Source organism: Streptacidiphilus carbonis (assembly GCF_000787775.1).
Lineage (GTDB): Bacteria > Actinomycetota > Actinomycetes > Streptomycetales > Streptomycetaceae > Streptacidiphilus > Streptacidiphilus carbonis.
This window is the reverse complement of the sequence record NZ_BBPM01000032.1, coordinates 1-57,671: the sequence shown is the minus strand read 5'-3', so window position 1 is coordinate 57,671 and position 57,671 is coordinate 1. Positions and strand designations below refer to the sequence as shown.

The 57,671-nt window shown below is 71.9% G+C and carries 51 protein-coding genes (1 of these 51 running past the window's edge); 42 read left to right on the top strand and 9 right to left on the bottom strand.

All coding sequences use genetic code 11. The features are described from left to right. The 3 genes from TR46_RS23550 to TR46_RS23540 all read left to right on the top strand — a co-directional run. A protein-coding gene (locus TR46_RS23550; RefSeq protein ID WP_084718865.1) for a hypothetical protein crosses the window boundary here: on the top strand, positions 1-1,106 show its 3' portion. The gene continues 148 nt to the left of window position 1, outside the view; the window shows 1,106 of its 1,254 coding nt (coding positions 149-1,254); its start codon lies off the left edge, out of view; it ends in the stop codon at positions 1,104-1,106. A gap of 87 nt (positions 1,107-1,193) precedes the next feature. Continuing rightward, entirely contained in the window at positions 1,194-3,167 is a 1,974-nt protein-coding gene (thrS, locus tag TR46_RS23545; protein ID WP_042404580.1) for a threonine--tRNA ligase, read from the top strand. A gap of 50 nt (positions 3,168-3,217) precedes the next feature. Further along, a complete protein-coding gene (locus TR46_RS23540) occupies positions 3,218-3,775 on the top strand; it encodes an HIT family protein (protein ID WP_042404579.1) in 558 nt (185 codons plus the stop codon). Between the two features lie 155 nt (positions 3,776-3,930). On the opposite strand, the gene TR46_RS23535 is transcribed toward TR46_RS23540, so the two are convergent. Both TR46_RS23535 and TR46_RS23530 read right to left on the bottom strand, forming a co-directional pair. Further along, entirely contained in the window at positions 3,931-5,544 is a 1,614-nt protein-coding gene (locus tag TR46_RS23535) for an AbeC-like domain-containing protein (RefSeq protein ID WP_042404578.1), read from the bottom strand. Between the two features lie 155 nt (positions 5,545-5,699). After that, a complete protein-coding gene (locus TR46_RS23530) occupies positions 5,700-7,922 on the bottom strand; it encodes an elongation factor G-like protein EF-G2 (RefSeq protein WP_042404577.1) in 2,223 nt (740 codons plus the stop codon). Positions 7,923-8,225: 303 nt separating this feature from the next. On the opposite strand from TR46_RS23530, the gene pgsA reads away from it, so the two are divergent. The 15 genes from pgsA to TR46_RS23455 all read left to right on the top strand — a co-directional run bounded on the left by pgsA (position 8,226) and on the right by TR46_RS23455 (position 23,463). After that, entirely contained in the window at positions 8,226-8,876 is a 651-nt protein-coding gene (gene pgsA, locus TR46_RS23525) for a phosphatidylinositol phosphate synthase (RefSeq protein ID WP_042404576.1), read from the top strand. Continuing rightward, positions 8,873-9,817: a phosphatidylinositol mannoside acyltransferase gene (locus TR46_RS23520; RefSeq protein WP_042404575.1), complete on the top strand. Its 945-nt coding sequence runs from the start codon at positions 8,873-8,875 to the stop codon at positions 9,815-9,817. Before pgsA ends, TR46_RS23520 begins: the two co-directional genes overlap by 4 nt. Then, positions 9,814-10,995, top strand: a complete 1,182-nt coding sequence (locus TR46_RS23515; RefSeq protein WP_042404574.1) for a glycosyltransferase family 4 protein — start codon at positions 9,814-9,816, stop codon at positions 10,993-10,995. Before TR46_RS23520 ends, TR46_RS23515 begins: the two co-directional genes overlap by 4 nt. Before the next feature lie 31 nt (positions 10,996-11,026). Next, entirely contained in the window at positions 11,027-11,563 is a 537-nt protein-coding gene (locus TR46_RS23510) for a membrane protein (protein WP_042404573.1), read from the top strand. A 162-nt stretch (positions 11,564-11,725) separates the two neighbouring features. Further along, positions 11,726-12,640, top strand: a complete 915-nt coding sequence (pdxS, locus tag TR46_RS23505) for a pyridoxal 5'-phosphate synthase lyase subunit PdxS (RefSeq protein WP_042404572.1) — start codon at positions 11,726-11,728, stop codon at positions 12,638-12,640. A 137-nt stretch (positions 12,641-12,777) separates the two neighbouring features. After that, on the top strand, positions 12,778-13,377 hold the full coding sequence (gene pdxT / locus TR46_RS23500) for a pyridoxal 5'-phosphate synthase glutaminase subunit PdxT (protein ID WP_042404571.1): 600 nt from the start codon (positions 12,778-12,780) through the stop codon (positions 13,375-13,377). Between the two features lie 100 nt (positions 13,378-13,477). Continuing rightward, positions 13,478-14,239 carry a YebC/PmpR family DNA-binding transcriptional regulator gene (locus TR46_RS23495; protein ID WP_030248725.1) on the top strand — a complete coding sequence of 254 codons (762 nt, stop codon included), beginning with the start codon at positions 13,478-13,480 and terminating at the stop codon, positions 14,237-14,239. 133 nt (positions 14,240-14,372) lie between these two features. Then, positions 14,373-14,963, top strand: a complete 591-nt coding sequence (gene ruvC / locus TR46_RS23490) for a crossover junction endodeoxyribonuclease RuvC (protein ID WP_042404570.1) — start codon at positions 14,373-14,375, stop codon at positions 14,961-14,963. Beyond that, positions 14,960-15,577 (top strand): Holliday junction branch migration protein RuvA, encoded by a 618-nt coding sequence (gene ruvA / locus TR46_RS23485; RefSeq protein ID WP_042404569.1) that lies wholly within the window; start codon positions 14,960-14,962, stop codon positions 15,575-15,577. Before ruvC ends, ruvA begins: the two co-directional genes overlap by 4 nt. An 11-nt stretch (positions 15,578-15,588) precedes the next feature. Beyond that, positions 15,589-16,662 carry a Holliday junction branch migration DNA helicase RuvB gene (gene ruvB, locus TR46_RS23480; protein WP_042404568.1) on the top strand — a complete coding sequence of 358 codons (1,074 nt, stop codon included), beginning with the start codon at positions 15,589-15,591 and terminating at the stop codon, positions 16,660-16,662. Positions 16,663-16,835: 173 nt separating this feature from the next. After that, a complete protein-coding gene (yajC, locus tag TR46_RS23475) occupies positions 16,836-17,294 on the top strand; it encodes a preprotein translocase subunit YajC (protein ID WP_042404567.1) in 459 nt (152 codons plus the stop codon). A gap of 146 nt (positions 17,295-17,440) precedes the next feature. Continuing rightward, positions 17,441-19,234 carry a protein translocase subunit SecD gene (gene secD, locus TR46_RS23470; protein ID WP_042404566.1) on the top strand — a complete coding sequence of 598 codons (1,794 nt, stop codon included), beginning with the start codon at positions 17,441-17,443 and terminating at the stop codon, positions 19,232-19,234. A gap of 4 nt (positions 19,235-19,238) precedes the next feature. Beyond that, complete coding sequence (gene secF, locus TR46_RS23465; protein WP_042404565.1) at positions 19,239-20,381, top strand: protein translocase subunit SecF; 1,143 nt, start codon at positions 19,239-19,241, stop codon at positions 20,379-20,381. A 6-nt stretch (positions 20,382-20,387) separates the two neighbouring features. Then, complete coding sequence (locus TR46_RS23460) at positions 20,388-20,933, top strand: adenine phosphoribosyltransferase (protein ID WP_042404564.1); 546 nt, start codon at positions 20,388-20,390, stop codon at positions 20,931-20,933. Positions 20,934-21,060: 127 nt separating this feature from the next. After that, positions 21,061-23,463: a RelA/SpoT family protein gene (locus TR46_RS23455; protein ID WP_042404563.1), complete on the top strand. Its 2,403-nt coding sequence runs from the start codon at positions 21,061-21,063 to the stop codon at positions 23,461-23,463. Between the two features lie 165 nt (positions 23,464-23,628). Here the strand turns inward: TR46_RS23455 and TR46_RS23450 are convergent, their stop codons facing one another. Together TR46_RS23450 and TR46_RS23445 are read right to left on the bottom strand one after the other, a co-directional pair. After that, complete coding sequence (locus TR46_RS23450; protein ID WP_042404562.1) at positions 23,629-24,858, bottom strand: DUF349 domain-containing protein; 1,230 nt, start codon at positions 24,856-24,858, stop codon at positions 23,629-23,631. Positions 24,859-25,039: 181 nt separating this feature from the next. Continuing rightward, entirely contained in the window at positions 25,040-25,930 is an 891-nt protein-coding gene (locus TR46_RS23445; RefSeq protein WP_236655456.1) for a peptidylprolyl isomerase, read from the bottom strand. Positions 25,931-26,181: 251 nt separating this feature from the next. Here TR46_RS23445 and TR46_RS23440 point away from each other — a divergent pair, with 251 nt between their 5' ends. From TR46_RS23440 to aspS, 3 genes are read left to right on the top strand one after another with little or no spacing between them, the layout of a single operon-like run. Continuing rightward, a complete protein-coding gene (locus tag TR46_RS23440) occupies positions 26,182-26,892 on the top strand; it encodes an MBL fold metallo-hydrolase (protein WP_042404561.1) in 711 nt (236 codons plus the stop codon). Positions 26,893-26,905: 13 nt separating this feature from the next. After that, positions 26,906-28,171: a histidine--tRNA ligase gene (hisS, locus tag TR46_RS23435; RefSeq protein ID WP_042404560.1), complete on the top strand. Its 1,266-nt coding sequence runs from the start codon at positions 26,906-26,908 to the stop codon at positions 28,169-28,171. Next, positions 28,168-29,934 (top strand): aspartate--tRNA ligase, encoded by a 1,767-nt coding sequence (gene aspS, locus TR46_RS23430; RefSeq protein WP_042404559.1) that lies wholly within the window; start codon positions 28,168-28,170, stop codon positions 29,932-29,934. Before hisS ends, aspS begins: the two co-directional genes overlap by 4 nt. A gap of 72 nt (positions 29,935-30,006) precedes the next feature. On the opposite strand, the gene TR46_RS23425 is transcribed toward aspS, so the two are convergent. Then, positions 30,007-30,441, bottom strand: coding sequence for an Rrf2 family transcriptional regulator (locus tag TR46_RS23425; RefSeq protein ID WP_042404558.1), 435 nt, complete (start codon positions 30,439-30,441; stop codon positions 30,007-30,009). Positions 30,442-30,618: 177 nt separating this feature from the next. Between TR46_RS23425 and TR46_RS23420 the strand changes: the two genes are divergently transcribed. Then, the gene (locus TR46_RS23420; protein ID WP_042404557.1) at positions 30,619-31,275 is read left to right on the top strand and encodes an NAD(P)-dependent oxidoreductase; all 657 of its coding nucleotides are present in this window, start codon (positions 30,619-30,621) and stop codon (positions 31,273-31,275) included. 103 nt (positions 31,276-31,378) lie between these two features. Here TR46_RS23420 and TR46_RS23415 read toward each other — a convergent pair whose 3' ends face one another. Further along, complete coding sequence (locus tag TR46_RS23415) at positions 31,379-32,776, bottom strand: cation:dicarboxylate symporter family transporter (protein ID WP_042404556.1); 1,398 nt, start codon at positions 32,774-32,776, stop codon at positions 31,379-31,381. 154 nt (positions 32,777-32,930) lie between these two features. Between TR46_RS23415 and TR46_RS23410 the strand changes: the two genes are divergently transcribed. From TR46_RS23410 to rpsD, 4 genes are all read left to right on the top strand, one after another. After that, the gene (locus tag TR46_RS23410) at positions 32,931-34,604 is read left to right on the top strand and encodes an ATP-binding protein (protein ID WP_042404555.1); all 1,674 of its coding nucleotides are present in this window, start codon (positions 32,931-32,933) and stop codon (positions 34,602-34,604) included. Continuing rightward, positions 34,601-35,314, top strand: coding sequence for a response regulator (locus TR46_RS23405; protein WP_042404554.1), 714 nt, complete (start codon positions 34,601-34,603; stop codon positions 35,312-35,314). The genes TR46_RS23410 and TR46_RS23405 overlap by 4 nt, the downstream gene beginning before the upstream one ends. Positions 35,315-35,381: 67 nt before the next feature. Beyond that, on the top strand, positions 35,382-36,728 hold the full coding sequence (locus TR46_RS23400; protein ID WP_042404553.1) for a replication-associated recombination protein A: 1,347 nt from the start codon (positions 35,382-35,384) through the stop codon (positions 36,726-36,728). Between the two features lie 316 nt (positions 36,729-37,044). Continuing rightward, positions 37,045-37,659, top strand: a complete 615-nt coding sequence (gene rpsD, locus TR46_RS23390) for a 30S ribosomal protein S4 (RefSeq protein WP_042404551.1) — start codon at positions 37,045-37,047, stop codon at positions 37,657-37,659. Positions 37,660-37,791: 132 nt separating this feature from the next. On the opposite strand, the gene TR46_RS23385 is transcribed toward rpsD, so the two are convergent. After that, positions 37,792-39,981: an ATP-binding protein gene (locus TR46_RS23385; RefSeq protein ID WP_052433049.1), complete on the bottom strand. Its 2,190-nt coding sequence runs from the start codon at positions 39,979-39,981 to the stop codon at positions 37,792-37,794. A gap of 156 nt (positions 39,982-40,137) precedes the next feature. On the opposite strand from TR46_RS23385, the gene TR46_RS23380 reads away from it, so the two are divergent. The 15 genes from TR46_RS23380 to TR46_RS38240 all read left to right on the top strand — a co-directional run bounded on the left by TR46_RS23380 (position 40,138) and on the right by TR46_RS38240 (position 54,664). Further along, positions 40,138-40,614: a DUF948 domain-containing protein gene (locus TR46_RS23380; protein ID WP_042404549.1), complete on the top strand. Its 477-nt coding sequence runs from the start codon at positions 40,138-40,140 to the stop codon at positions 40,612-40,614. Further along, the gene (locus TR46_RS23375) at positions 40,611-40,985 is read left to right on the top strand and encodes a DUF6167 family protein (RefSeq protein ID WP_052433048.1); all 375 of its coding nucleotides are present in this window, start codon (positions 40,611-40,613) and stop codon (positions 40,983-40,985) included. The genes TR46_RS23380 and TR46_RS23375 overlap by 4 nt, the downstream gene beginning before the upstream one ends. Beyond that, entirely contained in the window at positions 40,985-43,651 is a 2,667-nt protein-coding gene (alaS, locus tag TR46_RS23370; RefSeq protein ID WP_042404548.1) for an alanine--tRNA ligase, read from the top strand. Before TR46_RS23375 ends, alaS begins: the two co-directional genes overlap by 1 nt. Continuing rightward, a complete protein-coding gene (ruvX, locus tag TR46_RS23365) occupies positions 43,648-44,145 on the top strand; it encodes a Holliday junction resolvase RuvX (protein ID WP_042404547.1) in 498 nt (165 codons plus the stop codon). The genes alaS and ruvX overlap by 4 nt, the downstream gene beginning before the upstream one ends. Positions 44,146-44,345: 200 nt before the next feature. Then, positions 44,346-46,001, top strand: a complete 1,656-nt coding sequence (gene mltG / locus TR46_RS23360) for an endolytic transglycosylase MltG (protein WP_052433047.1) — start codon at positions 44,346-44,348, stop codon at positions 45,999-46,001. Beyond that, positions 46,001-46,834: a shikimate dehydrogenase gene (locus TR46_RS23355; RefSeq protein WP_152626635.1), complete on the top strand. Its 834-nt coding sequence runs from the start codon at positions 46,001-46,003 to the stop codon at positions 46,832-46,834. The genes mltG and TR46_RS23355 overlap by 1 nt, the downstream gene beginning before the upstream one ends. 251 nt (positions 46,835-47,085) lie before the next feature. After that, positions 47,086-48,270 (top strand): chorismate synthase, encoded by a 1,185-nt coding sequence (gene aroC / locus TR46_RS23350; RefSeq protein ID WP_152626634.1) that lies wholly within the window; start codon positions 47,086-47,088, stop codon positions 48,268-48,270. Further along, on the top strand, positions 48,267-48,794 hold the full coding sequence (locus tag TR46_RS23345) for a shikimate kinase (RefSeq protein ID WP_042404545.1): 528 nt from the start codon (positions 48,267-48,269) through the stop codon (positions 48,792-48,794). The genes aroC and TR46_RS23345 overlap by 4 nt, the downstream gene beginning before the upstream one ends. Beyond that, positions 48,791-49,888 carry a 3-dehydroquinate synthase gene (aroB, locus tag TR46_RS23340; RefSeq protein WP_042404544.1) on the top strand — a complete coding sequence of 366 codons (1,098 nt, stop codon included), beginning with the start codon at positions 48,791-48,793 and terminating at the stop codon, positions 49,886-49,888. Before TR46_RS23345 ends, aroB begins: the two co-directional genes overlap by 4 nt. Beyond that, positions 49,885-50,310 (top strand): type II 3-dehydroquinate dehydratase, encoded by a 426-nt coding sequence (aroQ, locus tag TR46_RS23335; RefSeq protein WP_042404543.1) that lies wholly within the window; start codon positions 49,885-49,887, stop codon positions 50,308-50,310. The genes aroB and aroQ overlap by 4 nt, the downstream gene beginning before the upstream one ends. Before the next feature lie 131 nt (positions 50,311-50,441). Continuing rightward, on the top strand, positions 50,442-51,167 hold the full coding sequence (locus TR46_RS23330; RefSeq protein ID WP_439654385.1) for an AAA family ATPase: 726 nt from the start codon (positions 50,442-50,444) through the stop codon (positions 51,165-51,167). Between the two features lie 176 nt (positions 51,168-51,343). After that, positions 51,344-52,408, top strand: a complete 1,065-nt coding sequence (locus TR46_RS23325; protein WP_042404541.1) for a M24 family metallopeptidase — start codon at positions 51,344-51,346, stop codon at positions 52,406-52,408. A 76-nt stretch (positions 52,409-52,484) separates the two neighbouring features. Beyond that, positions 52,485-53,051, top strand: coding sequence for an elongation factor P (gene efp / locus TR46_RS23320; protein WP_042404540.1), 567 nt, complete (start codon positions 52,485-52,487; stop codon positions 53,049-53,051). A gap of 2 nt (positions 53,052-53,053) precedes the next feature. Next, positions 53,054-53,494 (top strand): transcription antitermination factor NusB, encoded by a 441-nt coding sequence (nusB, locus tag TR46_RS23315; protein WP_042404539.1) that lies wholly within the window; start codon positions 53,054-53,056, stop codon positions 53,492-53,494. Between the two features lie 192 nt (positions 53,495-53,686). Continuing rightward, positions 53,687-54,664 carry a DUF8829 domain-containing protein gene (locus tag TR46_RS38240; RefSeq protein ID WP_052433046.1) on the top strand — a complete coding sequence of 326 codons (978 nt, stop codon included), beginning with the start codon at positions 53,687-53,689 and terminating at the stop codon, positions 54,662-54,664. A gap of 92 nt (positions 54,665-54,756) precedes the next feature. Here TR46_RS38240 and TR46_RS23305 read toward each other — a convergent pair whose 3' ends face one another. Together TR46_RS23305 and TR46_RS23300 are read right to left on the bottom strand one after the other, a co-directional pair. Continuing rightward, complete coding sequence (locus TR46_RS23305) at positions 54,757-56,205, bottom strand: MFS transporter (RefSeq protein ID WP_084718864.1); 1,449 nt, start codon at positions 56,203-56,205, stop codon at positions 54,757-54,759. Positions 56,206-56,330: 125 nt separating this feature from the next. Further along, positions 56,331-56,696 carry a nuclear transport factor 2 family protein gene (locus tag TR46_RS23300; protein WP_042404538.1) on the bottom strand — a complete coding sequence of 122 codons (366 nt, stop codon included), beginning with the start codon at positions 56,694-56,696 and terminating at the stop codon, positions 56,331-56,333. 156 nt (positions 56,697-56,852) lie between these two features. On the opposite strand from TR46_RS23300, the gene TR46_RS23295 reads away from it, so the two are divergent. Then, a partial coding sequence (locus TR46_RS23295) for an AAA family ATPase (RefSeq protein WP_042404537.1) occupies positions 56,853-57,671 on the top strand: 819 nt, incomplete at its 3' end.

Here is a 57,671-nt window from a genome sequence, read left to right as displayed (position 1 = left end):
GCTGGATCCGCCGCGGCGGCGCCGAGGGCCGCTACACCCGCTGGACCCCGCCCGACGACCTGGAGCCCGACACCAGCCTGCTGGTCCCGGCCGACCGCCGCTTCGACGACAGCGTCGACCTGCTGGACGAGGCCATCGCGGCGCTGTCGCACTCCGGCGTCCCCTCCGCCAGGGCCATCCTGGCCGCGCTGCTGGTCCCCGGCGACGAGATCCACTGGCGCCGGGAGACCCCCGGCGTCGGCGGCGCCGTCAGCTGGGGCTCGGAGGAGGACCTGCACGCAGGCGCCACCGCGATGCTCTCCGCCGCCGCCAAGGCCGGACTGCTGCGCGCCGCCTACTTCGGCGCCCGCCTGGACGGGGCCGCCGCCGAGTTCCTGGACCGGATCCTGGTCGTCGCCCCGGGCACCGGCGCCGGCCTGCTCACCGCCTACGCGCCCGCCCCCGAGGACAGGACCGTCACCACCACGCTGGTCCGGGCCCTGGAGGCGACCAGGGACGCCATCGACCTGCAGCGGGTCAGCGGCCGTACCGAGGCCTTCGACGATGCGGTCCGGCTCGGCGTCAGCCGGGAGCTGCTCGCCTCGGTGGTGCAGCTGGTCCGCGGGAGCGAGGGCATCGAGATCGCCCTGGCCTGGGCCGCCTCGGTCGGCACCCCGCGCGGCTTCGCCAGCCGCCGGCTGCGGCTGGAGTTCAGCCCCGGCGACCTGCCCGCCCTGGAGGCCGCGGGGGAGCGGCTGGAACGCAGCGAACCCGCCCTGGACGTGGAGATCACCGGCGCGGTGGTCCGGCTCAAACGGCCCGTGCCCGACGGCGAGGGCCAGGTCAGGCTGGCGGTGCTGGCCGGGGCCGATGTGGACGAGGTACGGGTCCGGCTGGGCGACGAGGACTACCGCACCGCGGTCGAGTCCCACCTCGCCGGGGTGCCGGTCCGGCTGCGGGCGCGGCTGGAGCGCAAGGGCGGCTTCCGCAAGCTCTCCGTCCCCAGCGCGCTGGTCCGGGTGGAACTGGACGCCGCCGAGCGGGACCGCATGCTCAAGGCGCTGCGGCTGCGGGTCGGCGGATCCGGCGGCGGATCCGGCGCGGGGGAGGACAGCGAGGGCAGGTGAGGCCCGCGCGAGCCGCCCTCCGGTCTCGGTACCATCATCACCGCAGCACCTGCTGCTCAGGAGAATGCCGAGAGTCAGGAGAGTCCGGTGTCGGACGTCCGTGTGGTCATCAGTCGCGAACCCGATCGGGAAGAGCGTGTGGTGACGACGGGCACTACGGCGGCGGACCTGTTCCCCGGCGAGCGCGCCGTCATCGCCGCCCGCGTCGGCGGTGAGCTCCGCGACCTCGCCCACGTCCTCGCGGACGGCGACGAGGTCGAGCCGGTGGCCATCGACAGCGAGGACGGCCTGTCGATCCTGCGCCACTCCACCGCGCATATCATGGCCCAGGCCGTGCAGGAGATCTTCCCCGAGGCCAAGCTGGGCATCGGTCCGCCGGTCAAGGACGGCTTCTACTACGACTTCGACGTCGAGAAGCCGTTCACCCCCGAGGACCTCAAGGCCGTCGAGAAGAAGATGACCGAGATCATCAAGCGGGGGCAGAAGTTCTCCCGCCGGGTGGTCACCGACGAGGCGGCGCGCGCGGAACTGGCCGACGAGCCCTACAAGCTGGAGCTGATCGGCCTCAAGGGCGGCGCGTCCAGCGAGGACGGCTCGGACGTCGAGGTGGGCGGCAGCGAGCTGACCATCTACGACAACCTGGACCCCAGGACCGGCGAGCTGTGCTGGAAGGACCTGTGCCGTGGCCCGCACCTGCCGGCCACCCGGGTGCCCGCGTTCAAGCTGATGCGCAACGCCGCGGCGTACTGGCGCGGCAGCGAGAAGAACCCGATGCTGCAGCGCATCTACGGCACCGCCTGGGCCACCAAGGACGACCTCAAGGCCTACCTGGACTTCCTGGAGGAGGCCGCCAAGCGGGACCACCGCAAGCTCGGCGCCGAACTGGACCTGTTCTCCAACCCGGACGAGATCGGCTCCGGCCTGGCCGTCTTCCACCCGCGCGGCGGCGTGATGCGCCGGGCCATGGAGGACTACTCGCGCAAGCGGCACGAGGAGGCGGGCTACGAGTTCGTCTACACCCCGCACGCGACCAAGGGCACGCTGTTCGAGAAGTCGGGCCACCTGGACTGGTACGCCGACGGCATGTACCCGCCCATGCAGCTCGACGAGGGCGTGGACTACTACCTCAAGCCCATGAACTGCCCGATGCACAACCTGATCTTCGACGCACGCGGCCGTTCGTACCGTGAACTGCCGCTGCGGCTCTTCGAGTTCGGCACGGTGTACCGCTACGAGAAGTCCGGCGTGGTGCACGGCCTGACCCGCTCGCGCGGCTTCACCCAGGACGACGCGCACATCTACTGCACCAAGGAGCAGATGGCGGAGGAGCTGGACAACCTGCTCACGTTCGTCCTGGACCTGCTGCGGGACTACGGCCTGACCGACTTCTACCTGGAGCTCTCCACCAAGGACCCGGAGAAGTTCGTCGGGTCGGACGAGGTCTGGGAGGAGGCCACCGAGATCCTGCGGACGGCCGCCGAGAAGCAGGGGCTCCCGCTGGTTCCCGACCCGGGCGGCGCGGCCTTCTACGGCCCGAAGATCTCGGTCCAGGTGAAGGACGCGATCGGCCGCAGCTGGCAGATGTCGACCATCCAGGTCGACTTCAACCTGCCCGAGCGCTTCGACCTGGAGTACACGGCGGCGGACGGCTCGCGCCAGCGGCCGGTCATGATCCACCGTGCGCTGTTCGGCTCGATCGAGCGATTCTTCGCGGTGCTGCTGGAGCACTACGCCGGCGCGATGCCGCCGTGGCTCTCACCGGTCCAGGCCGTCGGCATCCCGATCGGCGACGCCCACGTGGACTACCTGAAGGAGTTCGCCGCCGAGGCCAGGACCAAGGGCCTGCGGGTCGACGTGGACGCCTCCAGCGACCGGATGCAGAAGAAGATCAGGACCCACCAGAAGATGAAGGCCCCCTTCATGGTCATCGTCGGCGACGACGACATGGCCGCCGGGACCGTCTCCTTCCGCTACCGCAACGGCGAGCAGAAGAACGGGATCCCGCGTGCCGAGGCGTTGGCGGAGATCGTCGACGCGGTGGAGCGCCGTATCCAGGTCTGATCCGAGCGGCGGACGCAGGGGCGGTCCCATCCGGGGCCGCCCTTCCGCCTATGCTGATCTCCATGACGACGGAGCCGGAGCAGCAGAACGGAGCGGGCGAGCCGGACGCTTTCGGCCGCCTGTGGACCCCTCACCGGATGGCTTACATCAAGGGTGAGAACAAGCCGACCGGCCCCGAGCCCACGGACGGCTGTCCCTTCTGCGCGATCCCGGCGATGTCGGACGAGGACGGGCTGATCCTGCGTCGGATGGAGCACGCGTACGCGGTGCTCAACCTCTACCCGTACAACTCCGGTCACCTGATGGCCGTCCCGTACCGGCACGTCGCCGACTACACGGAGCTCACGCCGGAGGAGACCGCGGACGTCGCGCTGCTCACCAAGCAGGCGATGACCGCCCTGCGGGCGGCCTCGGGAGCGCACGGCTTCAACATCGGGCTGAACCAGGGCAGCGTGGCCGGGGCCGGCATCGCCGCGCACCTGCACCAGCACGTGGTGCCCCGCTGGGGCGGGGACACCAACTTCATGCCGGTCATCGGCCAGACCAGGGTGCTGCCGCAGCTGCTCGTGGAGACCCGCAAGATGCTCGCCGACGCCTGGCCCGCGTAGCTGCGGGTGCTCTGGCGGAACCCGGCTGCGGACCGTAAGTGGCTGGGCGCGCAGTTCCCCGCGCCCCTGGGGGTGCAACTGACCCACTGCGGGTGAGTTGCAGCTACATAGGGGCGCGGGGAACTGCGCGCCCAGCCAGGCACACGCCGCAGGATTCAGTCCGCGTCGTAGACGTCTGCCTTCGAGGCCCGCATGCCCTGGATCTCGGCGCCGAGCAGGCTGGAGCGGGTCTTGAAGCGGTCCACCTCGACGTCGTGGTCCTCCAGGAACTCCATGGTCGCCTTGTGAACGGTGCGAAGCACCGGTGTGGCGACCCGGAGCGCGTCGTCGGCCATGAACCTGTCGGCCCAGGGGCGGGACGTCCACGCGGAGCGCAGCCCGAAGGGTTCGGGGAGCTTGAGGGTGCCGCCCAGGTAGTCCAGCATGGTCTCGCCCCAGGGCCAGGTGAACGGGGCGCGCAGGGTGAGCCGGACGACCTCGTCGGGGGCGACTATCGGGAGCTGCTTGGTGCGCTCCTCCCAGAACTTGCCGGCTTTGGCCACCTGGATCTCGCCCCGCTTGGCCTTCTTGTTGAACATCGGCGCCATCGGGCCGAGCGCGTGGCCGCTGACCTCGACCCGCAGGGTGTGGTGCAGCAGGGTGACGGTGACCAGCAGGGTCACCACCAACTGGCCGCCCCACAGCACGAACTGGATGCCCAGGTAGTGCCGGGGCCCGCGGCCGAACTGCTGCTTGTTGGCGAGGTTGGTCATGGCCGAGCTGCGGTAGCGGTAGCCGTCCATGTCGGCCCCGGTGGGGCGGCTGATCTCGTCCGCGCCCTCGGGTATGGACATGACCATCCAGTGGGTGACCCGCATGTCCGGGATGCCGTTCTCGGCCGGCATCGTCGACCTGGACATCTCCTTGAGCCGGTCCTCGATCCGGCGCAGCACGTCCCAGGGGTGGAAGGTGCGTATCTCGGCGATGCCCTCCGCGGGGTCGATCTGCTCGGCCAGGGTCCAGGAGCCCCAGCGCTTGCCCAGGCCGAGTATGCCGTTGGCCCCGGCGTACTGGAGCACATTGGTCTCCTGCTCCATCTCCAGGGTCTCCAGGGCCTTCTTGAGCTCCTCGGCTCTGACGTCCTGCGGGCCCATCGGCACGATCTCCGGGACCACCGGGCCCAGCCCGCTGCCGTCCAGCACCTCGTTCCAGCGCAGCCGCAGCTTCTCCGCGGTGCGCACGCAGATCCGGAAGGCGATGAACCAGCCCAGCACCGGGACCAGCATCATGATCCGGATGTAGAACCCGGCCCAGCCCGCGGCGAAGGGCCGCAGCGCCAGCAGCACGGCGAGCAGCGCGGCCACGGTGAGGGCGATGCCTCCGTAGAGCGAGCGCCGCTCCTCCGTGCTGAGGTCGCGGATCTTGAAGGCGGCGAGCCAGATCAGGGTGCCGGGGAGGAAGAGCAGCCCGGCGACGACGGCGACCGCGGTGAGCCTGCGGTCGCGGTCGTGCCGGATCTTCTCCGCCTCCAGGCAGTGCTCGACGACCCGTCGCGGATCGGCGCCGTAGGAAGGCACCAAGGGCTTGCGGGTCTTGCCGAGGGTGCGCTTGATCACCGCTCGGCAGAAGGCCTCGCCGATGGTGGGGACGAACAGCCCGTGCCGCCCCTCCTTGTGGCCGACGCTCTCCACGCTGCCGGTCAGCTCCTTGAGCGGGCCGTCCCGGTAGGCGAGGGAGGCGAGTGACTCGGTGGCCGCGAAGTTGAGCGATTCGCGCGGGACGTCCGGCACTGTGGTCCCCTCCCGACAGCGGTCTCCGTCATTGTTCCCCGGGCCTGACAGATCATCCGCACTGAAACATATTCCGATGGGCTGTCAGAATGCCCGGATGCCAGGGTATCGCCGCCGATCATCGCCCGTCAGCCCAATAGGGATCACTCCGGCGCTCAGCCGTGCGCCGTGGCCGCCGCGGTGCTCAGCGCCTTGGCCGCCACCGCCTCCGGCATGGCCTCGTGGCGTACGTAGGCTCGGGTGAAGTCGCCGGCGCCGTGGGACAGCGAGCGCAGGTCCACGGCGTAGCGGACGATCTCCAACTCCGGTACCTCAGCCCGCACCAGGGTCCGTCCGACGCCGACCGGCTCGGTGCCCTGGACCCGGCCGCGGCGGCCGGACAGGTCGCTGAGCACCGCGCCGACGTACTCGTCGGCCACCAGTACCCGGACCTCGGCGACCGGCTCCAGCAGCCGCACCCCGGCGCCGGCGGCGGCTTCGCGCAGGGCGAGCGCCCCGGCGGTCTGGAAGGCCGCGTCGGAGGAGTCCACCGAGTGGGCCTTGCCGTCGACCAGGGTGACCCTGACGTCGACGACCGGGAAGCCGGCGCTGACCCCGCGCAGCAGTTGGGCCCGTACGCCCTTCTCGACGGAGGGGATGAACTGCCGGGGCACCGAGCCGCCGACCACCCGGTCGACGAACTCGAAGCCGCCGCCGGTGGGCAGCGGCTCGACCTCGATCTCGCAGATCGCGAACTGGCCGTGGCCGCCGGACTGCTTGACGTGCCGGCCGCGCCCGTGGCCGGGCCCGGCGAAGGTCTCCCGCAGCGGGACGGCGTAGGGGACCGGGTCGACCTGGACGCCGTGGCGGCTGCGCAGCCGTTCCAGCAGCACGTCGGCGTGCGCCTCGCCGAGGCACCAGAGCACCAACTGGTGGGTGTCCGGGTTCTGTTCGAGCCGCAGGGTGGGGTCCTCGGCGGTGATCCGGCCCAGGCTCTGCGAGAGCTTGTCCTCGTCGGCCTTGCTGTGCGCCTCGACGGCGACCGGCAGCAGCGGGTCGGGCATCGACCAGGGCGCGACCAGCAGCGGGTCGGCGGGCGCGGAGAGGGTGTCGCCGGTCTGCGCGGAGGCGAGTTTGGCGACGCAGACGATGTCCCCGGCGACAGCCTGGTCCACGCCGCGCTGGGTGCGGCCGAAGGGCAGCGACAGTGCTCCGATGCGCTCGTCGGCGTCGTGGTCGTCGGTACCGCGGTCGGCCATGCCGTGGCCGGAGACGTGCACCGGCTGGTCGGGGCGCAGCGTGCCGGAGAAGACCCGGACCAGGCTGAGCCTGCCGACATAGGGGTCGCCGCTGGTCTTGACCACCTCGGCGGCCAGCGGTCCCTCGGGGTCGCAGGCCAGCGCCGGGCGGGGGCGGCCGTCGGGGGTGGTGGCGGCCGGCGGCCGGTGCTCGGCGGGGGAGGGGAAGGCGGAGCCGATGAGTTCCAGCAGCTCGGTGCTGCCCAGGCCCTCGCGGGATCCTTCGGCGGGCGGGGCGGAGGCGAGCACCGGGTGGAAGGCGCCCCGGGCGACGGCACGCTCCAGATCGTCGATCAGGGTCTTGGTGTCGACGGCCTCGCCGGAGAGGTAGCGGTCCATCAGCGCCTCGTCCTCGCTCTCGGCGATGACGGCCTCGATCAGCCGGTCCCTGGCCTCGGCGGCTGCCTCGCCGAGCGCGTGGTCGGGGGTGTGCTCGACCCGGCGGCCGCTGCCGTAGTCGAAGCAGTTGCCGCTGAGCAGGCCGTGCAGGCCGGAGATCCTGGGAGTGCCGTCGGGGCCGGCCGGGCCACGGTTGAGCGGCAGGTAGAGCGGCAGCACGGCCTCCGGGTTGGCCCCGCCGAAGGCCTCGCGGCACAGCTCGACGGTGGCGGCGAAGTCGGCCTGCGGGGAGTCGAGCTTGGTGACCACCAGGGCGCGGGGCATGCCGACCGCGGCGCACTCCTCCCACAGCATCCGGGTGGAGCCGTCGATGCCGTCGGTGGCCGGCACCACGAACAGCGCGGCGTCGGCGGCGCGCAGTCCGGCCCGCAGCTCGCCCACGAAGTCCGCGTAGCCGGGGGTGTCCAGCAGGTTGATCCGCACTCCGGCGTGCACCAGCGGTACCAGGGCGAGCTGCACCGAGCGCTGCTGGCGGTGCTCGATCTCGTCGTAGTCGGAGACGGTGGTGCCGTCCTGGACCCGTCCGGCCCGGGTCAGCGCTCCGGTGGCGAGCGCGAGGCCCTCGGCCAGGGTGGTCTTGCCGGCCCCGCTGTGGCCGACCAGTACGACATTGCGGATCAGATCCGGCCGGTTGGGCTCGTACTGGTCGGCCGCCGTACCCCTGCCGGGGCCTCCCGATGCCGCTGTCGTCCTGTCACCCATCGCCCTCTCCATTCAGTCGGAGTACCTGCCACGGGGACCGCGTTGCGTTGACTGAGGGTCACCCGCGGTGATGGTGAGCTTGGCACCGCAACAGGCCGAGGTCCATAGCTCCCGCACGGGCGGCGTGCCCGGCCCCGGCGTGCGGGCCGCACCCGGATACCATGGGCCAGCCCACCGGGGGCCGCCGTGAGAGCGCCGCCCGGGCACGGCCGGACCATGGCGGGATCCACTGCCGGATCCACGGCCGGATCCACTGCCGGATCAGAGCCGGAACTCAGTCAGATCGGAGCGGTCGGAAGGCCCATGCTCAACAAATACGCGCGAGCTTTCTTCACGCGGGTGCTCACCCCCTTCGCAACGTTCCTGCTGCGTATCGGTGTCAGCCCGGACATGGTCACGCTGGTGGGCACGGCCGGGGTGGTCGCCGGGGCACTGGTGTTCTTCCCCCAGGGTAGTTTCTTCTGGGGCACCATCGTGATCACCGCCTTCGTCTTCTCCGACCTGGTCGACGGCAATATGGCCCGCCAGGCGGGCACTTCCAGCGTCTGGGGCGCCTTCCTGGACTCCACCCTGGACCGGGTCGCTGATTCGGCGGTCTTCGCCGGGATCGCGATGTGGTACGCGGGGGGCGGCGACAACCTGCTGCTCTGCGCGGTGGCGCTGTTCTGCCTGGCCAGCGGGCAGGTGGTGTCGTACACCAAGGCGCGCGCCGAGAGCCTGGGCCTGAAGTGCGACGTGTCGGGCCTGGTGGAGCGGGCCGAGCGGCTGGTGGTGACCCTCGTCCTGGCCGGTCTCGCCGGGCTGCACGGCTTCGGTGTGCCCTACATCGACTGGCTGCTTCCGATCGCGCTGTGGCTGATCGCGGTGGGTAGTCTGATCACCGCACTGCAGCGGATCCTGACGGTGCGCCGCGAGGCGGCCGAAGCGGTCGCGGCAGGGGGAGGGCAACTGTGAGCGGACTGGCCGACCATCTGACGTACAGCGCCTACGCCGCGGGCTGGGCGGCGGTGAAGCGGCTGCCCGAATCGGCCGCCAACGGGCTGTTCCAGCGGATCGCGGACGTCGTCTGGAAGCGCCGGGGCAAGGGCGTGCTGCGGCTGGAGTCCAATCTGCGCCGGGTCCGCCCCGAGGCCTCCGATGCCGAGATCGCCGAGCTGGGCCGGGCCGGGATGCGCAGCTACCTGCGCTACTGGTGCGAGTCGTTCCGGATGCCGGTGTGGAGCAGGGAGCGGATCGCCGCCTCGTTCGAGCCCGAGTTCATCGAGCGGCTGGACGAGGCGATGGCGTCCGGGCGCGGCGCGGTGCTGGCGCTGCCGCACATGGGCAACTGGGACCTGGCCGGCGCCTGGGTGGTGGTGCGCGGCTATCCGTTCAGCACGGTGGCCGAGCGGCTGCGGCCGGAGAAGCTGTTCGACCGCTTCGTGGCCTACCGCGAGGGCCTGGGCATGGAGGTGCTGCCGCTGACCGGCGGTGCCAACACCCTGGCCACGCTGGCGAAGCGGCTGCGTGCGGGCGGACTGGTCTGCCTGGTCGGCGACCGCGACCTGTCCGCCTCCGGGGTGGACGTGACCTTCATGGGCGAGGCGGCCCGGATGCCGGCCGGACCGGCCGTGCTGGCGGCGCAGACCGGGGCGGCGCTGCTGCCGGTGACCCTCTGGTACGACGGCACCCCGGTGATGAAGGGCCGGGTGCACGAGGAGGTCCCGGTCCCGGAGGCCGGCAGCAAGCGCGAGAAGGCCGCGGCGATGACCCAGACGCTCGCCGACGTGTGGTCCGAGGGCGTGCGCGAGCACCCGCAGGACTGGCACATGCTGCAGCGCTTCTGGCTGGCCGACCTCGACCCGGACCGGGCGCCCGCCGCGGTCGCGGAGCCGACCGCGGAGGCCTCACGGTGAGGATCGGAATCGTCTGCCCCTACGCCTGGGACGTCCCCGGCGGGGTGCAGTTCCACGTCAGGGACCTGGCCGAGCACCTGATCCGGCTGGGCCACGAGGTCTCGGTGCTGGCCCCGGCCGACGACGACACGCCGGTGCCGCCGTACGTGGTGCCGGCCGGCCGTGCCGTCCCGGTGCCGTACAACGGCTCGGTGGCCCGGCTGAACTTCGGCTTCCTGTCCGCGGCGCGGGTGCGCCGCTGGCTGCACGACGGCGCCTTCGACGTGCTGCACATCCATGAGCCGGTCAGCCCAAGCCTGGGCATGCTCGCCTGCTGGGCCGCCAGCGGCCCGATCGTGGCGACCTTCCACACCTCCAACCCGCGCTCCCGGGCCATGATCGCCGCCGAGCCGATCCTGCAGCCGGCGCTGGAGAAGATCAGTGCCCGGATCGCGGTCAGCGAGTACGCCCGGCGCACCCTGGTCGAGCACTTCGGCGGGGACGCGGTGGTCATCCCCAACGGCGTCGACGTGGCGTTCTTCGCCGACGCCGAGCCCCGTCCGGAGTGGAGCGGCGCGGACCTCCCGGACGGCGGCACCATCGGCTTCGTCGGCCGCATCAACGAGCCGCGCAAGGGCCTGCCGACGCTGTTGGAGGCACTGCCGCGGATCCTGGCGGCCCGGCCCGGGGTGCGGCTGCTGGTGGCCGGCAAGGGCGACGAGGAGGAGGCGGTCAAGGGCCTGCCCGATCAGGTACGGGAGCGGATCGAGTTCCTCGGCATGGTCAGCGACCAGGAGAAGGCCTCGCTGCTGCGCAGCGTGGACCTCTATGTCGCGCCCAACACCGGCGGCGAGAGCTTCGGCATCATCCTGGTCGAGGCCATGTCCGCGAGCGCCCCGGTGCTGGCCAGCGACCTGGACGCGTTCCGCCAGGTGCTGGACGGCGGCGCGGCCGGCGAGCTGTTCCCGGTCGAGGACGCCGAGGCGCTGGCCGAGGCGGCGATCCGGCTGCTGGGCGACCCGCGGCGGCTGGCCGGGCTGCGCGCGGCCGGCTCCGCGCACGTGCGCCGCTTCGACTGGGAGACCGTCGGCGCGGACATCCTCTCCGTCTACGAGACGGTCACCACCGGCGCGGCCGCCATCGTCGAGGAGGACCCGGGCGGCGGCTGGCGGGCGCGGCTGGGGCTGGCGCGGGACTGAGCGGGCTGTCCAGCCTCTACAGTGACCCTTCGTGAGCATCTGGATCTGGGTCGCCTTCGCCGTTGTCCTCGTCGGCCTCTACCTCAGCTGGACCGCCGGACGGCTGGACCGCCTGCACGCGCGCATCGACGCCGGCCGGGCGGGGCTCGACGCGCAGTTGCTGCGCCGTGCCTCGGCGGCCCTGGAGCTGTCCACCTCCACCCTGCTGGACCCGGCCGCCTCGGTGGTGCTCTACCAGGCGGCGCACGCGGCGCGGACCGCGCCGGAGGAGGGCCGGGAGCTGGCCGAGAGCAATCTGAGCCAGGCGCTGCGGGCCGTCTTCGCCGAGCCCGAGCAGGTCAAGGCGCTGCGTGAACTGGTCGGCGGCGAGGAGTACGTGGTCGAGCTCAGCTCGTCGGTGCGCCGGGTCCCGATGGCGCGCACCTTCCACAACGACTCGGTCCGGGCGGCCCGGGCGGTGCGCCGGCACCGGATCGTGCGGATCCTCCGGCTGGCCGGGCACGCGCCCTTCCCGCAGACCTTCGAGATGGACGACGCGGCCCCGCAGGTGCTGGTCGCGCCGGTCTGAGCCCGGACCGCGGCGCTTCCTGCGAGTGCCACGGCGGAGTGTGTGATCTACGTCCGATGGACCCGGTGGAGCAATCGGTCCGGGGTGCGGTGGGCCTACCATGGGCTTGTCGCACTACTGCTCCGCTCTGTTCATGCTCCGCTTTCTCCAGTGAGGTCTTTCGTGTCCACCAACACTCCCGCCCCCACCGACCAGCCCTCGGTCGGCACCGCCCGCGTCAAGCGCGGTATGGCCGAGCAGCTCAAGGGCGGCGTGATCATGGACGTCGTCAACGCCGAGCAGGCGAAGATCGCCGAGGACGCCGGCGCCGTCGCGGTCATGGCCCTGGAGCGGGTCCCGGCGGACATCCGCAAGGACGGCGGCGTCGCCCGGATGTCCGACCCCAACATGATCGAGGAGATCATCGGGGCCGTCTCCATCCCGGTCATGGCCAAGTCCCGGATCGGCCACTTCGTCGAGGCCCAGGTGCTGCAGGCGCTCGGCGTGGACTACATCGACGAGTCCGAGGTGCTGACCCCGGCCGACGAGGTGAACCACTCCGACAAGTTCGCCTTCACGACCCCGTTCGTCTGCGGCGCCACCAACCTCGGCGAGGCGCTGCGCCGGATCGCCGAGGGCGCGGCCATGATCCGCTCCAAGGGCGAGGCCGGCACCGGCAACGTCGTCGAGGCCGTCCGCCACCTGCGCCAGATCAAGAACGAGATCGCCCGGCTGCGCGGCTACGACAACAACGAGCTCTACGCCGCCGCCAAGGAGCTGCGCGCGCCGTACGAGCTGGTCAAGGAGGTCGCCGAGCTCGGCAAGCTCCCGGTGGTGCTGTTCTCCGCCGGTGGCGTGGCCACCCCGGCCGACGCCGCGCTGATGCGCCAGCTCGGTGCCGAGGGCGTCTTCGTCGGCTCGGGCATCTTCAAGTCCGGCGACCCGGCCAAGCGCGCCGCCGCGATCGTCAAGGCGACCACGTTCTTCGACGACCCCAAGATCATCGCGGACGCCTCCCGCAACCTGGGCGAGGCCATGGTCGGCATCAACTGCGACACCCTGCCCGAGACCGAGCGGTACGCCAACCGCGGCTGGTAGTCAGCAGGTTCGGTGGGGAGCGCGGACCGCACGGTCCGCGCTCCCCCTTCGGTTTCCCGTCCTTCCCGCGTCCCCTCAGTTCGCGTCGTTTCTCATCGTTTCTCGTCGTTTCTCGTCGTTCGAAGAGGTTCTGTACTGTGACCAGCTCTCCCGTAGTCGGCGTACTCGCCCTTCAGGGCGATGTGCGCGAGCACGCCATGGCCCTGGCCGAGGCGGACGCGGTGGCCCGGCCGATCCGCCGCCCCGAGGAGCTGGCCGAGGTCGACGCCCTGGTCATCCCCGGCGGCGAGTCCACCACGATGTCCAAACTGGCACTGCTGTTCGGCCTGATGGAGCCACTGCGAGCGCGGGTTGCCGACGGGATGCCGGTCTACGGCTCCTGCGCGGGCATGATCATGCTGGCCGACAAGATCCTGGAGGGCCGGGACGACCAGGAGACCGTCGGCGGTATAGACATGGTGGTGCGGCGCAACGCCTTCGGCCGGCAGAACGAGTCGTTCGAGCAGGCCATCGACGTGCGCGGGCTGGACGGTGGCCCGGTGCACGGCGTGTTCATCCGGGCGCCCTGGGTCGAGTCGGTGGGCGAGGGGGTGGAGGTGCTCGCCGCGCTGGACGGCGACCGGATCGTGGCGGTCCGTCAGGGTAGTCTGCTGGCCACCTCGTTCCACCCCGAACTGACCGGCGACCACCGGATCCACCGGTTTTTCGTGGACATGGTCCGGGCCCGTCCGCGGTAACACTCCGGGGGCGGCGCCCGCACCCCCGGTGGTGACGCCGGGTGACGGTAGGATCTCGTCTGTTGTTCGTTTCTCTGGTGTTGTCTTAAGGAGCTACTCGATGTCCGGCCACTCCAAGTGGGCTACCACCAAGCACAAGAAGGCCGCCATCGACGCGAAGCGCGGCAAGCTCTTCGCGAAGATGATCAAGAACATCGAGGTGGCGGCCCGCACCGGCGGCGGCGACCCGGCCGGCAACCCCACGCTCTACGACGCCATCCAGAAGGCCAAGAAGAGCTCGGTGCCGATCGACAACATCAACCGCGCCGTCAAGCGCGGCTCGGGCGCCGAGGCCGGCGGCGCCGACTACTCCACCATCATGTACGAGGGCTACGGCCCCAACGGCGTCGCCGTGCTGATCGAGTGCCTCACCGACAACCGCAACCGCGCCGCCTCCGACGTGCGCGTGGCGATGACCCGCAACGGCGGCTCGATGGCCGACCCGGGCTCGGTGTCGTACATGTTCAACCGCAAGGGCGTGGTGGTGGTCCCCAAGGGGGACAAGCTCGACGAGGACACCGTGATGGAGGCCGTCCTCGACGCCGGCGCCGAGGAGGTCAACGACCTGGGCGACACCTTCGAGGTGCTCAGCGAGGCCACCGACATGGTCGCGGTCCGCACCGCGCTGCAGGACGCCGGGATCGACTACGACTCGGCCGACGCCAACTTCGTCCCCAGCGTCCAGGTCGAGCTGGACGCCGACGGCGCCCGCAAGATCTTCAAGCTGATCGACGCCCTGGAGGACAGCGACGACGTCCAGAACGTCTTCGCCAACTTCGACCTCTCCGCCGAGGTCGTCGCCGAGCTCGACGAGGACGAGTAGTCGTCAGTTCCCGACCCTGCCGCCGCCCGGCGCCCCCTGCGGGTAGCCGGGCGGCGGCATGTCCGGGGTCCCGTTGTCGGTGGTTGGCGATAGCCTCACCAGCAACCATCCGTTCGAGGTGAAGGGCACAGGTGTGCGCGTACTCGGGGTCGACCCCGGTCTGACCCGCTGCGGCGTCGGCGTGGTCGACGGCGCCCCCGGGCGTCCGCTGCGGATGGTCGCCTGCGGCGTGGTCCGCACCCCGGCCGAGCTGGACGTCGCGCACCGGCTGCTGCGGATCGAGGAGGGGCTGGAGCTCTGGTTCGACCAGCACCGGCCCGAACTCGTCGCCGTGGAACGGGTGTTCGCGCAGCACAACGTCCGCACCGTGATGGGCACCGCCCAGGCCAGCGCGGTGGCCATGCTCTGCGCCACCCGGCGCGGCATCCCGGTCACCCTGCACACCCCGAGCGAGGTCAAGGCCGCCGTCACCGGCAGCGGCCGCGCCGACAAGGCCCAGATCGGCGCCATGGTCACCCGGCTGCTGCGGCTGGACGCGCCGCCCAAGCCGGCCGACGCCGCCGACGCCCTCGCCCTGGCCATCTGCCACATCTGGCGGGGGGCGGCCACCGACCGCATCGCCGCCGCCGTGGCGCGGACCCCGCAGGGGCGCATCCCCAGCAGGCAGGGCCCCAGCAGGCACAGCCCCAGTGAGCACAGTCCCAGCAAGGAGTACCGCCGATGATCGCCTTCGTCAGTGGCCCGGTGGCCGCCCTCGGCCCGGCCTCCGCAGTCATCGAGGTCGGAGGGGTGGGCATGCTGGTCCAGTGCGCGCCCGCGGTGCTGGCCGGGCTGAAGGTGGGCGAGCACGGCCGGCTGGCCACCTCGCTGGTGGTCCGGGAGGACTCGCTCACCCTCTACGGCTTCGCCGACGACGACGAGCGCACCACCTTCGAGGTGCTGCAGACCGCCAGCGGCATCGGCCCCAAGGTCGCCCAGGCCATGCTGGCCGTGCACCGCCCCGACACGCTGCGCACCGCGGTCCAGCGCGGCGACGCCAAGACCCTCACCGCCGTCCCCGGCATCGGGCCGAAGGGCGCGCAGAAGCTGCTGATCGAGCTCAAGGACAAGCTCGGCGCGCCCTCCGGCGCCGTCCCGGCCCAGCAGCACGCCGCGCAGTCCTCGGGCCCCGCCCCCTGGCAGGACCAGCTGCACGCAGCCCTGGTCGGCCTGGGCTTCGCCCCGCGCGAGGCCGAGGACGCGGTGGCCGCCGTCACGCCCGAGGCCGAGGCCCAGGAGCGGGCCGATGTCTCCGCCCTGCTCCGCAGCGCCCTCCGTACCCGCAACCGCACCCGCTGAGGAGCAGCCCGATGAGTCCCTACGACGAGTCCTCCTCGGCCGTCTCCTCCACCGCCGACGGCGAGGACCGCGCCGTCGAGGCCGCGCTGCGACCCAAGGACCTGGACGAGTTCATCGGACAGGAGAGGGTCCGCGAGCAGTTGTCGCTGGTGCTGCAGGCCGCCCGGCACCGGGCCGCCACCCCGGACCATGTGCTGCTCAGCGGCCCGCCCGGACTGGGCAAGACCACCCTGTCGATGATCATCGCGGCGGAGATGGGCGCCCCGATCCGGATCACCTCGGGCCCGGCCATCCAGCACGCCGGCGACCTCGCCGCGATCCTGTCCTCGCTCACCGAGGGCGAGGTGCTGTTCCTCGACGAGATCCACCGGATGTCCCGGCCGGCCGAGGAGATGCTCTACATGGCGATGGAGGACTTCCGGGTCGACGTGATCGTCGGCAAGGGCCCCGGCGCCACCGCCATCCCGCTGGAGCTGCCGCCGTTCACCCTGGTCGGCGCCACCACCAGGGCCGGACTGCTGCCCCCGCCGCTGCGGGACCGCTTCGGCTTCACCGGCCACATGGAGTTCTACGCGCCGGTCGAACTGGAGCGCGTGATCCACCGCTCGGCCCGGCTGCTCGACGTCAGCATCGACACCGCGGGCGCGGCCGAGATCGCCGGACGGTCCCGCGGCACGCCCCGTATCGCCAACCGGCTGCTGCGCCGGGTCCGGGACTTCGCGCAGGTCAGGCATGACGGCGAGATCACCAAGGAGATCGCAGCGGCGGCGCTGGGGGTGTACGAGGTGGACGAGCGCGGGCTCGACCGGCTGGACCGCGCCGTGCTGCACGCCCTGCTGAAACTCTTCGGCGGCGGTCCGGTGGGCCTGTCCACCCTGGCGGTCGCGGTGGGGGAGGAGAGCGAGACGGTGGAGGAGGTCGCCGAGCCGTTCCTGGTGCGCGAGGGCCTGCTGGCCCGTACTCCCAGGGGCCGGATCGCCACCGCCGCCGCCTGGCAGCACCTCGGCCTCACACCCCCGACCGCGCCGCCGCACGCCTCCCTGCCGGCCCAGCAGGACCTCTTCGGCGGGTCTCCGGAGGGCTGAACCGTACCGAAGCCAGCCCTGGTACTCGCTATCGTCGGAACCGGGATGACATGCTTGACGTTGTCCCTCCAAGGCGGGTCGCCTAGACTCCGCCGTTGCCGCCCCCTTTCGGACGGCCCGCCACCGAAATGACCGGCCGCTTCCCTTGCGGCCTCGCAAAGGACCTGTCAGCCGTGAATTCCTCATTCCTCGTCATCATCGTCGTCATGATGGGCGCGATGTTCCTGATGACCCGCTCTGCCAAGAAGAAGCAGGCGGCGGCCTCGGAGATGCGCAACAAGATGGAGCCCGGTTCCGGCATCCGCACCATCGGCGGCATGTACGCCCTGGTCAAGGCCGTGAACGAGGACTCCGTCGAGCTGGAGGTCGCCCCCGGCGTCCACGCCATCTACGCGAAGAACGCCATCGCCGTCGTGATGGACGGTGCTGAGTACAACCGCATCGTCCACGGCGACGAGATCGCCGACGAGGCGGACGAGGACGCCGACCAGGTCGAGGACGACGCCCTGGCTGCCGTCGTCGCCGACGAGGCCCCGGTCGAGCTGGACAAGGCGCCTTCCCTGGAGAAGGCCGACTCCGGGGCGGAGGAAGACGCAGAGGCCGCCGCTGACAAGGGCGTAGCAGCCAAGTAGCCTGCCCCTTACGGCAGACGCCGGGGCCACTCACCCCGGACGGCCCCAACGGATCGCTGCGTCGTGGCCGCGCCGTCCCCTGTCCGCCGGACCCCCGGCGGCGGCGGCGCGCCCCACCCACGGCATGGACAGAGAGAATCGAGAAGGTGGCATCACCCAAATCCCGTCCCCGTGACGGATACCCGGGGCGCGCGATGGGCCTGATCCTGGCGGTTGCGGTGGCCCTGGTGGCCATCATGTTCGCCACCGGGAACACGACCCCTCGCCTCGGCGTCGACCTGGCGGGCGGCACCACCGTCACGCTCAAGGCGGTCGCTCCCAAGAGCAACCCCGGCGCGGTCAACAGCACCAGCATGAACGAGGCCGTCTCGATCCTGCAGCAGCGCGTCAACGGGATGGGCGTCTCCGAAGCCACCGTGCAGACCGAGGGCAGCGACACCATCGTGGTGACGATCCCCAAGGGGAACAACACCAACCAGATCGCCCAGGAGGTCGGCACCACCGCGAAGCTGTACTTCCGGCCCGTCCTCGCCGAGGCCGCGTCGGGCGTCGCGGTCTCCCCGTCGGCCAGTGCCAGCGCCAGCGCCGGTGCCTCCAAGGCCGCCGGCGCCTCCGCGTCGGCGAGCACCCAGGCCAAGGGCGCCGCCGCGGGTTCGGCCTCGGCCACCGCGAGCCCGTCCGCCAGCAAGACCCAGGGCGACGCGGTCACCGGTGACCTGACCAAGGCGACGGCCTCGGCCGGCGCGTCCGCCACCCACGCAGCCGGCTCCGCCGCCACCGGCACCGCCGCCGCGGCGGCCACTCCGTCGGCCTCGGCGTCGGCGAACTCCACCTACGGCACCGTCCCGGCGGACCTCGCCGCGGCCTTCGCCAAGCTGGACTGCTCGCAGGCGGCCCAGCGCGTCGACTACCAGACCGCGGAGAACGCGAACGCCGTCGCCTGCTCCTCCGACGCCAGCCTCGGCTACTACGTCAAGTACGCGCTCGGCCCGGTCTCCGTCCCCGGCACCGACATCAGCAGCGCCTCGGCCGGCATCAGCCAGCAGAACGGCGGCTGGCAGGTCAACCTGAACTTCAACTCCGCCGGAGCCGGCAAGTTCACCGCCACCACCAAGGCGCTGTCCGGGAAGACCTCCCCGCAGAACCAGTTCGCCATCGTCCTGGACGGCAAGGTCCAGTCCGCACCCTCGGTGTCCTCGGCGATCACCGGCGGACAGGCGCAGATCACCGGCAGCTTCACCCAGCAGCAGGCGACCTCGCTCTCCAACGTGCTGAGCTACGGCGCGCTCCCGCTGACCTTCACCCAGCAGGACGTCACCACGGTCTCGCCCGAGCTCGGCAGCAGCCAGCTCACCGCGGGCCTGGTCGCCGGCGCCCTCGGCCTGGCGCTGGTGATCCTCTACTCGATGGTCTACTACCGGGGCCTCGGCCTGGTGGCCATCGCCGGTCTGGCGGTCTCCGCCGTGCTGACCTACTCGATCATGTGCCTGCTCGGCGCGACGATCGGGTTCGCGCTGAACCTGCCGGCGGTCTGCGGCGCCATCGTGGCCATCGGTATCACCGCCGACTCCTTCGTCGTCTACTTCGAGAGAATCCGCGACGAACTCCGGCACGGCTCCTCGCTGCGCCCCTCCGTGCAGCGGGCCTGGCCCAAGGCCCGGCGCACCATCCTGGTCGCCGACTTCGTGTCGTTCCTGGCCGCCGCGGTGCTGTACTTCTTCACGGTCGGCAAGGTGCAGGGCTTCGCCTTCACCCTGGGTCTGACCACCCTGCTCGACGTCGTGGTGATCTTCCTGTTCACCAAGCCGCTGATCACCCTGCTGGCCCGCCGGAAGTTCTTCTCCGAAGGCCATCCCATGTCCGGGCTCGACCCCAAGCGGCTGGGCGTGAGGCCCCCGCTGCGCGGCGGCCGCCGTCCCGTCGAGACCAAGGAGGCCTGACCAGATGTCCCGCTTCGGCAACATCGGCCACCGGCTCTTCACCGGCGAGCTCAGCTTCGACTTCGTCGGTCGGCGCAAGCTCTGGGTCGCCCTGTCAGGTGTGATCCTGCTCGCGGCGATCCTCGGCCTCGGGCTGCGCGGCCTTAACCTCGGCATCGAGTTCAAGGGCGGCGAGATCTACACGATCTCCAAGCCCGGGGTCACCGTCAGCCAGGCCCAGACCGTCGCCAACAAGATCACCGGCGACAACTCGTCCGTGGTCCAGTCCGCCAGCAACAGCTCCGGCAAGCAGATCACCATCCAGATCAGCGCCGCCGAGAACGTCTCCACGGTGAAGGCCATCTCCGAGCTCTCCTCGCAGCTGGGCGTTCCCGCCAACCAGATCAGCACCCAGGTGATCGGTGCCAGCTGGGGTCACGACATCAGCAAGAAGGCCCTCTACGGGGTGATCGCCTTCATGGTGCTGGTGACGCTCTACCTCGCCGTCGCCTTCGAGTGGCGGCTCGCGGTGGGCGCCCTGGTCGCGCTGCTGCACGACATGGTGATCACCGTCGGTGTCTACGCCCTGCTGGGCTTCACCGTCACCTCCGGCACGGTGATCGGCTTCCTGACCGTCCTCGGCTACTCGCTCTACGACACCGTCGTGGTCTTCGACGGCCTCAAGGACGCCACCAAGAAGCTGGGCACCCAGTCCAGGCTGAACTACAGCGACGCGGCCAACCAGTCGCTGAACAGCACCCTGGTCCGGTCCATCAACACCACCATCCTGGCCCTCCTGCCGGTCGCGGCGCTGCTGTTCATCGGCGGCGGCCTGCTCGGCGCCGGTACCCTGAACGACATCTCGCTGGCCCTGTTCGTCGGTCTGACCGCCGGCGCCTACTCCTCGATCTGCGTCGCCACCCCGATGGTGGCCTGGCTCAAGGAGAGGCAGCCGGAGAACATCGCCCTGGCCAAGAAGGTCAAGCAGCGCCGTTCCGCCGAGGCCAAGGCCGCGGCGGAGGGCGTGGTCCTGGACCAGGCCGACGACGAGGCCGTGCAGGACAACGAGCCGGTCAGCAGCGGCACCGGCGGCGGCTCCACCGGTCCCCGGCGCCAGCCGGTCAACCGCAGCCGCAACGACCGCCGGGCACCCGGCAAGAGGAAGTAGCACCGCATGAGTACCGACGACCTGGCCGCGCTGCTGGCCTCCCGGATCCGCGACGTCCCGGACTACCCCAAGCCCGGAGTGGTCTTCAAGGACATCGCGCCGCTGCTGGACGACGCGGTGGCCTTCGCCGCCCTGGTCGACCACCTGGCGGCACGGGCCAGGGCCCTCGGCGCGACCAAGGTCGTCGGTCTCGAGGCGCGCGGCTTCATCCTGGCGGCCCCGGCCGCCTACGCGGCGGGCGCGGGCTTCGTCCCGGTCCGCAAGGAGGGCAAGCTGCCCGGACCGTGCTTCAGCCAGGCCTACGACCTGGAGTACGGCTCGGCGGTGATAGAGGTCCAGTGCGACGCCTTCGTCCCCGGTGAGCGGGTGCTGGTGGTCGACGACGTGCTCGCCACCGGCGGCACCGTCGAGGCCTCGCTGGACCTGGTCCGCCGGGCCGGCGCCGAGCTGGCCGGGGTGGCGGTGCTGATGGAGCTCGGCTTCCTCGGCGGCCGCGAGCGGCTGCGGCCCCACCTGGGCGGAGCCCCCCTGGAAACCGTCATCGCCCTGTAGCACGGGGCGGTGGAACAGCAGGACCGACGCGGGCGGGTCACCGGAACAAACGGTGGCCCGCCCGTGCTCGGTACCATGAGGAGTCCCCACCACTGAACCTTGTGGGGCCCATGCTCGAGGAGTGCACTTGCCGGAAGAGGTCGTGCCCACCACTGCCAGCGCGCAGGACGGTGCCCCCGCCACCACTCCAGCCGTCCGAGAGGCCAAGGAGGGGCAGCAGGCCCCGCGCCCCGGCGCGCCCTCGCCCAGCCGGGTACGGGCCCGTCTGGCCCGGCTCGGGGGGCAGCGCAGCAGCGCCTTCAACCCGGTCCTCGAACCGCTGTTCAGGATCGTGCGCGGCAACGACCCCAAGGCCGACCTGGTCACCCTGGAGCGCGCCTACCAGATCGCCGAGCGCTGGCACCGCGGCCAGAAGCGCAAGAGCGGCGACCCGTACATCACCCACCCGCTCGCCGTCGCCACCATCCTGGCCGAGCTGGGCATGGACACCCCGACTCTGATGGCCGGGCTGCTGCACGACACCGTCGAGGACACCGACTACGGCCTGGAGACGCTGCGCCGCGACTTCGGCGACACCGTGGCCATGCTGGTCGACGGCGTCACCAAGCTGGACAAGGTCAAGTTCGGCGAGGCCGCGCAGGCCGAGACGGTCCGCAAGATGGTCGTCGCCATGGCCAAGGACCCCCGGGTCCTGGTCATCAAGCTCGCCGACCGGCTGCACAACATGCGCACCATGCGCTACCTCAAGCGGGAGAAGCAGGAGAAGAAGGCCCGCGAGACCCTGGAGATCTACGCCCCGCTGGCGCACCGGCTGGGCATGAACACCATCAAGTGGGAGCTGGAGGACCTCGCCTTCGCGATCCTCTACCCCAAGATGTACGACGAGATCGTCCGGCTGGTCGCCGAGCGCGCCCCCAAGCGCGACGAGTACCTGACCACCGTCACCGACCAGGTCATCGGCGACTTCCGGGCCGCCCGGATCAAGGCCACCGTCACCGGGCGCCCCAAGCACTACTACAGCGTCTACCAGAAGATGATCGTGCGCGGCCGCGACTTCGCCGAGATCTACGACCTGGTGGGCATCCGGGTCCTGGTCGACTCCGTCCGCGACTGCTACGCGGCGCTGGGCACCATCCACGCGCGGTGGAACCCGGTACCGGGGCGGTTCAAGGACTACATCGCGATGCCCAAGTTCAACATGTACCAGTCGCTGCACACCACGGTGATCGGCCCCGGGGGCAAGCCGGTTGAGCTGCAGATCCGCACCTTCGACATGCACCGCCGCGCGGAGTACGGCATCGCCGCGCACTGGAAGTACAAGCAGCAGGCCGTCGCCGGCACCTCCAAGGTCCGCACTGACACCCCCACCGGCAAGGGCGCCAAGGCCGACACCGTCAACGAGATGGCCTGGCTGCGGCAGTTGCTGGACTGGCAGAAGGAGACCGAGGACCCCAGCGAGTTCCTGGAGTCGCTGCGCTTCGACCTGTCCAACAACGAGGTCTTCGTCTTCACGCCCAAGGGCGACGTGATAGCTCTGCCCGCCGGCGCCACCCCGGTCGACTTCGCCTACGCCGTCCACACCGAGGTCGGCCACCGCACCATCGGCGCCCGCGTCAACGGCCGGCTGGTGCCGCTGGAGTCCACCCTGGACAACGGCGACCTGGTCGAGGTCTTCACCTCCAAGGCCGCCAACGCCGCGCCGTCGCGCGACTGGCTGGGCTTCGTCAAGTCACCGCGGGCCCGCAACAAGATCCGCGCCTGGTTCTCCAAGGAGCGCCGCGAGGAGGCCATCGAGCAGGGCAAGGAGGCCATCACCCGGGCCATGCGCAAGCAGGGCCTGCCGCTGCAGCGCATCCTCACCGGCGACTCCCTGGTCACCCTGGCGCACGAGATGCGCTACCCGGACATCTCCTCGCTCTACGCCGCGATCGGCGAGGGCCACGTCTCCGCGCAGACCATCGTGCAGAAGCTGGTCCAGGCCCTGGGCGGCGAGGAGGGCGCCACCGAGGACATCGCCGAGACCACCACCCCCTCGCCCAGCACCGGCCGCCGCAGCCGCCGCAGCGCGGCCGACCCCGGCGTGGTCGTCAAGGGCGTCGCCGACGTCTGGGTCAAGCTCTCCCGCTGCTGCACCCCCGTGCCGGGCGACCCCATCGTCGGCTTCGTCACCCGCGGCAACGGCGTCTCGGTGCACCGCGCGGACTGCGTCAACGTGGACGCGCTGGCGCAGCAGCAGGAGCGGATGGTCGAGGTGGAGTGGGCGCCCACCCAGTCCTCGGTCTTCCTGGTCGCCATCCAGGTCGAGGCCCTGGACCGGTCCCGGCTGCTCTCCGACGTCACCCGGGTCCTCTCGGACCAGCACGTCAACATCCTCTCGGCCGCCGTCCAGACCTCCCGCGACCGGGTGGCCATGAGCCGCTTCACCTTCGAGATGGGCGACCCCAAACACCTCGGCCACGTTTTGAAGGCCGTCCGCGGTGTCGAGGGCGTGTACGACGTGTACCGGGTGACCTCGGCCAGGTCGCGTTAGAAGGTGCAGGCCGCGGTGGGTTGTTCGCGCAGTTCCCCGCGCCCCTAGCCGATTGCAAGCGGGCCAGTTGCAAACGTCCAGGGGCGCGGGGAACTGCGCGACAAGCCATGCACCTTGGTGCACCCTCGTCGAAACAGTTCCCCGCGCCCCGGTGGGTGGAGGACCTCAGCCCCCGAACTCCTGAAGCCCCTTCTGGGCCTGCTCCAGCAGCTCCCGCCGCCCGGCCAGTTCCTTCTCCAGCTTGGCCACCCGCGAGGAGTCGTTCCGCGCCTGTGCGGCGGCGATCTGCTGCTCCAGCTTGTCCACGGCCGCCTGCAGCAGTCCGGTCATGCCCTCGGCACGAGCCCTCGCCTCGGGGTTGCTGCGCTGCCACTCGGCCTCCTCGGCCTCGCGGATCGCGCGCTCCACCGCGTGCAGCCGCCCCTCCAGCTTCGGCCGGGCGTCGCGCGGCACATGCCCGATCTCCTCCCACCGCTCCGCCACCGACCGGTAGGTCGCCTTCGCGGCCTTGAGGTCCCGGACCGGAAGCAGCGCCTCGGCCTCGACGACCAGCGCCTCCTTGAGCCCGAGGTTCTCCCGCTCGCCGGCGTCGCGCTCGTCGAAGACCGCCGACCTGGCCTGGAAGAAGACGTCCTGCGCGCCCCGGAACCGGGCCCACAGCTCGTCCTCGGCCTCGCGCTGGGCGCGCCCCGCCGCCTTCCACTCGGTCATCAGCTCGCGGTAGCGGGCCGCCGTGGCGCCCCAGTCCGTCGAGGACGACAGCGACTCGGCCTCCTTCGCCAGCTTCTCCTTGACCTGGCGGGCTTCGTCCCGCTGCTGGTCCAGGGTGGCGAAGTGCGCCTTGCGGCGCTTGGAGAACGTCGAGCGGGCGTGCGAGAAGCGGTGCCACAGCTCGTCGTCCGACTTGCGGTCCAGCCGCGGCAGGCCCTTCCAGGTGTCCACCAGCGCCCGCAGCCGGTCCCCGGCGTCCCGCCACTGCGTCGACTCCGCCAGCTGCTCGGCCTCGCCGACCAGCGCCTCCTTGGCGGCCCTGGCCTCCTCCTGGGCCTTGGCCCGCGCCGCCTTGCGCTCGTCACGGCGCTTGTCCACCTCGCCGACCAGCGCCTCCAGGCGCTTGGCGAGGGCGTCCAGGTCGCCGACCGCATGGCCCTCGGCCACCTGCGCCTGCAGGTGCTCGATGGCGGTCATGGCGTCCTTGGTCGCCAGGTCCGTGGTACGGACCCGGCGCTCCAGCAGACCGATCTCGACGCCGATGCCCTCGTACTTCCGAGTGAAGTAGGCGAGAGCCTCGTCGGGGGAGCCTGCCTGCCACGAACCGACGACGCGTTCGCCCTCGGCCGTCCGCACGTAGACGGTCCCCTCGTCGTCGACACGGCCCCACGGGTCGCTGGTCACAGCGCCTCCTCCATATGGCGGCCCTTCGCCCTGGGGGAGAGCCACCGTCCACAGTTCATTGCCCGGCAGGCCCATCAACCAACAGTCGCCGCCGGGACCACGCACCCTACAAGACGCCAACATAGGCGACCGGCACCGGTGCTGTCCGTATCCCGGCGGCGAAAACTGTCCCCGCGCGCCGTCAGCTCTTCGCGGTCGTCAAGGCGTTCATCACCACGGTCTGCAGCGGGGCTCCGTCGCCCGTGCCGTTGGCGTTGTTGGTGCCGGCCGCGGCGATCTTCTGCAGCTCGGACAGGCCGCCGGTGATGGTGCCGAACGGGGTGTAGCTGGCGGCCAGCGTGCTGTCCTTGTAGACCAGGAAGAACTGGCTGCCGTTGGTGTTGGCGCCCGAGTTCGCCATCGCCACGGTGCCCGCCGGGTAGGTGCCGCCCTTGATCGAGGACGCGGTCAGGTTCTCGTCCTTGAAGCTGTAGCCGGGGCCGCCGGAGCCGGTGCCGGTCGGGTCGCCGCACTGCAGCACGTAGATCCCGGCGGTGGTCAGCCGGTGGCAGGTGACGTGGTCGAAGAAGTGCTGGCTCGCCAGGTACACGAAGGAGTTGACCGTGTGCGGGGCCGCGGCGGCGTCCAGCTTGACGGTGATCGGGCCGCAGTTGGTGCTGATGGTCGCGGTGTAGTTCGCCTTGGTGTCGATGGTCACCGCGGGCTCGGTCTTCCACTGCTGGGTGGTCGGCTTGCCCGCGGCCGGAGTGGTGCAGCCCGCGACATGGGCGGAGCCGGCCTTCGCCGAGGCGGCACTGGCAGCGGCGCTCGCCGTCGCCGAGGCGGTGGACGCCGCGGCGGCCGTCTTCTTGGTCTTGGGCTTGCTTCCGCCGCTGGTCGCCGCCCAGGCACCACCCGCGATACCGGCCACCGCGAGTACCGACACGCCCACGATCGCGGTGTTCCTACGGGTCCGCTTCACCGACTCGCGCCGCCTCGCCACCTGGCGTTCGTACTTGAGCCGCTCCAGCTCCCGCCGCCGCTTCTCCTTGTCCTTGGGCAGGGGCTTGCTTGGCCTGTCGTTGGGTGCCACCGACCGTCACTCCTTCACGTCCGCCGCAGCCCGTGCGGGGGATCTTCATACCCGTTGGCCGCTCAGTGTAGGGACCGATTCTGTAAACGTGGTGTCAGGTCCCGACAACTGGTTCGAGCGGGCCCGTCACGGGTTCACGGCAGAGCCACGGCGAACAACGGGTTCGCGATCGTCCCTGCCCCGCCGGTAGGCTGCGCACAGACTTCGACCGTCTTCCCCACCGTGCACAGCCAGGACAAACAAGGACTCACGTGTTCATCGCCGGATTCCCCGCAGGGGCCTGGGGCACCAACTGCTACCTGGTCGCCCCCGCGGCCGGCGAGGAGTGCGTGATCGTCGATCCGGGCCACCAGGCCACCGCGGGGGTGGAGGAGGCCGTCCGCGAGCACGGGCTCAAGCCGGTCGCCGTGGTGCTGACCCACGGCCACATCGACCATGTCGCCTCGGTGGTACCGGTCTGCGGGGCGCGGGGCATCCCGGCCTGGATCCACCCGGAGGACCGCTACATGCTGGCCGACCCGGAGCGGGCCCTCGGCCGGGCCTTCGGCGCCCAGCTGATGGGCGAGCTCACCGTGGGCGAGCCGGACGACCTGCGGATCCTGGAGGACGGCAGTGTGCTGGAGCTCGCCGGGCTCCGTCTCACCGTCGACCACGCTCCCGGCCATACCGGGGGGTCGGTGACCTTCAGGACCCCCGCCGCACCGGAGCTTCCGCCGGTGCTCTTCTCGGGGGACCTGCTCTTCGCCGGCTCGGTAGGACGTACCGATCTCCCCGGAGGGGACCCCGACGCCCTCCTGGAGTCGCTGGCCCGCGTGTGCCTGCCGCTCCAGGACGAGACCGTGGTGCTCTCCGGACACGGCCCCCAGACCACCATCGGCCGCGAGCGCGCGAGCAATCCCTACCTGCTCCAGGTAGCGGGCGCGACCTCCGCCGAGCCCGGCGCACCGCGCCGGGGCATCTGATTCGAGACGAGACGTGAGCAGCTCTTTCCAGGCCCCGAAGGGCACCTACGACATCCTGCCCGCCACGGCCCCCACCGTGCTGGCCGTGCGTGAAGCGATCGCAGCCCCGCTGCGCCGGGCCGGCTACGGCTACATCGAGACACCCGTCTTCGAGGACGTCAAGCTCTTCTCGCGCGGCGTCGGCGAGTCCACCGACATCGTCAGCAAGGAGATGTTCACCCTCACCAAGCGCAGCGACGAGGACCTCGCGCTGCGCCCCGAGGGCACCGCCTCAGTGCTGCGGGCCACCCTGGAGGCCAACCTGCACCGGATCGGCAACCTGCCGGTCAAGCTCTGGTACTCCGGCTCCCAGTACCGTTACGAGCGGCCGCAGAAGGGCCGCTACCGCCAGTTCTGGCAGGTCGGCGCCGAGGCCATCGGCGCGGAGGACCCGGCGCTGGACGCCGAGCTGATCATCCTCGCCAACGACGCCTACCGCTCCCTCGGGCTGCGGGAGTTCCGCATCCTGCTGAACAGCCTCGGCGACAAGCAGTGCCGTCCGGTGTACCGCGCCGCGCTGCAGGAGTTCCTGGCCGGGCTCGACCTGGACGCCGACACGGTCCGCCGGGCCGAGCTCAATCCGCTGCGGGTGCTCGACGACAAGCGGCCCGAGGTGCAGAAGCAGCTGGTGGGCGCGCCGATGCTGGTCGACTACCTGTGCGAGGACTGCAAGGCCTACCACGAGCAGGTCCGGTCGATCCTCACCGACGCCGGCGTCGCCTTCGAGGACGACCCCAAGCTGGTCCGCGGCCTCGACTACTACACCCGCACCACGTTCGAGTTCGTGCACGACGGCCTGGGCGCGCAGTCCGCCGTCGGCGGCGGCGGGCGCTACGACGGCCTGTCCGAGATGATCGGCGGCCCGGCGCTGCCGTCCGTCGGCTGGGCGCTCGGCGTGGACCGCACGGTGCTGGCCCTGGAGGCCGAGGGCATCGAGCTGCCGGGGCCGGCCGCGAGCGACGTCTTCGCCGTGCCGCTCGGCGAGCAGGCCCGCGGTGTGCTGTTCCGGACCGTCACCGAACTGCGCCGGGCCGGCGTCAGCGCCGACATCGCCTACGGCGGCAAGGGCCTCAAGGCCGCGATGAAGGCGGCTGACCGCTCCGGCGCGCGCTACGCGCTGGTCGCCGGGGAGCGAGATCTCGCCGAGAACCTCGTGCAGCTCAAGGACCTCACCACCGGCGACCAGACCCCGGTCGCCCTGGACGCTCTCGTCACCACCCTCAAGGAGAAGCTCTCGTGATCCGCAGCCATGAAGCCGGCACGCTCCGCCCGGAGCACGCCGGCACCACCGTGACCCTCGCAGGCTGGGTCGCCCGCCGCCGCGACCACGGCGGTGTCGCCTTCATCGATCTGCGTGACGCCTCCGGCACCGTCCAGGTCGTGGTCCGCGACCTGGAGGCGGTCTCCGAGCTGCGCTCCGAGTGGTGCGTCAAGGTCGTCGGCGACGTCCGGGTCCGCCCCGAGGGCAACGCCAACGCCGAGATCCCGACCGGCGAGATCGAGGTCGTGGTCAGCGAGTTGACCGTGCTCTCCGAGGCGGCCCCGCTGCCGTTCCAGGTCGCCGAGTACGAGCCCGGCTCGGTCAACGAGGAGGTGCGGCTCCGCTACCGCTACCTCGACCTGCGCCGTGAGGGCCCGGCCAGGGCGCTGCGGCTGCGCTCGCGGGCCACCCACCTGATCCGCACGGTGATGGAGGAGAACGGCTATCTCGACATCGAGACCCCGTACCTCACCCGCTCCACCCCTGAGGGCGCCCGCGACTTCCTGGTCCCGGTGCGGCTCCAGCCCGGCCACTGGTACGCCCTGCCGCAGTCGCCGCAGCTGTTCAAGCAGCTGCTGATGGTGGCCGGGATGGAGCGGTACTACCAGATCGCCCGCTGCTTCCGTGACGAGGACTTCCGCGCGGACCGCCAGCCGGAGTTCACCCAACTCGACGTCGAGGCCTCGTTCGTGGACCAGGAGGACATCCTGGAGCTGGGCGAGAAGGTGGTCGCCCGGATCTGGAGCGAGGTCCACGGCTACGACGTGCCCACCCCGCTGCCCCGGCTCACCTACGCGGACGCGATGGCCCGCTACGGCTCGGACAAGCCCGACGTCCGCTTCGGCAACGAGCTGACCGACCTGACGGCCTACTTCGCCGGCACCGAGTTCCGCGTCTTCCAGGCCCCCTACGTGGGCGCGGTCGTGATGCCGGGCGGCGCCTCGCAGCCCCGCAAGCAGCTCGACGCCTGGCAGGACTGGGCCAAGGCCCGCGGCGCCCGCGGCCTGGCCTACATCCTGGTCGACGAGGACGGCTCGCTCCGCGGCCCGGTCGCCAAGAACCTCTCCGAGGAGCACCTGTCCGGCCTCGCCGCCGCGGCCGGCGCCAAGCCGGGCGACGCGGTCTTCTTCGCCGCCGGCAAGAAGACCCCGTCCCAGGAGCTGCTGGGTGCGGCCCGCCTGGAGATCGGCCGCCGCTGCGACCTCATCGACGAGTCCGCGTGGGCCTTCCTCTGGGTCGTCGACTTCCCGATGTTCGAGCCGATCGAGGACGACAAGGGCGAGTTCCAGGGCTGGCACGCGGTGCACCACCCCTTCACCGCCCCCACCGCCGAATCCCTGGAGACCTTCGACAAGGACCCGGGCAACGCGCTCTCCAACGCCTACGACCTCGTCCTCAACGGCTCCGAGATCGGCGGCGGCTCGATCCGTATCCACCAGAAGGACGTCCAGAAGCGCGCCTTCGACGCGATCGGCCTGAGTGAGGAGGAGGCGCAGTCGCAGTTCGGCTTCCTGCTCAACGCCTTCGACTTCGGCCCCCCGCCGCACGGCGGCATCGCCCTGGGCCTGGACCGCCTGGTCGCCCTGCTCGGCGGCTACGAGACCATCCGCGACGTCATGGCCTTCCCCAAGACGTCCACCGGCGGCGACCCGCTGACCGGCGCCCCGACGCCGATCACCGCGCAGCAGCGCAAGGAGGCCGGCGTCGACGCCAAGCCCAGGAGCGAGCAGCCGGAGGGCTGACCTCGGAACAGCACCACGGAGAACGGGGCGGGCGCATCCAGCGCCCGCCCCGTTCGTCGTGCGCCCCCGGGTTCAGCCCGGCTGGGGTACCAGGGCGTCCTGGCGCAGGACGTCGGCGACGGAGGTGTGCGCGAGTTCGGCGAGGAGGGCGTCCAGGGCCCGGCGGTCCAGGGCCAGCAGGTTGCGGTGGACGCGCTGGCCGACCGCGCAGTCGGGCTGCGGTACGTGTACGCCCAGCACCGGGTCGTCGCCGTTGACCGCGAGCCATACCCGGGCGAGGTCGACGCTCTCGGGCTCGCGTTCGAGCATCCAGCCGCCGTGGGGTCCCGGCTGGGAGCGGACGAGCCCCGCGGCGCGCAGCCGGCCGAGGATGCGGCGGACATGCGTGGCGTTGGTCGCGGGGCTGCCGGCCAGGGACTGCGAGTCCTGCCATTCGCCGGGGGCGCCGGCCAGCAGGGTGAGCAGGTGGACGGCCACCGCGAACTGGGTGTTCGTGGGCTGGGCCATGCCCCCAATGCTACGTCCTGCGGCGAAAAACGTGCGTACGGCTGGTACAGTTAAATTCGTAATCATCGCAGTGGCGAATTATGAGGCGTTCGTCGGGCGGGCGGCGGTAAGCACCCGCATGCTGGTCCGGGAGTCCCTCCCGCCACGTCCGTCCATTCCATCCAAAGGAGCGCATCCATGGCGGTCATCACTGTCTTCGGCGCCACCGGCTATGCCGGCGGCCACATCACCGACGAGGCCCTGCGCCGCGGGCACGAGGTCATCGCGGTCAACCGCACCGGATCGGCCGAGGCCCGCCCCGGCGTCACCCCGGTGGCCGGGTCCGTCGACGACGCGGCCCTGGTGGCCGACCTGGCGGCCAAGTCCGACGTGCTGGTCGTGGCCGTGCACGGCAGCGTGGACGGCGAACCGTTCCTGCTCCCGCTGGTCCCGTCCCTGCTCACGGCCGCCGGCGCGGGCGGCGCCCGGCTCGGCGTGGTCGGCGGTGCGGGCAGCCTGTCCGTGGCCGAGGGCGGTCCCCGCCTGATCGACACCCCCGGCTTCCCGGACGCCTACAAGCCCGAGGCCGCGGCGCACGGACTCGTCCTGGACGCGCTGCGCTCGGCCGACGCCAACGCCCATGCCGATGCCGACTGGTTCTACGTCAGCCCGGCAGCCGAGTTCGGCGCCTGGGTGCCCGGTGAGCACACCGGCACCTTCCGCCTCGGCGACGACGTGCTGCTCTCCGACGCGGAGGGCAGGTCCTTCATCTCCGGCGCCGACTACGCTGTCGCCTTCGTCGACGAGATCGACAAGCCGGCCCACCGCAAGGCCCGCTTCACCGTCGCGTACTGACGCCTGCCACGCGTGGTCCTGACGCAGGGACCAGACGCGTGGTCCTGACACGCCGACGTGGCCCTGCCCGGTCCGAGGACCGGGCAGGGCCACTGGCGTCCGCTCAACCCGCCTGCACCGGAACGGTGTCGAGGGGTTGGCCGACGGGGTGCTCGACCGCGTCACCAGGACCGGCCTCCGGCTGGGCGGCGCCGCTCTCGTCGAAGGGGAGCCCGCCGCGGAGGACCAGGTCGAGCCGGGCGCGGTCGAGCTCCTTGGTCCAGTGCCCGATCAGGACGGTGGCCACGGCGTTGCCGGCGAAGTTGGTGAGGGCGCGGGCCTCGGACATGAAGCGGTCGATGCCCACGATCAGTCCGACGCCGTCGACCAGGGCCGGCTGGTGCGACTGGAGGCCGCCGGCCAGGGTGGCCAGTCCGGCGCCGGTGACCCCCGCCGCGCCCTTGCTGGCGATCACCATGAACAGCAGCAGCGAGATCTGCTCGCCCAGCGACATCGGCTTGTCCATCGCCTGGGCGATGAAGATGGACGACATGGTCAGGTAGATCGCGGTGCCGTCCAGGTTGAAGCTGTAGCCGGCCGGGACGGTGATCCCGGCGACCGGGCGGCTCACGCCGAGGTGCTCCATCTTGGCGATCAGCCGGGGCAGCGCGCTCTCCGAGGAGGACGTGGACAGGATCAGCAGGAACTCCCGGCCCAGGTACCGCAGCAGCGCGAAGATGTTGATCCCGGCCGCCAGCCGCAGCAGCGCGCCGAGCACCACCAGCACGAAGATCGCGCAGGTCAGGTAGAAGCCGAGCATGATCACGGCGAGGCTCTTCAGGGCGTCCACGCCGGTCGCGCCGACCACCGCCGCCATCGCGCCGAAGGCGCCGAGCGGGGCCACCCACATGATCATCGACATGACCTTGAAGATCAGCGCCTGGATGTGCTCCAGCCCGCGCAGCACCGGCGTGCCGACCGGGCCCAGCGACTGCAGCGCGAAGCCCACCAGCAGCGCGACCAGCAGCGTCTGCAGCACCTGGCCGCCGGTGAGGGCGGAGACCAGGGTGGTGGGGATGATGCCGAGCAGGAAGTCGCTGGTGCTCTCCGAACCGCCCGCGGCCGCCTGCGCATGGCCGGACTTGGCCAGGGCGTCGGTCAGGTGCAGACCGCTGCCGGGCTCCAGCAGATTGCCGACGACCAGGCCCAGTGCCAGGGCCACCGTCGACATGACCAGGAAGTAGCCCAGCGCCAGGCCGCCGACCTTGCCCACCTTGGCGGCCTTGGTGACCGAGCCGATGCCGAGCACGATCGTGGTGAAGATGATCGGACTGATCATCATCTTGATCAGATTGACGAAGCCGGTGCCGATCGGCTTCAGGTCCACGGCGAACGAGGGGGCGGCCAGGCCGACCACGATGCCGGCCACCACTGCCGCGATGACCATCAGGTACAGGATGTGGGTCCGGCCGCCGGGACGTCTGTTCGCGGGCGGCGCTGCTGCGGTTGCCTCGGAGGTCATGCTGCGGCTCCTTTGCCGGTCATACGGTCCGTCCCCTGGTGGTGGTCCGGTTCCGATGACTATCGACGCGGGAGTGGTGCGCGTCACGTTTGCGTTCATAGTGTTCACGGCCGCCGGGATTCGCAGACGGCCGAGGGCCAGGCACACTGTGGTCATGTCCCCGCCGCAACCGGCGCAACCGGCGCGAACGCCGCAACCGGCGCAGCGCCAGCGCCCCCGCCTCGCCCGGAGCCTCGCCGGGCAGCTCTTCGCGGTGCAGGTGCTGATCGTGGCGCTGGTCGTGGTCGCGGGCGCGGTGCTGGCCTACTGGCTCACCAGCGACCGCACCGAGCGGTCCGCCGAACGCCAGGTCACCGCTGTGGCCCGGACCGTCGCCGACTCGCCGACGGTGCGCGCGGGGGTGCTGTCGGCCGACCCCACCGCAGTGCTCCAGCCCTATGCCGACCGGGTCTCGCAGGACGGCGAGGCCGCGGTCGACTTCGTCACCATCATGGACACCCGCGGCATCCGCTGGACCCATCCCAACCCGGCCGAGATCGGCAAGCCCTTCCTCGGGCACATCGCCCCCGCCCTGGCCGGCCGCACCTTCACCGAGACCTACACGGGCACCCTGGGCAGCTCGGTGCGGGCGGTGACCCCGGTCCTGGACGACCGGGGCAAGGTCGTCGCCCTGGTCAGCGTGGGGATCAAGGTGCAGTCCGTCGCCGCGCAGCTGCGGGGCCTGCTGGCGGCGCTGGTCCTGGTCGCGCTGGCCGCGCTGCTGCTGGGCGCCCTCGGCAGCTGGCTGGCCAACCGGCGGCTGCGCCGGCACACCCACGGCATGGGGCCCGCCGAGCTCAGCGCCCTCTACGAGTACCACCAGGCGACCCTGCACTCGGTCCGGGAAGGGCTGCTGCTGCTCGACCGCGAGGGCACCGTGCTGCTCTGCAACGACGCCGCCCGCGAACTGCTCGCCCTGGACGGCGAGGTGGAGGGTCGGCCGCTCGGGGCGCTGGGACTGCCGGAGCCGCTGTGCGCGGCGATCACCGGTCAGCAGCCGCTGCGGGACGAGGTGCAGCTCACCTCGGAGCGGGTGGTCGTGGTCAACGCCTCCGCGATCGGCACCGGACCCGGCCTGGGCACCGTGGTGACCCTGCGGGACCACACCGAACTGCAGGCGCTCTCCGGCGAACTGGACTCGGTCCGCGGCTTCGCCGACGCCCTCGGGGCGCAGGCGCACGAGGCGGCCAACCGGCTGCACGCGGTGGTCTCACTGATCGAACTGGGCCGGCACCGGCAGGCGGTGGACTTCGCCACCGCCGAACTGGAACTGGCCCAGCAGCTCACCGACCGGGTCGTCGGCGCCGTCAGCGAACCGGTGCTGGCCGCCCTGCTGCTCGGCAAGGCCGCGCAGGCAGCCGAGCGGGGCGTCGAGCTGACCCTCACCGAGGACAGCCTGATCGACGACTCATTGGCGGGCGCGGTCGGCGCGCGGGACCTGGTCACCCTGCTGGGCAACCTGATCGACAACGCCATGGACGCCGCCATCGAGGGCTCGGCCGAGCACCCGGGACCGCCCGAGGTCACCGTCACCGCCCGCAACACCTCCGGCGAACTGCTGCTGCGGGTCGCCGACACCGGACGCGGCCTGGCCCCGGACGCACTGGACAAGGTGTTCCGGCGCGGCTGGTCCACCAAGCAGCCGGGGCGCGGCCTGGGACTGGCCCTGGTGGCGCAGACGGCGCGCCGCAACGGCGGCACGGTGCAGGTGGACAGCCCGCCCGGCGCGGGCGCCGTGCTCACCGTCCGGATCCCGCTGCGGCGCGGGGCGGCGGTGGTGGCGCCATGACCGGCCACCCGCCTGGCAGCACACCGATCGACGTGCTGGTGGTCGAGGACGATCCGGTCGCCGCCGACGCGCACGCCCTCTACGTCGGACGCGCCCCCGGCTTCCGCTGCGTCGGCACCGCGCACAGTGCGGGCGCGGCGCTGCGCTTCCTGGAGCGGCGCCGCGCCGAGGGCGCCCCGGTGGCGCTGCTGCTGCTCGACCTCTACCTGCCGGACGGCCACGGCCTGGAACTGGTCGGACGGCTGCGGGCGGCCGGGCACGGCGCCGACGTCATCGCCGTCACCTCGGCCCGGGACCTGGCGACGGTGCGCCAAGCGGTGTCGGTCGGGGTGGTCCAGTACCTGCTGAAGCCGTTCGCGGCAGCCTCGCTGCGCAGCAAGCTGGAGCACTACGCCCGCTACCGGGCCTCACTGTCCCGCGAGGGCGAGGCGCTGGGCCAGGACGAGGTGGACCAGGCGTTCGCCGAACTGCGCAGACCGGATGGGAGCACCCTGCCCAAGGGCCTGACCGGCACCACCCTGGAGGCAGTCGCCGCCGTACTGCGCGACTCCCCGGTGGGACTGCCGGCCGCCGCGGTCGGCACGGCGGCCGGCGTCTCCAGGATCACCGCCCGCCGCTACCTGGAGTACCTGGTCGGCACCGGCCGCGCGGTCCGGGAGCCGCAGTACGGCAGCGTCGGCCGCCCGGAGCTGTGCTACCGCCCGCGCTGAGCCGGGAGCCGACTCGGGACCAGGCGCGGGACCAGGCGCCCCAGGGCGGATGTCGTAGGGTCATGGGGTGGAACCAGACCTGTTCACCGCGGCTGCCGAGGAGCGCAAGGCCGCCGACCCCGGGCGCTCGCCGCTGGCGGTGCGGATGCGGCCGCGCAACCTGGACGAGGTGGCCGGGCAGCGTCGGCTGCTGAACCCGGGGTCGCCGCTGCGGCGGCTGGTGGAACGGGCCGGCGGTCCCGCAGCCTCCTCGTCGGTGATCCTGCACGGGCCGCCGGGGACCGGGAAGACCACGCTCGCCTATGTGATCAGCCAGGCGACCGAGAAGCGGTTCGTCGAGCTGTCGGCGATCACCGCGGGGGTGAAGGAGGTCCGCGCGGTCATCGAGTCCGCGCGGCGCGAGGTCGGCATGTCCGGCCGGGAGACCGTGCTCTTCCTGGACGAGATCCACCGCTTCTCCAAGGCGCAGCAGGACAGCCTGCTGCCCGCGGTGGAGAACCAGTGGGTCACCCTGATCGCCGCGACCACCGAGAACCCCTTCTTCTCGGTGATCTCGCCGCTGTTGTCGCGCTCGCTGCTGCTGACCCTGGAGTCGCTGACCGACGACGACATCCGCGAGCTGCTGCACCGCGCGGTGACCGACGAGCGCGGCCTCGGCGGCGCGCTGACGCTGGCCGGGGACGCCGAGGACCACCTGGTCCGGATCGCCGGCGGGGACGCCCGCAAGGCGCTGACGGCACTGGAGGCGGCGGCCGGGACCGCGCTGGAGCTGGGCGAGGACGGGATCCGGCTGGACACGGTCGAACAGGCCGTCGACAGGGCCGCGGTGCGCTACGACCGGGACGGCGACCAGCACTACGACGTGGCCAGCGCGCTGATCAAGTCGATCCGGGGCAGCGACGTGGACGCGTCGCTGCACTACCTGGCGCGGATGATCGAGGCGGGGGAGGACCCCAGGTTCATCGCCAGGCGGCTGATGATCTCGGCGAGCGAGGACATCGGCCTGGCCGACCCCAACGCCCTGCCGATCGCGGTGGCCGCCGCCCAGGCGGTGGCGATGATCGGCTTCCCCGAGGCGTCGCTGACCCTGTCCCACGCGGTGATCGCGCTGGCCCTCGCGCCCAAGTCCAACTCGGCGACGCTGGCCATCTCCGCGGCCCTGGAGGACGTCCGCAAGGGCCTGGCCGGACCGGTGCCGCCGCACCTGAGGGACGGACACTATGCGGGTGCGAAGAAGCTCGGCCACGCCCAGGGCTATGTGTATCCGCACGACCTGCCGGACGGTGTGGCCGCCCAGCAGTACGCGCCGGACGGGATCCAGGGCAGGCGCTACTACGAGCCGGGCCGGCACGGCGCCGAGGCGCGCTACGCCGATGTCGTCGAGTGGGTGCGCAGGAAGCTGGCCGGTCAGTAGCACCGGTGGGCGTCCGTTAGACTGGCCCGAGCGAGACGTCCCGTCGTCCGGGTGGGAGCCCGGCGTCACCAGCGGGACGTCATACAGGGAGCGGCACCGCGAGGCGCCGTTCCAGGAGCGTCGCGCACCCTTCGGGTGTCGCGTGCAGCCCACCATCCGGAGACGGACGGTGGGCTTCCCGTGTGCTGCACATTGTGCCCGGTTCCGGAGACTGGCTGATCACCACGCCCTGCGCGCGGTGGTTTCCCCGGACCGCGAGAAGCGACCTCCTTCAACAGTGGTGAGCCAATTCGTACAGTGAGATGAGGTTTGGTTCATGGCGAACCAGAAGCGTCCCAAGGTCAAGATTGCCCGCGCCCTGGGCATTCCGCTGACCCCGAAGTCCGTCAAGTACTTCGAGGCGCGTCCGTACCCGCCCGGCCAGCACGGCCGCGGTCGCAAGCAGAACTCGGACTACAAGGTCCGTCTGGTCGAGAAGCAGCGCCTGCGCGCTCAGTACGACCTGAGCGAGACCCAGATGGCCCGCGCGTTCGACCGTGCCCGCAAGGTCGAGGGCAAGACCGGTGAGGCGCTGATCAGCCAGCTGGAGACCCGTCTGGACTCCCTGGTGCTGCGTTCGGGCATCGCCCGCACCATCTACCAGGCCCGCCAGATGGTCGTCCACGGCCACATCGAGGTCAACGGCTCCAAGGTCAACCGCCCGTCGTTCCAGCTGAAGCCCGGCTTCGTGGTGACGGTCCGCGAGCGCTCCAAGGAGAAGACCCCGTTCGTCGTCGCCCGTGAGGGTGGCAACGCGGGCGAGGGCCAGACCGCGAAGTACCTCGAGGTCAACCTGAAGGCCCTGGCCTTCCGTCTGGACCGCGAGCCGCAGCGCCGCGAGGTCCCGGTCATCTGCGACGAGCAGCTGGTCGTCGAGTACTACTCGCGTTGATCCGCGGGCGGTAACCGTAGGACGTGCAGTGACGAGCGCCGGTCCGGCCTTCCTTGCGGAGGCCGGACCGGCGCTCGGCTGTTACCGGCCCGCTCCGTGCTCAGGCGTCCGCGTGCTCAGGCGTCCGCGTGCTCACGCGTCCGCCGGCGCCGGGCTGCGCGGGGCGGTGGGCAGCGGCCACGGGCCGGGGGCCTCGCCGCCGGGGGAGCCGCCGGCGCCGGGTCCCGAACCGCCGCGCAGGGCGCGCTCGACCGCGGCGTCCAGGTCCAGCAGGGTGCCGAGACGGAACGACTCGGCGGACTCCTCCTCGCTCAGTGCGTCCAGCACCCGGGCCTCGCAGACCTCATGGGCCGCGTTGAAGCTGCGCGAGCCGAACAGCGGGACGCCGACCTTGCGCCAGATGCCGTTCGCCGCTCCCTGCAGCAGCCGGGCCTCGGCCAGGTCGCCGGGGGCGCCCTCCTCGTCGGGCTCGGTGGCCAGCAGCGCCAGCATCTCCATCCCGAGCACCACGCCGACCAGATCGCGGAAGGTGTGGTTGATCCGCAGGCACTTGCGGGCCCGGGCCCGGGCCGTGCGCAGGTCGCCGAGCAACCATTCCGAGTAGGCCGAGGCGAACAGGCCGTAGGCGTGGGCCCACTGCTCGCCGAACTCCTCGCAGACGTCCATGACTTTGGCCATCCAGGCCTCGCCGCCCCTGGTGTCGCCTTGGAAGGTCATCGCCAGGCCGAGTTCGAACATCGCCATCACCACATTGCTGTTGAGCTCGCCCAGCTTCTCGTAGTGCCAGAGCGCCTCCTCGAACAGCTCGACGGCGCGCGGCAGTTCGTCGCCGATCAGCGCCGCGCAGCCCTGCCGGTGCACCGCGTAGGCGAGCGCCCGGTCGTCGCCGGTCTCCAGCGCCTGCCGGTGGCACTCCTCCAGCAGCGGCCGGGCCGCGCCCAGGTCGCCCTGCAGGGTGGCCATGTAGCCGGTCACCCACAGCGCCTTGGCGCGGGCCTCGGTGGGCTCGTCGGACAGCGCCAGCGCGCGCTCCAGCCAGTGCCGGCCCTCGCCCAGGTGCCCGCAGCCGACCCAGAAGTACCAGAGCGTGCCGGTGAGGTACTGGGCGATCTGCTCCTCGCCGGGCTCGCTGAGGCAGTAGTCCAGCGCGGCGCGGAGGTTGGCCTGGGCCAGGTGGGTGCGGTCGCTGGTCTGCACCTGCCGGGCGCTGAACCACTCGATCTCGCCCCAGGTGGCCAGGCCCAGGTACCAGTCGCGGTGACGCCGGCGCAGCAGCGGCTCGGCGCCGGCGTCCCTGAGCCAGCGGGCGCCGTACTCGCGCAGGGTGTCCAGCATCCGGTAGCGGGCGGCCCGGGAGGGGTCCCGGTCCGGGGCGTCCTCCTCGCGCAGCACGATGGACTTGGCCACCAGCTCGGACAGCAGGTCGAGCACCTCGTCGGCGCGCAGCCCGTCGCCGGCGCAGACGTACTCGGCGGCGTCCAGGTCGAAGCCGCCGGCGAAGACCGAGATCCTGGCCCAGAGCAGCCGCTCGGCCGGGGTGCACAGTTCATGGCTCCAGCCGATGGCGGTGCGCAGCGTCTGGTGCCGGGGCAGCGCGGTGCGGGAGCCGCCGGTGAGCACCCGGAAGCGGTCGTTGAGCCGCTCGGTGATCTGCTCGACGCCCAGCACCCGCAGCCGCCCGGCGGCCAGTTCCAGCGCCAGCGGGATGCCGTCGAGCCGGTGGCAGAGCGCGGTCACCGCCTGGCGGTTGGCATCGGTGAGGGCGAAGCCGGGCGCCACCGCGGCGGCCCGCTGGACGAAGAGCTGGACCGCCTCGGGCTCCGGGCCCTCGGTGGGCAGCGGCGGGACCTGCAGCAGGTACTCCCCGCCGATGCCCAGCGGCTGCCTGCTGGTGGCCAGGATCCGCAGCCCCGGCGCCTCCGCGAGCAGCCGGCCCACCAGCGCGGCGCAGCGGTCGACCAGGTGCTCGCAGCCGTCCAGTACCAGCAGCAGGCTGCGCTCGCGCAGGTGCGTGATCAGGATGTCGACCGGGGGGCGGGCCGTGCCGTCGGTCACCCGCAGGGCCTCGGCCACCGCGTGCACCAGCAGTTCGGGATCCCGCACGAGTGAGCACTCCACCACCCAGGTGCCGTCGCGAGGCGGCTCGGCGGTGCCGGTCGCGGCGGCGCGCAGCGCGAGCCGGCTCTTGCCCACCCCGCCGGGGCCGACCACGGTGACGAGCCGAGAGGTCGTCAGCATCCGTACCGCTCGGGTCAGTTCGACTGACCGTCCGACGAATCCGGTGGTCTCGGCGGGGAGGTTCCCCGTGGTGTTGCTGGTCAATTGATCCCCCAGTGGGCGTGCCGACGGCGCTCCCCCGTTCGGTTCAACGATCGAACGGGCCCGGGGTCACGCGGTCGGGAATGCCGGGTGGAGCGCGATAGGGTTTCTTCACGCCCGCGGTCGGGCGGAGCAGGGACTGAGCGAGGGAGCGCCAAGGTGTCCGGTGGAGAGGTCGCGGGCCTCGTGGTCGCCGTGTTCTGGGCGGTTCTGGTGACACTGCTCGCCGTCGTCCTGGTCCGGCTCGCCGGCGCGCTGCGCCAGGCCACCGTGCTGGTCGCCACCGTCACCGAACGCACCGTACCGCTGCTGGACGAGGCGGCGGAGACGCTTCGGGCCGCCAACGACCAGCTGGTGCGGGTGGACGAGATCACCGCCAATGTCCAGGACGCCGCCGCCAACGCCAACGCGCTGTCCTCCACCATGGCGGCGACCCTGGGCGGCCCGCTGGTCAAGCTGTCCGCCTTCAGCTACGGCGTGCGCAGCGCGGTGGCCAGGCAGCGCTCGGCCGGGCAGCCGGACCGCTACGTCCCGCAGCAGACCGAGCGCGAGCTGATCGCCCGAATGGTCAAGGCGGAGGTGCGGTCGGCGACCGCCCGCCGCGGGCTGTTCGCACGCATGCTCAAGAGGGGGTGACGCCGGTGCGCCGGATGTTCTGGATGGCCGTGGGCGCGGGCGCGACCGTGTGGACGATCAACAAGGCCAACCGCGTCGCCCGCAGCCTGACCCCTGGGAGTCTCGCCGACTCCGCGGCCCAGGGTGCGGTGGAGATCGGCGGGGCCGTACGCTCCTTCGCGGGAGAGGTACGCGCCGGCATGCTCCAGCGCGAACTGGAGCTCAACCGGGAGCTGGGCCTGGACGGCAGCGTGCTCGCGCTGCCGGGGCCGGACCGCCCGGTGCTGCGCGGCATCGCGGCGCAGCGGGCGGACAAACCGTTCGAGATTTCCCCCGCGGCACCGTCTACTAGCACTGACATCACCCCGTACGACCGGAATGAGGACCACTGATGGAGTCGGCTGAGATCCGCCGCCGCTGGCTGCGATTCTTCGAGGAGCGCGGCCACACCGTGGTCCCCTCGGCGTCGCTGATCGCAGACGACCCGACGCTGCTGCTCGTCCCGGCCGGCATGGTGCCGTTCAAGCCGTACTTCCTCGGCGAGGTCAAGCCGCCCTTCTCCACCGCCACCAGCGTGCAGAAGTGCGTCCGCACCCCGGACATCGAGGAGGTCGGCAAGACCACCCGGCACGGCACCTTCTTCCAGATGTGCGGCAACTTCTCCTTCGGCGACTACTTCAAGGAGGGGGCGATCCGCTACGCGTGGGAGCTGCTGACCTCCGCGCAGCAGGACGGCGGCTACGGGCTGGACCCGGAGCGGCTGTGGATCACCGTCTACCTGGACGACGACGAGGCCGAGACCATCTGGCGGGAGAAGATCGGCGTCCCGGCCGAGCGGATCCAGCGGCTGGGCAAGAAGGACAACTTCTGGTCCATGGGCGTCCCCGGACCCTGCGGCCCCTGCTCGGAGATCAACTACGACCGCGGCCCCGAGTTCGGCGCCGAGGGCGGCCCGGCCGTCAACGACGAGCGCTACGTGGAGATCTGGAACCTGGTCTTCATGCAGTACGAGCGCGGCGCCGGCGACGGCAAGGAGGACTTCCCGATCCTGGGCGACCTCCCCGCCAAGAACATCGACACCGGCCTCGGCCTCGAACGCCTCGCGATGATCCTGCAGAACGTGCAGAACATGTACGAGACGGACACCCTGCGCGTCGTCATGGACACCGCCACCGAGCTGACCGGCGTCCGCTACGGCGCGGCCCACGGCACCGACGTCTCGCTGCGCGTGGTCGCCGACCACATGCGCACCTCGGTGATGCTGATCGGCGACGGGGTGACCCCCGGCAACGAGGGCCGCGGCTATGTGCTGCGCCGGATCATGCGGCGCGCCATCCGCAACATGCGGCTGATGGGCGCCACCGAGCCGGTGGTGGCCAGGCTGGTCGACACCGTGATCCGCACCATGGGCGAGCAGTACCCGGAGCTGGAGACCGACCGCAAGCGGATCGAGACCGTCGCGCTGGCCGAGGAGGCCGCCTTCCTCAAGACGCTGCGGGCCGGCACCAGCATCCTGGACACCGCCGTCGGCGAGACCAAGGCGGCCGGCAGCGCCGTGCTGGCCGGGGACAAGGCCTTCCAGCTGCACGACACCTACGGCTTCCCGATCGACCTCACCCTGGAGATGGCCGCCGAGCAGGGCGTCTCGGTGGACGAGGACGGCTTCCGCCGGCTCATGAAGGAGCAGCGGGACCGGGCCAAGGCCGACGCCAAGGCCAAGAAGATGGGCCACGCCGACGTCTCGGCCTACCGCGAGGTCGCCGACCGCGCCGGGGCCACCGACTTCCTCGGCTACACCAGTAACGAGACCGAAGCCGTCGTGGTGGGCCTGCTGGTCGACGGCGTCCCGGCGCCGGCCGCCCAGGAGGGCGACGAGGTCGAGGTCGTGCTGGACCGCACCCCCTTCTACGCCGAGGGCGGCGGCCAGCTGGCCGACCAGGGCCGGCTGCGGCTGGACTCCGGCGCGGTGGTCGAGGTCCGCGACGTGCAGCAGCCGGTGCCCGGCGTGTACGTCCACAAGGGCAGCGTGATGGTGGGCGAGGTGGTGCTCGGCTCCGCCGCGCACGCCGTCATCGACGTCACCCGCCGCCGGGCCATCGCCCGCGCCCACAGCGCCACCCACCTCACCCACCAGGCGCTGCGCGACGCGCTCGGCCCCACCGCCGCCCAGGCCGGGTCGGAGAACTCGCCCGGCCGCTTCCGCTTCGACTTCGGCTCGCCCAACGCCGTCCCCGGCACGGTGCTGTCGGACGTGGAGCAGAAGATCAACGAGGTGCTGGCCCGGGAGCTGGACGTCACCGCCGAGATCATGGGCATCGACGAGGCCCGCAAGCAGGGCGCCATCGCCGAGTTCGGCGAGAAGTACGGCGAGCGGGTCCGGGTGGTCACCATCGGCGACTTCTCCAAGGAGCTGTGCGGCGGAACCCATGTCCACAACACCGCCCAGCTGGGCCTGGTGAAGCTGCTCGGCGAGTCCTCGATCGGCTCCGGCGTGCGGCGGGTGGAGGCGCTGGTGGGCGTGGACGCCTACCGCTTCCTGGCCCGCGAGCACACCGTGGTCTCCCAGCTCACCGAGCTGGTCAAGGGCCGGTCGGAGGAACTGCCGGAGAAGATCGCCGGCATGCTCGGCAAGCTCAAGGACGCCGAGAAGGAGATCGAGCGGTTCCGCGCCGAGAAGGTGCTGCAGGCCGCGGCCGGCCTGGCCGCGCAGGCCGAGGACGTCAACGGGCTGGCGCTGGTCGCCGCCCGGGTTCCGGACGGGACGTCGGCGGACGACCTTCGCAAGCTCGTGCTCGACGTGCGCGCCCGTGTCACTGGCGGCCGGGGTGCTGTCGTCGCCGCGTTCAGCGTCGTCGGCGGCCGCCCGCTGACGGTCATCGCCACCAACGAGGCCGCCCGCGAGCGCGGCGTCAAGGCCGGGGCGCTGGTCCGCGTCGCGGCCAAGACCCTCGGCGGCGGCGGTGGCGGCAAGGACGACGTAGCCCAGGGCGGCGGCACCGACCCGCAGGCCGTCGACCAGGCCATCGCCGCGGTGCGCCGCGAGGTCCAGGGCGCATGACCGACGGTGCGTTCCGGCGGGGGCGGCGGATCGGCGTGGACGTGGGCGACGCCCGGATCGGGGTCGCCTCCAGCGACCCCGACGGGATGCTGGCCACCCCGGTCGAGACCGTCCCCGCCGGGCCTGCCTCGCAGGCCCGGCTGGTCACCCTCGCCGAGGAGTACCAGGCCGTCGAGGTGGTCCTCGGGCTGCCGCGCTCGCTGAACGGCGGCGAGGGTCCGGCGGCGGCCAAGGTCCGCCGGTACGCGGGCGAGCTGGCGGCCAAGCTGGTCCCGCTCGGAGTGCCGGTGCGGCTGGTGGACGAGAGGATGTCCACGGTCACCGCCGCGCAGGGGCTGCGGGCCTCGGGCGTGAAGTCGAAAAAGGGACGCTCTGTGATCGACCAGGCGGCCGCCGTGGTCATCCTGCAGAGCGCGCTGGAGGGCGAGAAGGCCGGCGGAAGGCCGCCCGGACAGCTGGTGGCACCGACCGAAACCGCTGCTCCGACCGAGTGAGCACGGTCATATGAACGGCGTGGGGGCGGTCCCATGGAGCAATCGTGCGCAGATCATGGTTAACGCTGCGGAGCCCCCTCCTGAGCGCCTAGGGTAACGTTCCGCTTCACGACGTGCTTTGGTACGTCGGTTCGATCGTCGGCGGGGAGGTCCCGTCCGACCGGAGTGGATGCCGGTCGCCACGTCGTCCAAGGGGAAGCATGACCGACCAGGGCCGGGGCTACGGCGCCGCACCGTGGGGCCACGGGGACCCGAACCAGGGCAGTCCCTATGCCGGATCTGTGGGCTACCCGCAGCAGCCGTCGGGCTGGGGCGACCCGCAGGCACAGGACCCGTACGGCACCGGGCAGTACCCCGTGCAGCAGCCGGTGCCGCAGCCCGGCTACCCGCAGCAGGGCGGTCCGCAGCAGCAGGGCTACCCGCAGCAGGGGTACCCCCAGCAGGGCTACCCGCAGCAGCAGCACCCCCAGCAGGCCCGGCCCCAGCAGCCCTACCGGCAGCCGCCCACTCCACCGGCGCGGCCGGCCGCCCCGGTGCTCGGCCCGGACGGCATCGACTGGGAGGCCGAGGCCGCGGCGCTGGACGCCGAACAGCACGCGCCGGTCGAGGAGCTCCCGGCCGAGGACGAGGGTCCCGCCGAGGAGTACTCGGACGAGTACCCGGAGGACCACGGCGACGGCTACGACGAGGAAGAGGACTACCAGCCCTTCCTGGCCGCCGAGGACGACACCCGCAGCGGCGAGCGCCGCCGCAAGCAGCAGGGCCGTACCGAGCGCAAGCGCAGCGGGGTGGCCTGTCTGGGCATGTCGATGCTGCTGGTCGCCGCCATCGGGGCCGGCGGCTACTACGGCTACGGCTTCTACAAGAACCACTTCGGGCCGCCCGCCGACTTCACGGGCGGCGGCACCGGCTCGGTGACGGTCACCATCCCCAGCGGCGCCGACGGCTGGGCCATGGCCAATGTGCTGAAGGCCGACGACGTGGTCAAGAGCGGCCAGGCGTTCGTCAACGCCTACAACAAGAACGCCAAGGCGACCACCATCCAGCCTGGTTCCTACACGCTCAAGCGGGAGATGTCCGGTGCTGATGCGGTGGCACTGCTGATCGCGGACAACGGCGGGGATGTCATGACCGTCACCGAGGGCATGCGCGCCAGTGCGGTCTACACCAAGATCGACGCCAAGCTCGGCCTGCCCGCTGGAACCACTGCGAAGGCAGCCAAGGACAACATCTCGGCCCTGGGTCTGCCGGCCTACGCCAACGGCGACATCGAAGGATTCCTCTGGCCGACGCGCTACTCGGTCACCAAGGGCATGAAGCCGGCCGACCTGCTGAAGCAGATGGTCGCCAACACCGTGGCCCAGTTCCAGGGCCTGGGCATGGACTCCGGCGCCTCCGCGGTCAAGCTCAAGTCCGGCTACCAGGTGCTGATCGAGGCGAGCATCCTGCAGGCGGAGGGCAACAACTCGGCCGACTTCAGCAAGATCGCCCGGGTGCTCAGCAACCGCATCAACGAGACCGACGGCGAGACCCACGGCCAGCTGCAGCTGGACACCACGCTGCAGTACGCGCTGAACTCCACCAAGTTCACCAACGCCCAGAAGGACGGCGACAAGGCCGGCGGCTACAACACCTACCTGGTCAAGGGGCTGCCCCCGGGCCCGATCAGCAACCCGGGCGCGGCCGCCATCAACGCGGTGCTCAACCCGGCGCCCGGCAGCTGGCTCTACTTCATCGCGATGAGCCCGACCAACACCCAGTTCGCAAACACCTTCACCGACTTCAAGGTGCTGGTGAAGCAGTACTGCACGGCCCACAACCAGGGCTTCAACGCCTCGGCCGGGCAGTGCGACTGATGCGGTCCGCCACCCGGGCCGCGGTGCTGGGCTCGCCGATCGCGCACTCGCTCTCCCCGGTGCTGCACAACGCCGGCTATGCGGCGCTGGGGCTCACCGGGCGCCACTACGGGCGCTTCGAGGTGGACGAGGCCGGGCTGCCCGGCTTCCTCGCGTCACTCGACGTGGAGGGCGAGGGGTGGGCCGGCCTCTCGCTGACCATGCCGCTGAAGCGGGCGGTGATCCCCCTGCTGGACGAAGTCAGCGACACCGCACTGGCGGTGGACGCGGTCAACACCGTGGTCTTCACCGAGGACGGCCGCCGCACCGGCGACAACACCGACGTCCCCGGACTGATCGCGGCGCTGCGCGAGCGCGGGGTGACCGAGGTGGGCTCCGCCTCGGTGCTGGGCGCGGGGGCAACCGCCTCGTCGACGCTGGCCGCGCTCGGCCGGGTCTGCACCGGCGAGGTCACCGCCTATGTCCGGGGCCCGGAGCGGGCCGCGCAGATGCTGGCGCTCGGCGAACGGCTGCAGGTGAAGGTGCGCACCGCGGACTGGGAGCGTGCGGCCGAGGCCTTCGACGCGCCGCTCACCGTCTCCACCACCCCGGTCGGCGCCGCCGACCACCTCGCCGCCGCGGTGCCGCAGTCGCCGGGCGTGCTGTTCGACGTGCTCTACCACCCCTGGCCCACCGCGCTGGCCGCCGCGTGGGCGCGGCGCGGCGGCGTCGTCGTCGGTGGGCTGGACCTGCTGGTGCACCAGGCGGTGCTGCAGTTCGAGATGTTCACCGGGGTGGCGGCGGGGCCGCTGGACGCGATGCGGGCTGCGGGCGAGGCCGCCCTCGGTTTCTGAGGGATTTCTGGCTGCGGCGCGTGCCTGGTTGCTGTTCGCGCAGTTCCCCGCGCCCCTCTCCAGTGCAACTGAGCCAGTTGCAGACCCATAGGGGCGCGGGGAACTGCGCGACAAGCCCCCGGTCCGCAGCTGAGTACTCCACCCCGGACCAGCACCCCGCGGCGGGTCCGTACCCTGGACTGATTCTGAGGTCCGGCGGGTGTCGTGGGAGGATCGGAGACGACGCACGTCCGGATCTTTGAGGAGCACCGTTGGGTACCTTGCGCTGGTTGACGGCGGGGGAGTCGCACGGCCCCGCACTCGTGGCGACGTTGGAGGGCCTGCCCGCCGGTGTCCCGGTCACCTCCGAGGTGATCGTGGACGCGCTGGCGCGCCGTCGCCTGGGCTACGGCCGCGGTGCCCGGATGAAGTTCGAGCAGGACCAGGTCACCTTCCTCGGCGGGGTCCGGCACGGCCTGACCATGGGCAGCCCGGTGGCGATCATGGTCGGCAACACCGAGTGGCCCAAGTGGGAGCAGGTGATGTCGGCCGACCCGGTCGACCCCGAGATCCTGGCCGGCCTGGCCCGCAACGAGGCGCTGACCCGCCCCCGCCCCGGCCACGCCGACCTGGTCGGGATGCAGAAGTACCACCTGGACGAGGCGCGGCCGGTGCTGGAGCGCGCCAGCGCTCGGGAGACCGCGGCCCGGGTCGCCCTGGGCGCCGTGGCCCGCTCCTACCTCAGGGAGGTCTGCGGCATCGAGCTGGTCTCGCACGTGGTGGAGCTGGGCGCGGCCAAGGCCCCGGCCGGTGTGGTCCCGGTCCCGGCCGACGAGGCGCGCCTGGACGAGGACCCGGTGCGCTGCCTGGACGCCGACGCGGCCAAGCAGATGGTCGCCGAGATCGACCAGGCCCACAAGGACGGCGACACCCTGGGCGGCATCGTCGAGGTGCTGGCCTACGGTCTGCCGCCGGGCCTGGGCTCGCACGTGCACTGGGACCGCCGGCTGGACGCCAGGCTGGCGTCGGCGCTGATGGGTATTCAGGCCATCAAGGGCGTCGAGGTCGGCGACGGCTTCGAGCTGGCCCGGATCCCCGGGTCGCAGGCCCACGACGAGATCGTGCCGGGCCCCGACGGGGTGCGCCGGGCCACCGGCCGCTCCGGCGGCACCGAGGGCGGCATGTCCACCGGCGAGTTGCTGCGAGTGCGCGCCGCGATGAAGCCGATTGCGACCGTGCCGCGCGCCCTGGCCACCATCGACACCCGTACCGGCCAGGTCGCCCGGGCGCACCACCAGCGCTCCGACGTCTGCGCCGTCCCGGCCGCCGGGATCGTCGCCGAGGCGATGGTGGCGCTGGTGCTGGCCGATGCGGTGGACGAGAAGTTCGGCGGGGACAGCGTCAGCGAGACCCGGCGCAACGTCCAGAGCTACCTCGACAACCTGATCGTCCGATGAGCGGCCCGACGGTCGCCCCGGTGGTGGTGCTCGTCGGGCCACCGGGATCGGGCAAGTCCAGCGTCGGCGCGGCCCTGGCCGCGCGCCTGGGCGTGACCCTGCGCGACACCGATGCCGACATCGTGGCCACCGCCGGCCAGCCGATCGCCGACCTCTTCGTGGACCACGGTGAGGCGCACTTCCGCGAGCTGGAGGCGGAGGCCGTGCGCACCGCGCTGGCCGGGCACACCGGGGTACTGGCGCTTGGCGGCGGCGCGATCCTGAGTGAGCGGACCCGGGAACTGCTCGGCGGCCACGCCGTGGTGTTCCTGGACGTCTCCCTGCACGACGCGGTCAAGCGGGTCGGGCTGGACGCGCCGCGCCCGCTGCTGATCGGCAATCCCCGGGCCCGCTGGCGCGAACTCATGGAGCAGCGCCGCCCCCTGTACACCGAGGTCGCCCGCGCCGTGGTGGCCACCGACGGTCTGACGCCCGATCAGGTGGCCGACGCCGTCCTCGACGCGCTTCAGCTGGAGAAGGCATGACGGAGTCTCAGGAAGTCACCCGGATCCGCGTGGGCGGCAGCGCCGGCAGCGCGCCCTACGATGTGCTGCTGGGCCGTCAGCTGCTGGGCGAGCTCGGCGGGTTGATCGGTTCCGCGGCCCAGCGGGTGGCCGTGGTGCACCCCGAGGCGCTGGCCGCGACCGGTGAGGCGATCCGGGACGACCTGGCGGCGCAGGGGTACGAGGCCATCGCCCTCCAGGTGCCCAACGCCGAGGAGGCCAAGAGCGCCGAGGTCGCCGCGTACTGCTGGTCGGTGCTGGCCCAGACCGGCTTCACCCGCACCGACGCCATCGTCGGGGTGGGCGGCGGCTCCACCACCGACCTGGCCGGCTTCGTCGCCGCGTCCTGGCTGCGCGGGATCCGCTGGGTCGCCATGCCGACCACCCTGCTGGGCATGGTGGACGCGGCGGTCGGCGGCAAGACCGGCATCAACATCGCCGAGGGCAAGAACCTGGTCGGCGCGTTCCACCCGCCGTGCGGGGTCCTGGCCGACCTGGCCACCCTGGAGACGCTGCCGCGCAACGACTACATCAGCGGCCTGGCCGAGGTGATCAAGACCGGCTTCATCGCCGACCCGGTGATCCTGGACCTGGTCGAGTCCGACCCGCAGGCGGCCACCACGCCCGAGGGCGCGCACACCGCCGAGCTCATCGAGCGCTCCATCAAGGTCAAGGCCGAGGTGGTCTCCGGCGACCTCAAGGAGGCCGGCCGCCGCGAGATCCTCAACTACGGCCACACCCTGGCGCACGCCATCGAGCGCAACGAGCGCTACAAGTGGCGGCACGGCGCGGCGGTCAGCGTCGGCATGGTCTACGCCGCCGAACTCGGCCGACTGGCCGGGCGGTTGGACGACGCCACGGCCGACCGCCACCGCGCGGTGCTGGCCTCGGTCGGCCTGCCGCTGACCTACTCGGCGGACGCCTGGCCCAAGCTGCTGGAGACCATGAAGCTGGACAAGAAGTCCCGCGCGGACATGCTGCGCTTCATCGTCCTGGACGGCCTGGCCAAGCCCACCGTGCTGGAGGCCCCGGACCCCACCCTGCTGGTCGCCGCCTACGCCGAGGTGGCCAAATGACCCAGCGGGTCCTCGTCCTCAACGGCCCCAACCTGGGCCGCCTGGGCAGCCGCGAGCCCGACGTCTACGGTTCCACCTCCTACGCCGGTCTGGTCGAACGCTGCACTTCGCTGGGCAAGGAGCTGGGGCTGGACGTCGAGGTCAGGGAGACCAACGACGAGGGCGAGATGATCCGCTGGCTGCACGAGGCTGCGGACGGGAAGTACCCGGTGGTGATCAACCCCGGCGCCTTCACGCACTACTCCTACGCCATGCGTGACGCCGCCTCGCAGCGGACCGCCCCGCTGATCGAGGTGCACATCTCCAACCCGCACGCCCGCGAGGAGTTCCGGCACACCTCGGTGATCTCCGCGGTCGCCTCCGGCACCATCGCCGGCTTCGGCATCGGCTCCTACGAGCTGGCGCTGCGGGCCCTGGTCTGACCTCGAAACCCTGGGCCGTTCCCGCTCGTTGACATGACGACGGGGCGGCCGGGGAACGCGCAGCTGTGGGGGCGGCTGCGGCGCGGTATCGTCGCTCCGGCCGGGACGTGGGTGACGCAGGAGGTGGACGGGTGAGCGGTGGAGCGGTGAGCGACGGGCACTACCAGGGCAGCCTGCCCGAGCCCACGCCAGGACCGCCGCGGGCGACGCTGCAGCTGCGAGCCGTGCCGGAGTCGGCCACCGGACCCACCGGACACTTCGTCATGCCGACCGGCCTGCCGCCGGGCACGGCGCCGGCCCACCCGCACGCGCGGGGCCCGGTGGCAGTGCTGCTGATCGGCCCGGCTGGGGCCGGCAAGACCTCGGTGGCCCGGCAGTGGGCCGAGAGCCGTGCCACGCCGACGGCGCACATCAGCCTGGACGACGTCCGCGAATGGGTCCGCTCGGGGTTCGCCAATCCGCAGTCGGGGTGGAACGACCAGTCCGAGGCCCAGTACCGGCTGGCCCGCCGCACCTGCGGCTTCGCCGCCCGCAACTACCTCGCCAACGGCATCTCCTGCATCATCGACGACGCCGTCTTCCCGGACCGCCCGGCGATCGGTCTGGGCGGCTGGAAGCGGCATGTCGGCCCCGACCTGGTCCCGGTGGTCCTGCTTCCCGGCCTGGACGTGGTGCTGTCCCGCAACGCGCAGCGCGCAGGGGTGCGGCGACTGGAGGACGAGGAGGTCGCCCGTATCCACGGGCGGATGGCCGGGTGGTACGGCTCCGGGCTCCCCATCATCGACAACTCCAAACTGGACGTCCCGGGGACCGTCTCCGCGTTGGAGCAGGTACTCGCCGGAGCGGTGCACCGGTAGTCCTTCGGCTGCGGCGTGTGCGTGGCTGGTCGCGCAGTTCCCCGCGCCCCTGGCACGTGCAACTGAGCCAGTTGCAGACCCCTAGGGACGCGGGGAACTGCGCGACCAGCCATCTACGGTCCGCACTCGGACGATCCCGCCGAGCGACCTGGCGCCCCCGTGCCTACGCTCATGACATGGGGAAAGTGCACGAGGAGCGCCGCGACCGCATGCGGGAACGCTGCAGCGCCGCAGGGCTGGACGCGGCGCTGGTCACCCGGCCCGCCAATGTCCGCTGGCTCACCGGCACGGACACCGCCGCCGCGCTGCTGCTGACCCGGGACGGGGCCGAGGCCGCCGGCCCGGCCGGCGGCTGCACCGTGCTGCCGGTGCCGGCCGGCGCCGACCCGGCGGTGCTGCTGGCCGCCCGCTGCCGGGGCCGCACGCTGGGGGTGGAGGAGCACGACCTCACCGTGGCCCGGCACCGGGCCGTCGCCGCAGCGGCCCCGGCCGTGGAGGACCTGCGCGACCTGGGCCGCGCCGTGGAGCAGCTGCGCACCGTCAAGGACGAGGAGGAGATCTCCTGCCTGCGGATCGCCGGGGAGATCGCCGACCAGGCGCTGGGCGAGCTGCTGGAGTCGATCCTGATCGGCCGTACCGAACGGCACCTGGCGATGGAGCTGGAGCGCCGGATGATCGACCACGGCGCCGACTCCGCGGCCTTCCCGACCCGGGTGGGCGCGGGCGACCACTCGGGCCGCGCCGACCACAGCTCGGGGGACCGCAGGGTCGAGGACGGCGACTTCCTCACCGTCGCCCTGGGCGCCTGCTACCGCGGCTACCGGACCGCCGCCACCCGTACCTTCGTGGTCGGCCTCAGCCCCGCCGACTGGCAGTCCGAGCTGCACCGGCAGGTCTTCGACGCCCAGCGCGCCGCCCGCGAGTCGCTGGCGGTCGGCGGCGGCTACCAGGTGGCGGACCGGGCGGCCGGGCGGGTGCTGGAGGCGGCAGGCCGGGTCGCCGGCGAAAGCCTCGGCGCGGGGGTGGGGGCGGGTGTCGGCCTGGAGATCGGGGAGGAGCCGCATCTGGGACCTCAGGAGTTGGGTAAGCTTGACAACCGTGTGCCGGTAACCGTCGGCGTCGGGGTGTGCATCCCGGGCCGGGGCGGGGTCCGGATCGAGGACACGCTCGTGGTCCGTCCGTCCGAGGACGGCGGTCCCGAGCTGCTCACCATCACGACCAAGGAGCTCCTCGCCCTGTGACCCTCGCGGGTCCGCGGACACCGCCGCTTGGTTCTGATGCTTGACATTCCGCGATATATCAGGAGTTAGTGCGACCGTGGCTTCCACCAACGACCTCAAGAACGGCATGGTGCTCAAGCTCGACAACGACCAGCTGTGGTCCGTCGTCGAGTTCCAGCACGTCAAGCCCGGCAAGGGCCCGGCCTTCGTGCGCACCAAGCTGAAGCACGTGCTGTCCGGCAAGGTGGTCGACAAGACCTTCAACGCCGGCGTGAAGGTCGAGACGGCCAGCGTCGACAAGCGCGGGATGCAGTTCTCGTACAAGGACGGCGAGGACTTCGTGTTCATGGACATGGACACCTACGACCAGATCCAGATCAGCCCGGCCGTCCTCGGCGACAACGCCCACTACCTGCTCGAGGGCAACGAGGCCACCGTGGCGATGTACCAGGGCGCGCCCCTGTACGTCGAACTGCCTGCCTCGGTCGAGCTGGTCATCGAGTACACCGAGCCCGGCGTCCAGGGCGACCGCTCCACCGGCGGCACCAAGCCGGCCCGCCTGGAGACCGGCCACGAGATCGGTGTCCCGCTCTTCATCACCACCGGCGAGAAGATCAAGGTCGACACCCGCACCGGCGACTACCTCGGCCGGGTGAACTCCTAACCGTGTCGACCGCACGCAACAAGGCCCGCACGCGCGCCTTCCAGATCCTCTTCGAGGCCGACCACCGGGGCGTCGCCCCGCAGTCCGTCCTCGCGGACTGGGTGCGCCGGGCGCGCACCCCGGACGAGGGCACGCCGCAGGTCAGCGAGTACACGATGGAGCTGGTCGAGGGCTACACCCAGCACGCCGCCCGGATCGACGAACTGCTCGCGACCTACGCGGTGGGCTGGACGCTGGACCGGATGCCGGTCGTGGACCGCAATGTGCTGCGCCTGGGCGCGTACGAGCTGATCTGGGAGGACGGCGTCCCGGACGCGGTCGTCCTGGACGAGTCGGTCGAGATCGCCAAGGAGTTCTCCACCGACGAGTCCCCGGCCTTCGTCAACGGACTGCTGGCCCGACTGCTGGAGCTCAAGCCGTCACTGCGCGCAACGCGCGACTGACGGCCGGAGAAGGCCCGACGCGTCCCCCGCTGAGCGGGGGCAGGCGCCGGGCCTTCCTTGTCATCGCTCTGCGTCACTATTGGTGACAGTCCTGTTACACAGGGTGCGCATGGGGCGCGGGTGACAGGGGAGGACGCAGGTAGCGGCCGACGGGGCCGCAACGCCGAGACCTTCCGCCCCCGAGGAGTCCCCATGGCCGCCAGGCACGTCCGTACCCGCCGCCCGTCCGCCGCCAGGACCGCGGCCTCCGCACGCTGCCGGGCCGCCGCCCGCGGCCTCACCCGCGCCGGCAGCCGCAGCCGGGCGGCCTGCCCGCCGGCGCCCACCCTGCTCGGGGTGGTCACCTGCCGCGAGGACTTCGAGGCGCTGCGGCGGGACGGCGGCACCGAGTACACCTGCTACACCGAGTACCTGGCGGACATCGAGGAGCTGCTCGGCCGGCTGCGCGAGGCCGGCGGGGTGGTCCGGGGCCGTGCCTTCCACCCGGCCGACCTGGTCGACTTCTGCCGCAGCCGCGGCCTCTCGCTGGCCGACCCGCAGAGCCACACCGTCTACACCGCCGACCCGGACGCCGAGGACGAGTGGGTGCTCTACGAGGGCGAACCGGTGGCCGAGTTCACCTCCCGGCTGGCCCGGGCCCGCGAGCGCGGCCTGGTGCACCGCCGGCTGGCCCGGATGCTGTCCGAGACCGCCGAGGCGGCGGCCACCGGCGGGGAGTTCCCGGAGGACCAGCTGCACGCCGCCTACACCCGGGGCGCGGACGCACTGCGGCGGGTCCTGGTGGGCGCCGGGCAGGGCCGGTTCCGGCTGGTCTGCTCGCTGCGCTCGCCGGAGGGGCCGGTGGAGGCCTGGGCCGACCTGCTGCTGCAGGAGGGGGAGGACGGCGGCTCGGTGCTGCGGATCGAGGAGGCCGACCTGGACCTGCTCTGCTCGCTGCTCTGCGCCGGCTTCGCACTGGGGATGCCCGGCGGGGTGGTGCTGTCCGGGACCTGCCGCACCCGCGGCTCGGTGGCCTGGGGCTGGGAGCTGGACGTCGCCGGTTTTGTGCCGCGCAACGCGGCCGATGTGCTGCTGGACCTGTCCGTCCCGGCGGTGTCCTGGATCGCGGTCTGCCTGCCCGGCGCCGAGGCGGTCCCCGGCTTCGCCCTCGGGGAGATCAGTCTCGGCTGACGGCACATCAGGAGTGACGGCACATCAGGAGCACGGAAGGGACGGCGCCGCCCCCGGATCCCGGGGGCGGCGCCGTCCTGGCCGATGCTGCGTCAGGAAGCGCGGCGGGGGAGCAGTTGGACCAGGCCGGCCAGTACCAGTTCCACTCCGGCCAGTGAGGCCAGGCCGAGCTGGAAGGCGTGCGGGAACCGGTCCGGGGAGCCGTTGCCGAGGGCGCCGTAGAAGACGATGCCGATCAGGGCGATCCCCAGGGCGCCGGCCACCTGCTGAGTGGTGGCCAGCACCCCGGACGCGGAGCCGGCCAGCTGCCGGTCGACCCGGCTGAGCACGGTTCCGGTCAGCGGGGCGATGACCATGCCCATTCCCAGGCCGTCCACCAGCAGGCCCGGTGCCAGCCAGGCCACCCCGGCGGTGCCGCCGCCGGTGCCCAGCTCGCCGACGGCCAGCCAGAGCAGGCCCAGGCCCAGCGCCATCAGCAGCGCTCCGACGGTCAGCACCCGGCGGCCCAGCCGGGCCGCGAGCCGGTGCGCGGTCATCGAGGTGACCAGGTAGCCGCCGCCGATCACGGTGAACACCACGCCGGAGGCCAGCGCGTCCAGGCCCCGGCCCTGCTGCAGGTAGAGCGCCAGGATCAGGAAGAACGAGCCCTGGCCGAGCCAGAAGGCGAGCTGGGCCAGCGATCCTGCGCTGAAGGCGCGCTCCCGGAACAGTCCGGTGTGGACCAGCGGCAGACCGTCGCGGCCGCTCGCCCGGTGCTGGTGCACGCCGAAGACGGTGAACAGGACGGCGGAGCCGGCCAGGCACACCCAGGTCCACTCCGGCCAGCCCTGGGCCCGGCCCTGGATCAGCGGCAGCACCAGGGTGACCAGGGCGGCGGTGACCAGCGCGACGCCGGTGAGGTCGAGCCGGGGGCGCTGCGGGGCACGGGACTCCGGGACCACCCGGGGGATGAGGACCAGGGTGGCGATGCCGACCGGGACGTTGATCAGGAAGCAGGAGCGCCAGTCGAGGCCGAACAGGTCGGCCCGGATCAGCACTCCGCCGATCAGCTGGCCGAACACCGCGCCGATGCCCATGGTGAGCCCGTACATCGCGAACGCCTTGGCCTGGGCCGCGCCCTGGTAGGCGGTCTGCAGGATGACCAGCACCTGCGGTCCCATCAGCGCGGCCGACAGCCCCTGCACGGCGCGGGCGGCGATCAGCACGCCGACGGTGGGGGCCAGTCCGCAGGCGGCCGAGGAGAGGGTGAACAGGGTCAGGCCGAGCCCGAAGATCCGGCGGCGTCCGGCGATGTCGCCGATCCGGCCCGCGGTGATCAGCGCGGCGGCCAGGGCCAGGCCGAAGGCGGCGACGATCCACTGGATCGCCGAGGCGCCGGCCCGCAGGTCCACCTGCATGGAGGGGATCGCCACATTGACGATGAAGAAGTCCAGGGCGGTCATGAAGGTCGCGGTCAGCATCACCGGGAGCAGTCCCCGGGGCGCGGTCCCCGCCCCGGCCGGTGCGGCCGGGGCGGCGGCGCGGAGGGTGGAGGTGGTCATCAGTGCTCTCCTGATCACGAAGGGGTCGGTTCATTCGGGGGACGGGCCCCGCCCGGGGCTGTGGGAGCAGCCCCGGACGGGGAGCGGGGGGTGTTGCCGGGCCCGGAGCGCGGTCCGGGCGGGCGTCAGACCGACGGCACCTTGTCGAGGAAGCCGTGCACGTCCTTGATGCGTCCGTCGGCGTCGGCCACCAGCACGTCGAAGCCGACGACCAGGGACTCGGCGCCCTGGGGGCCGAGCTCCCAGGTGAACCGGGCGATGTCGTGATGGGCGTCGACGGCGCCGCCGAGGGTGAACACCAGTCCGGGGAACTGGGCCTGGACGGCGCCCAGGGTCGCGTCGATCGCTTCCCTGCCCTCGGCGGCCACCAGCGGGTCGGTGTAGCTGCAGTCCTCGGTCCAGAGCTCGTCGACCAGGCGCCGGCGGGCGGCGGGGTCGGTCTCGTTCCAGGTGGCGATGTAGCGCTCGGCGAGGTCCTGGAGGTCGCTCATCTCGGTTTCTCCCTTGGCTTCTGACGGTTCGTCCTTGCAGGTCAAGAAGGTACGCAGGACGCGCAGGCCGGGAATCCGTCGTGCTTAGGTACTTTCCGCCGGGCGTCGTCGCAGGGCGCAGGTAGGGTGCGTGCAGAGGGCGAGGGGGATCCCGGTTTGCTGTACGGACGCGAGCGTGAACAGGCCGCCGTGGAGGCGCTGCTGCAGGGTGCGCGGGCCGGGCGCAGCGGGGTGCTGGTGCTGCGCGGCGAGCCGGGTATCGGCAAGACCGCGCTGCTGGACCACGCCGTGGCGGCGGCCGGGGGTTTCCGGGTGGTCCGCGCCACCGGCGTGGAGTACGAGGCCGATCTGCCCTTCGCCGGGCTGAACCTGCTGCTCGCACCCGCCCTGGACCGGCTGCCCGGGCTGCCGGGCCCGCAGCGCCGGGCGCTGCAGCGCGCCTTCGGCCTCAGCGACGAGCCCGCGGCTGCCGGCGCCGCCCCGGACCGGCTGCTGGCCGGTCTGGCCACCCTCACCCTCCTCGCCGACCTGGCCGAGAAGGAGCCGTTGCTGTGCGTGGTCGACGACGCCCAGTGGCTGGACCGGGCCTCGGCCGAGGCGCTGCTGCTGGCGGCCCGGCGGCTGCAGGCCGAGGGCGTGGTGCTGCTGTTCGGCGCGCGGGACGGCGAGGGCGCCTGGTCCGCCTCGGGCCTGCCCGAGCTGCGGCTCGGCGCGCTGTCCGCCGACGCGGCCCGCGCCCTGCTCGGCGAGCGCGCCGCCGGGCTCAGCGAGCGGGCCCGCAGCCGGGTGCTGGCCCAGGCGCACGGCAATCCGCTGGCGCTGAGCGAGCTGCCGGTCGCTTCGGGCCCTGAGGGCGACGGCGGCACCGGCCTCACCGACCGCACCGGCCTCGCCGCCGGCCCCGGCGCGGGTTCCGTGCCGCTGGCCGGACAGCTGCAGCTGGCCTACCACGGCCAGGTCAGCAGGCTCCCGGCG

Coding starts and splice junctions, on each gene's coding strand:
- TR46_RS23355 (WP_152626635.1), top strand. CDS start 46,001: ATGCGGTCCGCCACCCGGGCCGCGGTGCTGGGCTCGCCGATCGCGCAC.
- TR46_RS23415 (WP_042404556.1), bottom strand. CDS start 32,776: ATGACCTCCGAGGCAACCGCAGCAGCGCCGCCCGCGAACAGACGTCCC.
- TR46_RS23410 (WP_042404555.1), top strand. CDS start 32,931: ATGTCCCCGCCGCAACCGGCGCAACCGGCGCGAACGCCGCAACCGGCG.
- aroQ (WP_042404543.1), top strand. CDS start 49,885: ATGACCCAGCGGGTCCTCGTCCTCAACGGCCCCAACCTGGGCCGCCTG.
- TR46_RS23530 (WP_042404577.1), bottom strand. CDS start 7,922: ATGGGTGACAGGACGACAGCGGCATCGGGAGGCCCCGGCAGGGGTACG.
- ruvB (WP_042404568.1), top strand. CDS start 15,589: ATGAGTCCCTACGACGAGTCCTCCTCGGCCGTCTCCTCCACCGCCGAC.
- TR46_RS23425 (WP_042404558.1), bottom strand. CDS start 30,441: ATGGCCCAGCCCACGAACACCCAGTTCGCGGTGGCCGTCCACCTGCTC.
- aroB (WP_042404544.1), top strand. CDS start 48,791: ATGACGGAGTCTCAGGAAGTCACCCGGATCCGCGTGGGCGGCAGCGCC.
- TR46_RS23300 (WP_042404538.1), bottom strand. CDS start 56,696: ATGAGCGACCTCCAGGACCTCGCCGAGCGCTACATCGCCACCTGGAAC.
- TR46_RS38240 (WP_052433046.1), top strand. CDS start 53,687: ATGGCCGCCAGGCACGTCCGTACCCGCCGCCCGTCCGCCGCCAGGACC.
- TR46_RS23405 (WP_042404554.1), top strand. CDS start 34,601: ATGACCGGCCACCCGCCTGGCAGCACACCGATCGACGTGCTGGTGGTC.
- pgsA (WP_042404576.1), top strand. CDS start 8,226: ATGCTCAACAAATACGCGCGAGCTTTCTTCACGCGGGTGCTCACCCCC.
- TR46_RS23325 (WP_042404541.1), top strand. CDS start 51,344: ATGGGGAAAGTGCACGAGGAGCGCCGCGACCGCATGCGGGAACGCTGC.
- TR46_RS23345 (WP_042404545.1), top strand. CDS start 48,267: ATGAGCGGCCCGACGGTCGCCCCGGTGGTGGTGCTCGTCGGGCCACCG.
- ruvX (WP_042404547.1), top strand. CDS start 43,648: ATGACCGACGGTGCGTTCCGGCGGGGGCGGCGGATCGGCGTGGACGTG.
- alaS (WP_042404548.1), top strand. CDS start 40,985: ATGGAGTCGGCTGAGATCCGCCGCCGCTGGCTGCGATTCTTCGAGGAG.
- ruvA (WP_042404569.1), top strand. CDS start 14,960: ATGATCGCCTTCGTCAGTGGCCCGGTGGCCGCCCTCGGCCCGGCCTCC.
- rpsD (WP_042404551.1), top strand. CDS start 37,045: ATGGCGAACCAGAAGCGTCCCAAGGTCAAGATTGCCCGCGCCCTGGGC.
- mltG (WP_052433047.1), top strand. CDS start 44,346: ATGACCGACCAGGGCCGGGGCTACGGCGCCGCACCGTGGGGCCACGGG.
- TR46_RS23540 (WP_042404579.1), top strand. CDS start 3,218: ATGCTGATCTCCATGACGACGGAGCCGGAGCAGCAGAACGGAGCGGGC.
- secF (WP_042404565.1), top strand. CDS start 19,239: ATGTCCCGCTTCGGCAACATCGGCCACCGGCTCTTCACCGGCGAGCTC.
- TR46_RS23420 (WP_042404557.1), top strand. CDS start 30,619: ATGGCGGTCATCACTGTCTTCGGCGCCACCGGCTATGCCGGCGGCCAC.
- TR46_RS23305 (WP_084718864.1), bottom strand. CDS start 56,205: ATGACCACCTCCACCCTCCGCGCCGCCGCCCCGGCCGCACCGGCCGGG.
- TR46_RS23495 (WP_030248725.1), top strand. CDS start 13,478: ATGTCCGGCCACTCCAAGTGGGCTACCACCAAGCACAAGAAGGCCGCC.
- TR46_RS23460 (WP_042404564.1), top strand. CDS start 20,388: ATGAGTACCGACGACCTGGCCGCGCTGCTGGCCTCCCGGATCCGCGAC.